This is a genomic window from Streptomyces sp. NPDC005706 (assembly GCF_040631045.1).
GTDB lineage: Bacteria > Actinomycetota > Actinomycetes > Streptomycetales > Streptomycetaceae > Streptomyces.
The window spans coordinates 1-42,355 of the sequence record NZ_JBEXYS010000046.1 but is presented as its reverse complement, the minus strand read 5'-3'; the positions used below and the strand labels follow the sequence as shown (position 1 = coordinate 42,355).

The window sequence follows — 42,355 nt, the reverse complement described above, 5'->3', positions numbered from 1 at the left end:
GCGTGGTCGGCGACCTCTTCGACGTCGTCCCGCAGCTCACCGACGAGGTCAAGGCCCGCAAGGGCTGACCTCCCCCTCGCTCCACAAGGCCCCTGCGACCGGCGATGAGGAACGGTGTTCCGGCCCACCGCGGCGGAGGAGACTGGCGCGGGCGAGTGGACGGGCATCGATGCCCGTGCACTCACGCCTGCCCTCGACGAGGGACGAGGAGGAGGACGAAGTCAGGATGGCTGGACTTGGTCGAAGAGGGCGAGGGCTTCGGCGGGGTCCGGGCTCACGAGGCGTTCCAGACCGGCCGTCGTGATCTTCGCCCACCTGCTGGCCCGTGCCCACATCTGTTCCTCGAAGGCGCGGACGGCCTCGTCCAGAGCTCCAGGGCCGGTGGCGGAGGCGATGGACTCGGCGAGTTCGGCGCCTTCCAGCATCGCGAGGTTCGCGCCCGCTCCCAGTGGGGGCATCAGATGGGCGGCGTCGCCCAGTAGCGTCACCCCGGGGACGTGGGTCCAGGTGTGGGACACGGGCAGGACGTAGAGGGGGCGGTGGACGAAAGCGGTGGCGTGGCGGAGGAGGTCGAGGACGGGGGCGGCCCAGCCGTCGAACAGCGCCAGCAGGCTCGATCGCACGGCTTCGACGTCGGCCAGGTCCAGGCCCGTGTGCCAGTCCAGCGGCGCGCGGAACTGGGCGTACACCTTGACGTGGCCGCCGCTGTTGCGCTGGGCGACGAGAGCTCGGTTCACCCCGTACACGGCCACGGAACCGTCGCCGATCAGCCGGGCCAGGTCAGGGTGGCGGGTGTCGACGTCGTCGAGGGAGGTTTCGACGTAGGTGACGCCGGCGTAGTGCGGCGTCACCGAGGAGACTGCCGGGCGTGTCCGGGACCAAGCGCCGTCCGCGCCGACCACGAGGTCGAACGTCTCCTGTCGCCCGTCCGCGAAATGGACCAGTACGCCGTCCCGGGTCCCCGGCACCACCTGCCCCACGCCCCGATCCCACTGGACGTCGAGAGAACCGAGCAGCAGGTCCCGAAGCTGTCCACGGTCGATCTCGGGATTGGCCCGGTCATCCGGGCCGGCTCGCCAGTCGCGCAGGACCGTGCCGTCCGTCTCCAGGATGCGCATGGCCTGCCCCTCGGGGCGGGACAACGCTTGGAACTCCGCCAGCAGCCCCGCCTTGTCCAGCGCGGGCTGGCCCAGCCCCTCGTGCAAGTCCAGCGTGCCGCCCGGGGGGCGGGCGTCGGGGTCGGGATCGCGTTCGAGGACGGCGACGGGGTAGCCGTGGCGGTGCAGGACACGGGCGAAGGTAAGGCCTCCAGGGCCGCTCCCGACCACGGCGATACGATGTCTCATGGCGATACACTGTATCTTCTCAATACGATGTATCGCAGCAGAACGGTGTGAACCATGAGCGTGTGGGACCGACCGGAACCGCCAACTCGTCCCGTGCCGCTCGATCAGGAGCGGATCGTGGCCGCGGCCATCGCGCTGGCGGACGAGGGCGGGCTGGACGGGGTGTCGTTGCGCAAGGTCGCCGGCCGGCTGAACGCGGGCCCGATGCGGCTGTACGGATACATCTCCACCAAGCAGGAGCTGTTCGACCTCATGATGGACGAGGTCTACGCCGAAATCCTCCCCCCGGAGCAGCCCGGTGACTGGCGTGAGGCGCTGGGCACCCTCGCCCACCGCACCAGACACGCCGCTCTCCGGCACGAATGGCTGGCCGATCTGCTCGGCGGACGCCCGGCCCTGGGCCCAAACGCTCTCGCCGTGGGCGAGGCCACGCTGGCCGCCCTGGAAAGCGTCGCCGACATCGACACCGCCATGCGCGCGGTGGAGACTGTCGGCGCCTACTCCACCGGCGCGATCAGGCGCGAGATCGCGAACCTGCGGGCCGAGCGCGCCACGGGACTGTCGAAGCACGACTGGCAGCGCGCCTCCGGCCCGCATCTGACACGGTTGTTGGCCACCGGTCGCTTCCCGACGCTGGCCAAGGCCGTGTACGACGGCACGGACATGGATGCCGAGGCATCCTTCGAGACCGGCCTGGACTGGGTTCTCGATGCCGTGGCCGCCAAACTCACCCGGCCGCCGGCATGACGCTCAGCCCTTGCCGAAGGTGAGCGAGCTCGGGGCCCGGTGCCCATGGCCCTGAACGCAGCGCTCGCGGGCAGTCGACACGTCGACTGAACCCGCGTTTCGTTCTTCGGAGCCGCCCCTTTTGACCCGGCCTTCTCCTCCTCAGCTGCGGCTTCCTCCAGGGCAGTGGGGGCGTCCGGGTCCAGGTGCATGCCGGCGGCGGCGTGGTGAGCGCGCGGCGGTGGAGTCGATGCCGACCAGAGACGAATTCGCCTCACCCCGCTTCTGCCATCAGGCCCTCGAGCAGGGCCTCGAAGACGCCCGCGTCACGCCACTGCCGGAAACGGCTGTGCACAGTGGACCAGACACCGAACTCCTGCGCCATCTCCCGCCACTGCCCGCCGGTCCTGAACCGCCAGATCACGCCCTCGAACTGCTGTCGCAGCCGCTCCGGGTACGGGCCATACTCTCCGATCGGCAGGTACCGCTCGATCAACTCTTATCCCTCGCAAGTCAGTTGCACTCGCGTCACACAAGAAGATCTGTCGGTACAGGCTCCTGCGCGAGGGCGGATCCCGCAGACTGATCAGGGCCCAACATGTGCCTGAGATCAGCCGAGACCATGATGGGCAGCCCACAACGCCCCGGCACGGCTGGCAGCGTCGGAGATCAGGGCCTCCAGTTCGGGATTCTCGGGGACGGGGAATGAGACGTATGCGCCCCGACCACCACCTACTGGTCTGCCGTAGGCCTTCACGGCGAGGTGACCGTCCGGGAGAAGCCGGACGTTGAGTGTCGTCAGCGTGAACGCTTCACCGCGTCGTGTGTCCGTCCAACGGAGGGCCTGCGGGATCGTGACATTGATCGCCAGAGCACTTACTTCCAGGTCGCTGCTCATGGACGGATGATCTCACGCGAGTCGCCGCAGGCGTCCACCACCGACTCATGCAGCACGCGACTCGAACGCGCCGCGCCCTGAGGCTCCCAACGACGAAGGGACCCAACGGTGATCGTCGGACCCCTGCCTCCGCACCCCAAAAGGGACGAGCGGCTTTCCTTCAGCCGAGCGGTGTTGAGCGGCGCGGGGGTGGCACGGCCCCTAGAAGGTCCCACAAGGGGATCGAACCGGCCGACCAAGTACCCAGCGTCTGACGGCCGACAACGTGCAGTCGCTGCTGCTTGGCGAAGGCAACAGCCGGCGCGGTCACTCGACCGTTCGTCACGATCACCGCGACGTCCGCCCCATGGACCTGACGAGCAATCCCGTTCAATACCTGCAGATCCGGAGTCCCCACTGCCGCACCCCGCGCGCCGTTGCGGCGGTGCTTGCATTGAATCACCCAGCACCGCCCAAACGGATCAGTCGCCTTGACATCCGCAGACCAAGTCAAGCTGTTCGCATTCACCCAAGGATGCCGACGCCTAGCTGAAATTGGCGCGACGCATTGGGATAGCTTCCATCGAGTTGGAGTCGTAGCGCCCCGCAGCGCGTGGCTGCGGAGCGCCTAGTGGGGTTTAGTCGACCATCTGCCCGTCGAACATGCCGCCACTGCAGGTGTTCGTCGCCCAATTGACCGTTCCGCCGCCCTGCTCGCACTCACCCGGGGTGAGGCTGGCGGCGGTGGCGGTGGCGGCGCCTGTGAGGCCGAGTCCGGCGAGGGCTGCCGTGGCGATGACGGCGGCGAGGATTCGTCGAATGCGCATTTGGTTCGCCTTTCACGGATTGCCTCGGTTGGGACACTACTCAGCCAATTGTTCATCCATGTCGGCGACACGTCATGTTGGGCCGTTCGAGTGACATTGCTGTCAGGTGCGGGAGCCGTGGCGCGACCCGTCAGACAGGCCTTGGTGGGCGGTACTGCGCGTGGCCACCTCGCCGTCCCGGTCTTGGGAGATCGCCGGTCCACGGGCCGCAAATGGATGGACTGAACAAGTTCAGTTGAGGACACGGAGAGGAGTCCGGGCTGCCTGCGACGTGGCGGCCCGGGACCGGGTTACCGCCCGTGCCGTGTAGCGCCGCACGGCTGGCACCGGTGGGATGAGCGGCGGATGGCCCGACGGGATCACCGACGGCCACACGACGAGACTCGAACATGCGAGCGAGGGCAAGCCATCCCGTTTCGAGGTGCTGCGGTACGCCGGGGGATCGTGCAGCTGGCGACGGCCGCGCTGGCGCAGATCGACGAGTGGATCGCGGCGGAGGAGCGGGGGGAGGCGCCAGGCACCACCCGCGTTGGCCAGGTTGAAGGCCGAGTGGTTGGAGGCCGCCGCCATCGTCGGGGCGTTCTTGGCCTTGGCCATGAGCAGCATCTGAACAGGTCCGGTGAGTGACGAAGCGGTCCCAGAGCTCGGAGCGTCCCGGTTCGGGAAGGGGTTCGTGGGCGGAGGAGAGAACGGCGAACAGGTCGTCACGCAACTGGCGCAGCATGTCCTCGTGTTCAGGGCCGAGGCCCAGCAGCGCCGTGATCGTGAGGCCGTCCGTTGATCGAATCGGCCGGGCTTTATACGCTCGCCCGATGGGACATGACGACCTGCCGACCCTCGAACTCGCCTTCCCGGGTCCGGAGCGGGACCGGGGCGTGGAGGCGATCCTCAGCGGTCGGAAGACCGCGCTCACGGGCCTACTGGAAATCCACGAGCACGCTGGAGAGACGGTACCGGTAGCCGGTCAGCGCTTCTCGGTGCTCGACTCCGAAGGTCGCCCGGCCGCCACGATCGAACTCGTCGACGTGCGCGTCGTTCCCATGAAGGAGATCGATGACGACTTCGCGCGAGCCGAGGGGCGCGGTTACTCCGGCGTGGCCGAGTGGCGAGCCGCCCACGAAGAGTTCTTCCGCAGCGATGGCGTGAGCGAATACCTGGGACACACCCCGGTCATCGATGATGACACCCTTGTCGTCGCGGAACGCTTCCGAGTGGTCCAGTCCGACGGCTCACCTGGCCAGTGAACCGCGTTGGACTCGATGAAAGCCCTCTAGGATCCCCCGGACAGGCCCTGTCAGTGCCGGAGCGGCTCCAGGTCAGAGCCACTCGTTGACGTCCTCTCGCCGACGGCTGCGACCGGACAGGTTCGCCGACGCTGCCGACGCGGTGGCCTCTCCGGACGAACCCCCGCACAAGCTCCGCTGCGCAGGCTGTCGAACGGCGTGGCCGCGAGCAGGTCTCCGCAGGTGCCGCCGCGCCGGATGCCGACGTGCGGTTCGCGGTCCGCTCCCCCGCACGCAGGGAGGGCTCCACCGGCCGCCGCCCACCGACCCGCACACCGGGGCCGTCCAAGACGTACGGCGGCCGTATGAACTCCGCGGTGACGCGCTGCGGGAAGCTTGCCCGCCGCGCGAGACCGGAGGAACGTGCTGGGTGCCCTGCCCGCCATACGGAAGACGTGGGTGACATGGTGACAGCGACGACGGAGGCGCAGGGGTCGCCACTCATGCCCGCGGCGTTCATCGGCCACGGCAGTCCGATGAACGCCTTGGAGGACAACCGCTACACCACCGCGTGGCGGGCTTTCGGCCAGGCGGTGCCCAGACCGAGGGCGATCCTGGTGGTCTCGGCCCACTGGTACATCAACGCCACTGCGGTGACCGCGATGCCGCGGCCACGAACCATCCACGACTTCTACGGCTTCCCGCGTGAGCTGTTCGAGGTGCAGTATCCCGCCCCCGGCCTGCCGGAGCTCGTGGAAGAGGTCAGCGAGGCGGTCAAGCCGACCTGGGTCGGGGCGGACGCCGACAGCTGGGGCATCGATCACGGCTCGTGGTCGGTCCTGCGCCACGCGTTTCCACAAGCCGACGTCCCTGTCGTCCAGTTGAGTATCAACGCGGACAAGGAACTGGATTACCACTTCGTCCTGGGCACGAAACTCGCCGCTCTCCGGGCCAGCGGCGTGCTGGTGCTGGGCAGCGGCAATGTCGTGCACAATCTGGGTGGCGTCGACCCCCAGCGCCCGGACTCGGGATTCGACTGGGCGCAGCGGTTCGACGAGAGCGCCAGGGACGTGATGCAGCACGACCCGTCGGCTGTTTCCCGCCTTCTGGACCACCGGGACTACCGCACGGCGGCACCCACCCCGGACCACTTCATTCCGCTGCTCTACGTCGCGGGGCTTGCGGCGGCGTCCGGTCGCAGGGCGGAGATCCTTGTCGACGGCTACGCCTACGGCTCGCTGTCGATGACCGCGTACACCCTGGACACCACGTGCCCTGGTGCCGACAGGGGAACCGGATCCGCGGCCGGGCTGCCCGACGGTGTTCCCGCGGACGGCACCAACACCTGACGCATCGGCCGGCGAGGCGTGGTCGGCGTCGTACCGCAGGGCGATCGGGCGGCGCACGGGCCGTGACACCGACGGGGAGTTCATCGCCGAGTTCACCCAAAGCTGGCAGGAGATGCCCGCCTTCCTCGCGGACTACCCGCCTGAGAAGGTCGCGGAGATCACCGGCATCCCGGAGGCCGGCACCCGGCAGGCCGCCCGGTGGATCGGCGAGGCCGGCGAGTGGATGAGCTACTGGGCCATGGGCCTGAACCAGTCCACCCACGGCACTTGGAACACCAACGCCCTGATCGATCTACACCTCGCCACCGGCGCCCTATGCCGCCCAGGCTCCGGTCCCTTCTCGCTGACCGGCCAGCCCAACGCCATGGGCGGACGCGAAATGGGATACATGTGAGCTGCTGGCCGGGTGGCGGGCAAGGGCCCGTACTGGGGTGCCAGAGCATCCGCGCGGCTGAGGCGGCGCGCAGGTCTTGAGGGGGAGGAATGTGAGAGGGGGCCCGGCTGACGCCGGGCCCCCTCTTTCGTAGCGGGGACAGGATTTGAACCTGCGACCTCTGGGTTATGAGCCCAGCGAGCTACCGAGCTGCTCCACCCCGCGTCGGTGGTGCCACTCTACACACAATCCCAGAGGCCGGCGGGGCACGTCAGCCGCGGACGATGTTCTCAGCCTGGGGGCCCTTCTGGCCCTGGGTGATGTCGAACGTGACCGTCTCGCCCTCGACCAGCTCGCGGTACCCGTTGCCGGAGATGTTGGAGTAGTGAGCGAAGACGTCCGGTCCGCCGCCGTCCTGGGCGATGAAGCCGAAGCCTTTCTCGGAGTTGAACCACTTCACGGTGCCGCTGGCCATACTTCGTCCTTCGATCTCGCCGGGGGTGCCGGCCGGGGTAGTAGAGGGGTCTTCCGCTGCGGGAAGACGTCCGGCGTCCGTTCTACCCCGACCGGGGCTCCAGTATTCGATCATCCGTCCACAAGTCTTATGCGCTCTGCGTGTTGCTACTCCACCCCGGGGGCGAACGGGGCGTGGCACTCGAAGGGTGAGTAGTCGGGGGTGGGCTGTCTGCGCAGGCAGGCAGCCGCGGGCTGGCCGCTGAGGGTCAGCTTGACAGGCCCTGGCCTGGGAGGCGATCGAAGCCGGGCGCGTGCCGGCCAGGCGTCGGACTCGGCATCGGCGTCGGCATCGAGCGGCTGTGCATGGCCGCCTCCGCCATCAAGGGCATCACCGTCTTCCTGCAATCGCCCCAGATCTGACCGCCGAGATCACCCTCCGGAAAGGAGCCGCGATGTCCCTGTCGCTGTGCCCGCTCGACGAGAGCGGCTTCGGCGCCGTCGTCGACTGCAACCTCTCGACCGGCGTCGAAAGCCACGTGCCCCAGGGGCCGGCCACCCGGAGGTCGAGCACACGCTCGTCCTGACGCACCCGGTCACCGGCGCCCGCTCGCTGCTGCTCTGCTCCATAGTGATGAGCGGCATCACCGGGCTCGCCGAGAAGGAGAGCCGGCCCTGCTCGACGAGCTGCCGGCGCACACAGCCAGCGCCGTACGTCCACAGCCACCGCTGGAAGCAAGGAGACTTGGTCATGTGGGACAACCTCGCCACCCTCCACACCGCCTCCCCTGCGACAGTTCCCGCCACCGCAGGCTGCTGTACCGCGCCGCCATCCGACGGCCGTGCGCGAGTGCCGGGAGGAGACCGACCTGATCGTGATGGGCCCGCCCCGACTGCTGGCCACCGTGTACGGGCTGCCCGGCGCCCAGTGGCCCTACAGCACGATAGGCGGTGGAGGAGGCCCGCCGCACCGGGCAGGCCGCGTACTTCGGCACCTGGGACTGGGGGAACGAATGAGCAGCGGCATCGTGTTGATGTCCGACCGGCGGGTGGCGGCGATCCCCGTGCAGGACTGCGGCGAAGGACTCGTCGACGTCCGTGCGCACGGTGTGCACGTCGATGACCGCAAACGCGACGCTGCCGGAGCGTGGGCGCACGTCCGGCAAGGGGTCCTCACGCGGCTGCTGCACGCCCAGTCACTACTGCCCGCCGACGTGAAGCTGCTCTTCGTCGAGGGCTTCCGGCCACCGGCCCTGCAGAAGCAGTACTTCGAGTCGTACTCCGAGGAGCTCGCCCGCGCCCACCCGCAGTGGCAGGCCACCGAACTCCGTGAGGCCGCCAGCCGGTTCGTCTCCCCGCCAGAGATCGCGCCGCACTCCGCCGGTGCGGCTGTCGACGTCACCCTCGTCGACCACCAGGGCCGCGAACTGGACATGGGCACGGGCGTCAACGCCTCCCCCGAGGAATCCGACGGCGCCTGCTACACCGACGCCCCCGGGCTCAGCGAACAGGCCCGCACCAACCGCGCCACCCTGGGCGGCGCGCTGTCAGCCGCCGGGTTGATCAATTACGGCACGGAGTGGTGGCACTGGTCGTTCGGCGACCGGTACTGGGCGCTGTTGGCCGGGCAGCCGGCCGCCCTGTACGGGCCCGTCGAACTGCCCTGACACAGATCACCCTGCCCTTTCACGAACGAGGAGCGATTTGTGGGGATCTCCCGCACCGACTGGTCCGAGCACTACAACGGCGGACGGAGCTTCCGTAGCCTGGGGGACGATGAGAAGGGCCTGGTCGTCGAGCACGTGCCGGCGCCCGAGGGCGGCCGCGCGCTCGATGTCGGATGCGGGACCGGCGAGATGGCCGTCTACCTCGCCTCCCTCGGGTACACCGTCGACGCCGCCGACTTCGCCGAAGGCGCACTCGAGCGGGCCCGCGCGGAGCACCCTGGAGAGGACGGGGTGCGCTGGCTGTGCCTGGATGTGGAACACGACGCCCTGACCGACCTCGCCGAGGCCGGTTACGACCTGGTCGTCATGCGGCTGGCGATCGCCTTCATCCGCGATCGCGCCCGAGTCCTGCGCCGTCTGGCCGCGCGGCTGCGCGAGGACGGGGCACTCGTCATCATCACGCCCCTCGCGGAGCAGACGTCCCCCGAGCGGCGCCACATCGCCTTGGACGACGGCGAGCTGGACGCGCTCACCGACGGGTTCGAGCATGTCGAACGGTTCGACGCACACGGGCTGGCCGTGCTGATCCTGCGCGGCCGCGCCGGCTCGTTCAGCGCGGAGGAGGCGCTGCAGGCTGTGCCCACGACGGCGCGTCACGCGGCATTGTCTGACCTCTGAGGAGGGGCTGGGTGAGGACGGTCATCGGCTGACGCAGGGGCGCTGGGCGGGGCGTGCCGACGAGGACGGTGCCCGTCGCCCTGGTCGTCATGGCACTACAACGCTGACGTGCTCGGGCTGTGGCTCATGTCAGCGCCGGCGCTGGTCGGCGCGCAGTTCGAAGTCGCCGTAGCTGTTGTCGGCGGGATTGACCGTCACTCCGGGGGCCACGATCTCATCGATACGGTCGAGGACATCGGCGGGCAGCGTGACATCGGCGGCAGGCAGGAACGCTTCCAGTTGCTCCATGGTGCGCGGTCCGATGATCGCTGCGGTGACGCCCGGATGGTTGAGGACGAAGGCGACGGCCAGTTCGATCAGGGTGAGGCCGGCCTTTTCCGCCAGGACCGCGAGCTGTTCGACCGCGTCGAGCTTGCGCTGGTTGGCGTGGCTGGTCATGTCGAAGCGGGCCGCGGGACGTGCCGCGGAGGCCGGTCCCGAGATGTTGTCCTTGCGATAGCGTCCCGAGAGCCAGCCGCCGGCGAGCGGGCTGTAGGTGAGCGTGCCCATGCCGTGGCGGCGCACGGTGGGCAGGACGTCCTCCTCGGTGCCGCGCACCAGGATCGAGTACGGCGGCTGCTCGGTCACGAACCGCTCAAGGCGCCGGTACCGGGAAGCCCACTGGGCCTCGACGAATTGGGAGCCGGAGTAGGACGAGGAGCCGATTTGACGTCCTCTCCCCCCTGAAGGGGGGAGATTCCCGCCTACCGTGCCGTTGAAGGCTGCGGTGTCGGGTGGGTTCCTGCTTCGCTGCGCGGTGCGGGGACGGGTCCCGGTCTTCGGGAACGGCAGCCCCTCGCTGCGTGCGGTCTCCCGAGCCCTGAGAGCGTCGTTGTAAACCACCCGTGCACACCCGGACGCCCTCGCCAACGCCGCGCGCTGACCGGCACTCGGGTGCAAGCGGAAGCCGTACCGAAGCTGCACGCGGATCACGATACACAATTGGTTTATGGGTACCGAAGAGAACGTTCGCACAGGTCGCCACTGCGTCTTCCGGATGCACGTCCACTTGGTTTTCCTGACGAAGTACCGGCACTCCGTCTTCACCCACCGGCACCTGACGCGGTGTGAGGAGATCATGCGAGCCGCGTCCGCTCGGTCAAGGGCACCAACGGCCCCTGGTACCGGGGCATCGAGTCCCGCCACCGCGGCCGCGTCGACGCCGGCGGCGTACAGCAGAACGTCGCCTTCCGCGAGGCCGACCCCGCCGAGTACGCGGCCGTGGACACCGCCTACCGGGAGAAGTACTGCCGCTACACCACGATCGTCGAGCACGTGCTGACCGATCACGCCCGCATTTCCACCCTCCGCCTCGAACCCCGCTGACACCGAACCCACTTCTTTTGCCAGAGGAGATCCGATCATGCGAGCCACCTTGATGTACGCGGCCGAAGACGTACGTGTCGAGGACGTCGCCGACCCCAAGATCCAGCAGCCGACCGACGCCGTCGTGCGGATCGTGCTGGCCTGCGTCTGCGGCAGCGACCTGTGGCCCTACAAGTCACTGGAGCCCACGGACAGTCCCCGTCACATGGGCCACGAGTTCCTCGGCGTCGTGGAGGAGACGGGTTCCGAGGTGCGCATCCTCAAGCCCGGTGACGTCGTCGTCGCCCCCTTCGTCTGGGCCGACAACACCTGCGCGTACTGCCGCGAGGGCCTGCAGACCTCCTGCCCGCACGGTGGGCAGTGGGGCGTCAACGGGGTCGATGGCGGCCAGGGCCACGCCGCCCGCGTCCCGCAGGCCGACGGCACCCTGGTCAGACTGCCCGTCGGCGAGGACTCCGAGCTGCTACCGGACCTGCTGACCCTCTCCGACGTCCTGTGCACCGGCTACCACGCCGCCCGCACCGCCGGCGTCCAGCGCGGCGACACCGTCACCGTCATCGGCGACGGCGCCGTCGGGCTGTCCGCCGTCATCTCCGCGCGGCTGCTGGGCGCCGAGCGGATCGTCCTCATGGGCCGCCACCGCATCCGCACCGACCTGGGCCGCGAGTTCGGCGCCACTGACGTGGTCGCCGAGCGCGGCGACGAAGGCGTCGCCCGGGTTCGCGAATTGACCGGCGGCGAAGGCACCCGCAAGGTCCTCGAATGCGTCGGGCTGAAGGACGCGCTCGTGCAGAGCCTCGGCGTCGTACGCGACGGCGGCACCATCAGCCGGGTCGGGGCACCCCAGTTCACCGACGTACCGTTCGGGTTCGGCGACTTCATGCGCAACATCACCCTCACCGGCGGCGTCGCCCCCGCCCGCGCGTACATCGAAGAACTGATGCCGCACATCCTCGACGGCACGATCCGCCCCGGCCGCGTCTTCGACCGAACCGTCGGCCTCGATGACATCGCGGACGGCTACCGCGCGATGAACGACCGTGAGGCCCTGAAGGTGCTGGTACGCCCGTGACCGCGCGCAAGCCGGACATCGAACCGGCTGCAGCCGCTGAGCGCGCCGGGCAGGTCTCGGCGTACCACGCCTACCTCCAGGCGATGATCGAGGGCGACGTCGTCGCCGAGTCGCTCGCGCACGGCCACACGACCCGCGCACTGGTCGGGCCTTCGCACTCGCCGCCGAGAACGGCCCCGCTTGCGGTCCCTGACCATCTCACGCAGCGGCTGGGATCGCAGCGAGCAGGCGCATCAGAACGGCGTCGGTGTCGGCGCGGTACGGACGCGGGCGGCGATTTCGGCGACGCGGAGCAGACTGGTGTGCGCCGGCATTGCCCGGATGCTTCTGCCAGGTGCGGATCGTCACCGTGAACGGCTGCAAGCACCTCTCGGGCCCCCGCGGCGACGTCTACCGCCAGGAGGAGGCGTCGCTCGGCCAAGCTCTCGAACCCGTGCAGCCGCCCGTCGTCGTGCCGTAGCCCAACCCAGGCCGGTGCCGCCGGCCCCAAGCGGCCCCCACCAGCCGCCCAGAAGTCGCCCGTCCTGCCAAGGACCAGCCAACCTGACCAGCTCACCCGCCCGAACAAGCGGCCCGGTAGACGGCAATGAGGACGGTGAGGCGCGGGTTGAACCCCTCTGCCTCCTGCAGGGCCGGATCGGGCATCGAGTCGTCGACGGCATAGCCGAGTGCGGGACATCCGGTGAGGTGCCCGCGCAAGGCGTCCAGGCGATCGAGGAGAGCAGCGCGGCGAGCCTGCTCGGGGGTCAGCGAGCGCAGCCACGCGAGGCGTTCCGCCGTGGTCTCGGGGCGCGGGGGCAGGTCGCGACGGATACCGTCGGCCCGCTGGGTGAGGATGTTCCACACGGGCATGCGCAGCGCCGCGACCAGTGTGTCGGGTGCGGCCTGGACGGTGGGCGTCATGTTCCCCACAGTCGCAGCGGCCACCGGCAGCGCGATGCACCCCGGGCACCAGGTCAGTCGTCCGTGGTGCGCTCGATGGTGCAGTCGGCTCAGCCGTGGATTCCCCGCCATGGCTTGAGAACGCGCTGCGGGGGCAGGTCTTGCGGGCGCTGCTGCCGTACCCGGAACGAACGCATTGCGTCCATATTCCGTGCGGGTATGCGTACGCATAGCAGGTCAGGCGGCGTCCAGACCGTGAAGCGGGGTCCGCGCCGGCTCGGGGATCCGCGCAGGTCCCGCTGTGCTCCATCATCCGCCGGCCGGCGGGCGCGGCAGGTGTCACATCGGCCGGATGCGCGCCCGCCGCATCGCCGTGGCGCGGCCGGTCGCGTAGCTGGACCGCGCCGACCCCGCCACGATGCGTCAGGGCCGGCAGGTCGGCCGGACGCTGAGCAGCTCGGTGCGCAGCACGGGCGTGCCGTCGACGGGCGCCGGGTCCTGCGCAGTTGGTTCGATACCGCCGGCAGCGATCTTGTCGAGCGTCTCCAGGCCGGCCGCACCGACCGTGCCGAACACCGTGTAGTTCGGTCGCAGCGCGGAATCGCCGTAGACGACGAAGAACTGCGAACCGTTCGTGTTCGGCCCGGCGTTGGCCATCGCCAGCAAACCGCGCCCGTAAAGGCGACGGGCGCCGGTCGGATCGCTCGGTGCCGGCGGCAGGTCCACCGGCAGCTCGTCCTTGTACTTGTACCCCGGCCCGCCTTCGCCGGTGCTGGTCGGGTCGCCGCACTGCAGGACCTTCAGCGTCGGGTACGCCGTCAGCCGATGGCACACCGTACGGTTGTAGAACCGGTGCTGCGCCAGATGCACGAAGCTCTGGACCGTGCAGGGCGCCTTCGCCCGGTCCAGACTCAGCGGGAGCGGGCCCTGGCTGGTCCGGACAGCCACATCGACCGTGCCGTGCCCGGGGGTGCGTCGGGGATCGGGCGGCAGGGGAACCGGCCGCGCCGCCGGCTCGTCCGGGGTCTGGGTGTACTGGCAGGGACCGTGCGTGGTTCGCGGCGGGGCATCGGAAGCGGAGGCGGTGGTGCTGCCCCCGGACACGACCAACGCTGCCGCCGCCAATGCGGTCATGAGAGTTCGGTTCATCCTGTACACCCTCCAAAAGATCGTCAGATTTCGGAGCGGTCGCAGTCTAGGGCGCGGCCTGGCGGGCGAGAACCCGCCCGCAAGCCACATCGGGCCATCGTGAAGGGGTGGTGGTGACCACGAGGGGTCCCGCTGGGCGCGTGGATCGGGACGACAGGCCGGGGCGCACGTACCGCCCCGGCCTGTCGTTGCTCGCGTCAGTGGCCGGTCGGTGGGAGGAGGGAGAAGATCCTGCTGCCGTTCCTGGCGATCAGCGCGTCCTGGTACAGCAGGAGTTGGGGCGTGTCCGAGAGGCCACCGGGTTGCGGTTCGCCGGTGTCGATGTGCGCGTGCCAGACCTGCTTGCCCGTGCGCAGGTCGAGGCCGGACAGGTCTCCGGCCGGGCTGAAGAAGTACACGGTGGCCTGCCTCGTCGACACCACGGGGGACGCGAGAGACGCCATGGTGTCCTTGCCGGGCATCGTGACGCCCACCGGGCCGGTCCACACGGTCTTTCCGGTGGTCAGCGAGTAGGCGGAGGCCTGGCCCTTCCAGGACACGGAGATCAGGCGATCACCGGCGACGGCCCAGCCGGCGATGTGCCCCTTGGCCTGGTCGGGCAGTGACGTGCGTGTCCCGGAGCCGCTGACGCTGGTCAGCTGGAAGTCGTCGGCTGCCGTGCCGGCGGTCGCGGCCAGGACCATCCGGTCGTTCGAGGTCCCGAGCAGCTGCTGCCGGCCGGGCAGGGTGGTGACCTTGTGGGCCTTGCCGGTGGCGGGGTCGAGACGGAGGAGGTCGGTGTCGTGCACTTCCTCGGTGTCCTGGGTGCACAGGAGGTAGGGCACACCGCTCAGCACGGCCCGCTGGCACACCTCGCCCTTGGCCCAGGTGTGGCGCCACTTCGTTTCACCGGTCCGCGGGTCGAGGGCCGACATGGTGCGCAGGGACGGCGTGTTCGCCCAGACCGCGCCGTCGATGAGCATGGCGGCCTGACTGGTGCGGTCGTCCTGCGGCATCTCGACCGACCACAGCCGCCGGCCGGTGGCGGCATCGACTGCCATCACATCGGTGCCGCCGGCGTAGTCCCCGTTGGGCTGGTGCTTGGCCGTGTGGTTGCGGTAGGCGTAGACCACGCCGTCGCGCACGGCGAAAGGGTGGTCTGTCCCGTCGCCTTCGCCGTTGACCTTGACGGTCCACAGCCGCTCGCCGGTGTTGGCGTCCACTTTCACCACGTCGTACTTGGATCCGCTGCAGTACAGCGCGGAACCGTCCGCCAGGCAGCCCCGTTCGCTGACTCCTGCTACGCCGCTCTGCCACGGGTGCCAGCCCTGCGGCGACGCCGCCGGCCGCACCGGGCGGCCCTGTTCGCCCGCACCGCTCCCCCACGGGCCGAGCATCGCCCCCGCGGCGATCGCGGCGACGGCCACCGCGGCCCCGGCGGCCTGTGAGAAACGACGCCGGCTGCGCCGCCGTACCACCTGCTGCGCCAGGTCCCCCGGCGCCAGCACCCCGTCCAGGGCGACCGCGTGCAGCGTCTCGCGAACCTTCTCCTCCACCCGCTGTGTCGTCATCCCTGGATCTCCTTCGCCGTGTAACTGAGCGGTCGCAGCTGTTCCGCGGGCCCGTCGGGCTCAAGCTCCGGTACGAGCGCACGGAGCTTGGCGAGCGAGCGGTGCGCCGTGCTGCGCACCGTGCCCACCGGGATGCCCAGGAGCGCCGCGACCTCGCCCTCGGGCAGATCCTCGAAGTAGCGCAGTACGACCACGGCGCGCTGGCGCTTGGACAGACGGCCGAGCGCCGCCCACAACGCGATCCGCAGCTCCGGCTCCGCACCGGCGCCCGCCTGTCCGCCGGACTCGGGCAGCACCGCGACCGTGGTCTCGGCGTGGTGTCTGCGCAGCCGCCAGCGGTTGACCTGCTGGCGGTACAGGATCTGGCGGACATACGCCTCGGGCTGTTCGATGCGCGTCCAGCGCCCGTAGGCCTTCATCAGCGCGATCTGCAGCAGATCCTCCGCGGCGTGCCGGTCCCCACCGGTGAGCAGAACCGCGAGCCGCAGCAGCGCGGTGGAGCGCATCGCTACGAACTCCCGGAATTCATCGTGGCTCGAGGCCTCCATCGACCCTCCCCTTCTTCACGACCCCCACGACGCGGTGAGCCACTCGTGGCTATCCCTCAGCTGGGCGAGATTGTGTGTTCCTACCAAGTCGGCCGCAGTCCTCACCCCCGGAGGGCTGCAGAAGGCGAGCACTCCCTGGTGCCCGCTGACGGAACGCGACCTTCCCTACTTCGGCGCTCGTGCTCGAGACGGCGGCTCCGGCCCCTGAGCCGGCCCGCGCCCGAAGTGCCTCCACACTTCGATCGCCGGCGCACACGTCGCATAGAGTGCCGTCGCGAGGGTGTCCACGTCGTTCGCCATAAGACGATCTTGGACACCCTCGTTCTCGTCTTCGCAGGCACCCCTTGGACCACACCCCCAGGAGGAACCGGTGTCATACCCGCAACCGCTCACCCCCGAGGAGAAACTCGCCGACGCGAAGAAGCGGCTGAGCCTGCCGCGTATCGTCGTGATCTGCGGCTCCACCCGTTTCATGACCGAGATGACCGAGGCCGATCTGCGGGAGACCAAAGCCGGAAGGATTGTCGTCAAGCCGGGTTGCGACATGAAGTCGCCGCACGAACTCTGGTCCGATCCTGTCGAGGCCGAGGCGCTGAAGGTTCGACTCGACGATCTGCACCGAGCGAAGATCCGGCTCGCTGATGAGGTGCTCGTAGTCGGCGATTACATCGGAGACAGCACCCGAGCCGAAATCGCCTACGCCCGGTCGCTGGGCAGGCCCGTGCGGTTCACGCACCCCGAAGTCGACCCCGACGCCTGACCGCTCCGCAGCGTGTCGGATCAGCATGCCGCGCGGCTTTGGTGGCTCCAAACTCCACCGCACCTCAGCTCGGACACTCGAAGTGGGACAGGCAAGTCGGGAAGCAGTACCCAACGAAGCCCGCTTCGCGACTTGGTGCAGCCGACAGCCGGGAGTCGCGTGGCGGGCTGCAACGCCGGGCACGACGTGATGCAGCGGATGGTGAGCTGGAGGTCCCGCCCGGCCGCCCCGCCGGTGTCTCCTGCTGGCACGCCGAGGACCGGTGTGCGAAGCTGCCGATCACACGGGAGGGGTGTGGCGGTGGGGCGGGAGCGTACGGCGGGCGGGCGGCCGAGGCACGGCACGATCGGCACCGCACAGGCCGCGTTGGCAGTGCTGGTGATGGGCGGAGCAGCCCTGGGAGCACTGCTGCTGCGCCCCGATTCGGGCATGTTGGCCCAGGGCCGCGGTCCGCTCGGCGGCAATGCCGTCCTCGTGTTCGGCCTCGCCCTGATGTCACTCTTGGGTGGCTTGGCGTTGCGCGAGAGGTACCGGGAGCAGGTCGCCGCCGCCAGGGAGCTCAACCCGGTGGAACAGCGGGTGGTCGACAGCGTGAGTCGCGTCCTGCTGGCCGCCTCGCTGGTGGTACCGCTGCTCGTCATGGCCCTGCACCGGTTCGGACCGTCCGGCAGCAGCCATGGGGCCGGCCACAGGAGCGGCCACGAGCCGTTGCCGCTGCCCAGCCCGCGGCAAGACCCGGTACCTACCGTGCCGCCCGCACAGCATGCCGGGCACGCCGGCCACACCATGCACTTCGGGCTGACGCGCATCCTGCTCGGTCTGGGCATCGCCCTGCTCGTCGTGGTCGTCGTGATCGCCGCGCTGCGCCTGTGGCGGCATCTGACGCGGTCGCCGGCACCCGAGACCCCGGCGACGTACGCGATGCTCGACGACGAGCAAGAGCGCCTGGTCCAGGCCGTTGACTCCGGGCGCCGTGCCCTGCTGGACGCAACCGACGCCCGCCCAGCCGTCATCGCCTGCTATGCCGCCATGGAGGAGTCGCTCGCCGACTCCGGCGTAACCCGGCGCGCCTCGGACAGCCCGCAGGACCTTCTGGAGCGGGCCGTCACCGGCGGCCTGCCCACAGGTGCGGCCGCCGCCGCGCTCACCGCGCTGTTCCGCGAGGCCCGTTACTCCACGCACCCGATGGACGACAGCCACCGCGACCGGGCCGCGGCCGCGCTCGCCGAGATCGCCGACGGCCTGCGCTCACGGACCTCTGGATCCGAAGCCGTGACGGATACCTCGTGAGGACGCCTGCACGGGTCCGGGTCATCGCCAACTCCGTGCTGTCAAAGCCCGGTTCGCTACGCCACTCGCTGGCCGTACTGGGCACGGCCGCGGTCGCGGCCGAAGTACTGCTCGCCCTGGCCGACGGTGCCGCCGCGGCCGCCGGCGGCCTCGCTCTCATCACCGCGGTCGCGCTGGCCCTGGCGCGCTACGCCGCGGGCGGCGCCGCCCAGGACAGCGGCTATCGCAGGCCGGTGCGTTTGCTGGACAGCAGGGCCCCTGCACTCGGCGGGTGGCGGCGCATCGTGGCCAAGGCCCTCGCGGACAACGGGGAAACGCACCTCGCCACCGTCATGCGGCCGCAGTTGCAACGGCTGTTCGCCGCTCGGCTGGCCGAACGGCACGGCGTGGCGATGTACCGAAACCCGCAGCGGGCCCGGGCGCTGGTCGGAGCTGAGCTGTGGCCGTGGATCGATCCCGCGGCGACCACTCCGCAACCCACTCTTCCCGAACCCGTCCTGCGCTCCCTGCTCGACCGCCTGGAAGCCCTGTGACCGATGGCGCCGCGGCCGACCCCCGCAGCCCGCGCATCCCGACCCCGCCCCGTGAGGAACCGACCGTGACCAGCGCGCAACCCCTACCGGATCAGACCACCTTGACTCCCCGACAGGCGGGGGAAAGGGCTGCGGCCGTGCTCGACGAGATCGGCACGGCCGTGGTCGGCAAGGCGGAACCGCTGGCGCTGGTGATGCTCGGCATCCTCGCCGGCGGCCACGTCCTCATCGAAGACCTGCCCGGACTCGGGAAGACGCTGCTGGCACGCTCCTTCGCCACCACGCTCGGCCTGGACTTCCGCCGTATCCAGTTCACCCCCGACCTGCTGCCCTCCGACGTCACCGGAGCTCCGTTCTACGACCAACGGACCGCCGACATGGTCTTCCGGCCCGGCCCCGTCTTCACCCACCTGCTACTCGCCGACGAGATCAACCGCACCCCGCCCAAGACCCAGGCCGCACTGCTGGAGGCGATGGCCGAGTCCCAGGTGTCCATCGACGGGAATACCCGGTCGCTGCCGAAGCCCTTCGTGGTCATCGCCACCGCCAACCCCATCGAGTACGAAGGCACGTACACCCTGCCCGAAGCCCAGCTCGACCGGTTCCTGCTGCGGGTTCGTATGGGCTATCTGGCGGCATCCGAGGAGGTCGGCATGCTGCGCGCGCGTGTCGATCGGGCGGCCGCCGAAGCCGTGCTGCGCACGCTCAGCGGTCCGGGCGAGGTGCTGGCCATGCGGGCCGCCGTCGAAAGCGTCGAGGTGGACGACGACCTGCTGGAGTACGTCGTCGCGCTGGTCCGAGCCACCCGAACCCACCCGCACATCCAGGTCGGCGCCTCTCCGCGCGGCGGCCTGGCCGTAGTGCAGCTCGCCCGCGCCCGCGCCGTCCTGGACCTGCGGGACTACGTGACCCCAGAGGACGTCAAGTCCGTCGCGGTGCCGGCCCTCGCGCACCGCGTCACCCTCAAACCAGAGCTGTGGGTCCGGCAGATCGACAGCGACGACGTGATGCGCGAGATCGTCCAGTCCGTGCATGCCCCGCAGACCTTGCCGCGCACGCCGATCGCATCATGACGGAACCCGTGCCGGCCCGCGAAGGGGCCGCCGCCGTTCGACGAGCCCTGGACGGGGGCCACGGGGCGACCGCCCAGCCCCCGCCGCCTCCACCTGGCTGGCGCGCCAGTGAACGCGCTCTCCGGATGGGCACCTTGGCCGTCGTCGCGCTGGCCGCCGCGCTGGTCACCGGGCGGCCCTGGGTACTTGCTCTCGCCGCCACGCCGATGGTGCTGCTCGCGCTCGCCCTGCCGAGCGGGCCGCGCCCGGAGGCGGTGACGGCCGAGGCCGAGGTGGAACCGCGGCGATGCTTCGAAGGCGAGCAGGTGACGGTGCGGATCACCGTGTCCTACGAGGGCGATACCGGCCGCCTGGACCCCGGCGTCACCCTCGGTCACGGGGTCCGGCTCGACCACCTCGCGGTCGGCCCGCACCGCGTCGATCTCGTCCTGGCCGCGCAGCGCTGGGGCCGCTGGACGCTCGGCACGGTAGACGTGGACGTCTACGACCGCGGCGGGCTGGCCCGGCGCACCGTCCGGGCCGAACTCGGTGAAGTCGCCGTCTTCCCGCTGCCCGAGCACGCCGGCCTCACGCCCATCCCGGTCCGGCTTCCGCAACGGCTCGGCGAGCACACCGCCAGGCAGCGCGGTGAGGGCGTCGAGGTCACCGGCGTGCACCCGTATGTGCGTGGCGAACGGCAGCGGAGGATCCACTGGCCGGCCACCACCCGCCGCGGCACCTTGCAGGTCCACCAGTTCGCCGCGGAGCGCGCCGCCGACACCGTGGTGCTGCTGGACGTGCTCGCCGACGTGGTCGACCCGGTCACCGGCGCGTCCTCGCTCGACGAGACCTTCCGGGCCGCTGCCGGACTGGTCCGCGCCTACCTGCGCACCCACGACCGGGTCGGCGTGGTGTCGGTCGGTGGCGCGACCCGCTGGCTGCAACCGGGCAACGGCCAGGGGTACTTCTACCGCATCGTCGAGAGTGTGCTGGAGGTCCGCAAGGACCGCGCGTACCGTACGGAAGGTCTCAGCCTGCTCCCACCGCCCGCGTTGCCCGAAGGAGCACTGGTGTACGTCATCACGCCGCTGACGGACCAGCGGATCTTCGACATCCTGCACCAGGTGCGCGGACGGGCCAACCCGATGGTCGTGGTCGAGGTTCCCAGTGGCGAGCCGGTCCTGGAACCTGGCGACACCGAAGGCGAACTCGCGCTGCGTCTGTGGCGGGCTGACCGCGACGCCATGCGCTTCGCGTTGGTGGAACGCGGCATCGCGGTCATTGCCCACCGGCCCGGCGAGACCCTCGACCTCGCCCTTGCGCCGCTGCTACGCACCCGCATCCACGGGGGGACCCGATGACCACCGCGCCCGCCCGGACCGCCCGGCCGGACTCGCGCCCGGGCGACAGCCGAGCCGGCCTACTCGTCGCACGCCTCACCTCCCGCGTCACCGACCGTCTGCTCGGAACCGCCCTGGCTGTCGCCGCCTGCGACCCGCCTGCCGCACTGCACGCGTCAGTGCCGGTCAAGGTACTGGTCCTGGGGGCGGCGACGGCCGCGTGGTGGGCCGCTCCGATGGTCGACGCGCGCCCCGTCCTGGCCTCCATGCGCTGGCGGACCCTCGCGGCCCGCCACAGGACGACCGTGCTGCCGGCGGCGGCGATAGCGGTCGCCGCGGCCACCGGCCCCGCGGTCTGGCTGGTCGTCTGCATCGCCGCCCTGCTGCTCGCCTACCTGCTGGTCACCGACGCGTGGACGGCCGGCGTCACCGCCCCGCCCGGCCGGCCGCAGGCGACACCCGCACTGGCGGCCGCCGCCGCGACCGCGGTGGTACTGCTGGCCGCCCAGGCGCCGGTCGCCGGTAGCTCATGGGCACGTCTGCCCGCCTCACTCGCCATCGCCGCGACCGCGGTCTGCCTGGTACTGGCGCTGCGCACCCGCCGCACCCCGCCCGGCTGACCGCCGCACGGAGGTCGTTGGCTATGGGGTGGGCTTCAGAAAGCGGAAGACGGCGTCCTTCTCCATGTCGACTTCCCGCTGGATCTGCGGGGGGACAGGATCGAACGCATCAACATTGACGGAGCGCGCGCCGGAGCCACGGCTCCAGGTGGCGATGGCCAGGCCGTCGGCGATGACGGTCGGCCGGATGATGCCGCCTCCCGGCCAGACGCGAGCCTGGTGGGCAGCGGGGACGGACACCTCGCGGGTGCGGTAGCCGACCAGGTAGTTGTCGTAGGCGGGCAGCATGCGAACGTCTGGAGTGTCAGACGGGCACGGGAGTTCCTGCGGCCGGCCGGTGATCATGGTCAGCACTCCGTACTCGGTGATCACGCCGGATTCCGCCAGCAGTTTCCAGGCCCTGCGTGCCCAGGAGATCGGCAGCCCGGACCATGAGGCGAAGTCTTCCACGGCGGCGGGGGCGTGCGCGGCCAGGTAACGAAGGGCCAGCTCGGCGAGAGCGGCGTCTCCCTCCCGCTGGAAGCGCCCGGTGGGCGGCAGCCAGTCGTCGAGCAGCACATACGTGGCCTCACCGGCGCGCTGCGGGCCGTGGCAGAGGATGCCGGTGAGTGCCGCGTGGCGGATCAGGTGGAACGGCGCCTGCCCGTCCGGCGGGACACCGAGGGTGGTGAGGTGCTCGGTCAGGCCGGCCCGGGTTAGCGGCCCGTGCGCGGCGAGAACGCGCCGGATCAGCTGGTCGGCACGCCGGCGCAGATCGTCGTCCAGGCCCAGCTGCTGGTAGCGGCGGCTGCTTGCGGCAAGGATCCGCGGCGACAGCAACCGCAACACCCAGCGGGCGTCATCGCTGGGGATGGTGTGCAGGGTGCCGCGCATGTACCAGCCGCGCACGATGCTCCGTTCGTCCTCGTACGCCGTGCGGATGGCACCGGCCGTGATGTCCCGCGCGCGTACTCGGACGCCCAGGTCGGCGGCCGTGGCGTCCTGGGACTGGATGGCGAAGACCCGTCGGACGACGGCCTCGGCAGAGGCCTCCCGTGCTCCGCCGGCCAGGGCTTGGGCATGGGCCCGCAGCCCACGGACGCTTCTGTGGTCGAACATCGGGCGGCACCTCTCACGCGGCGCGGTCAGGAGACGGCCGCATCGAGGATGCCGGCAAGTTCGTCGGGCGCGGACAATATTGTCCAGTGACCGGTGGGCAGTTCGAAGCAGTTCGAAGCGCCCCCACGGAGGCTGGTTCAAGTAGGCCGGCCTCGGCACGTCGGCATCCAGCAGTCCCGTGACGTCATGGCAGGCGACCAGGAAACGGTCCATACTTCTAGACGACAGGCTGTCCTCTGATCAAAGCGGCGGGGAGCGTCCCGTGCAGCACCTCTTCACGCGGAAAGGTGAGCTGGAACTGCTTCTCGACGATCGCCAGGGACCGGGCATGTGCCACGTCTCGATCGGTTAAGGCTCAGCAACACCTGCAGCAGCGTCACCACCGCCGTGCCGACGAGGGTTGCTGCACCGAGATCAGCGTTCTAGGGACGCACATCGACGTAGTCGCCGGTGGCCTTGGCCGGGCCGGTGGTGTGGGTGCCGGTGAAGTTCCACCGCCAGTAGCCGTCCCTCGATGCCTTGACTGTGGTGCGAAGGGTTCCGGTGCTGCTGGTGTTCACCGTGGCCACCGTGGTGTAGGTGCTGCTGCCCTTTGGACGGAATTGCAGTTTCACGGCCTGGCCCGCGTATCCCGCATACCGGTAGGTGTCCCAGTTGGCCCTCACGAGCTTGCCGGTCACGGTGATACGAGCGCCCTTGGCCACCGGTTCCGGTGAGGCGTTGACTGTGAGCCGCGCGGCACGCTTGAGGCCGAACGACCCCACGCCGGGGGCGAAGACGGACTCGCCGCTATTGATGTCGACCAAGGCGTCGACCGACCATGTTCCCGCGTTGGCGTTGGCCAGGTCCACTGGGTCGTCGCTGCTCGGAGCCGGGTGGGCGTTGACGGTGAACACCGTCGTGCATGCCGTCGCGGTCTCGCAGAACGCATCGGTGGTGTAGAAACCGCCGTGCGGCCCCTTCAGATCCACATCGGCGAAATACAGACCGGGGTCATCCGATCCGGTGACCGTGACCGGGAATTGAACGTTGTGCGTTATGCCTACGATGACGTCATGTCCGGAGTTGACGGTGGCACCGCTGACCACCGGGTCGCTGGGCGCGGCATCGGCCGAGGCGCCCACTCCCGCCAGCAGAACGGCGACGGCCCCCACCACGACACCCCGGCTTGTGACGCGGCCGACGGGCTTGCGCGGTGTGGCACGTGCGGCGGCGATCAGCGGGACGATGTCACGCCCGCCGTTTTGTCTGTCGCTCGGCGGTGCGGCGAAACGGCTCATAAGTCCTCCCAGGGATGACAGGCCTTGCTGCCAACCACCGCACACGCAGGCAGTTGGTGGCGAGCGCAGGAGACCGATGCGTGTCACTCCCTACGACTGCCGAACCGGTCGGATCGTTGCCCCGGCCGGGGCGGGAAAACAACCAGCCACCCGCCACGAGAGTCGGACACTCCTACGAGCTGTCACCCAGAGCCTGACCCTGTTCACGAGTAGGAGCAGCATCCGCGCTCCCCCTTTGGAGCTTGCTCGTCAACCGGTCGGCGATGTGATGCCGGGCGGCTGCGGACCACCCGGTTCGGTCGGCTTGGGCGCCGCGGGGCTGGGCGCGCACCGCGGCCAGGCGGGTGGCGGTCTGATCACAGCACGGCAACAAGATTCACTGGACAACCACATGTGGTTTAGCGTGTTCCGCCTGTAGCCGCACCATCATGGGGGGATCCATGCGTATCCACATCATCAGCGCTGTCCTGCTCTGCGCAGTGAGCGCGGGGGCCGTCGCCTGTCAGCCGACGGACACAGCCAAGCCGAGCGGCAGTGCCCCGCCGGTCGAGAGCACGAGTGTCGAGCCGACGAAGGATGACAAACCGGCCAGGGAATCCAAGTCCGTGCCGAACTTTGTCGGCATGGGCCTTCAGTCCGCACAGGACACCGCCCAGGAGCAGGGATTCTACATCCTCAAGAGCCACGACTCACTGGGCCGGGCTCGCATGCAGGTCTTCGACCGGGACTGGAAGGTCTGTTCGCAGAGCGTCAAGGCGGGGAAGGTCGCGGCCACGACGACGAAGCTCGACTTCGGCGCGGTCAAGCTCGCTGAGACCTGCCCGGCCCACGATGAGACCGCGCCCTCGAGAGTCGGCGGGAGGATGCCGAACTTCCACGGCAAGAGCGTGAAGGCTGCCCGGCAGGCCCTCGACAGCGGCATGTCGATCACCGTGACTGACGCTACGGGCGCAAGCCGGTGGGTGCTGATGGAGTCGAACTGGCAGGTGTGCACGCAGAAGCCGGCCGCGGGGGTGAAGCTGAACGGGCAGCCGGTCAGCCTGGACGCGGTCAAGTTCGGGGAGGACTGCCCGTAGGAACAGCGAAGCGTCCCCTCCCAAGGAGGGGACGTTGTCCCAGCGTAGGGGTGTGGACGCTACGCAGCCTCGTGGGCCCTGGGGTCGGTGATCCAGATTGTTTCAACGGTGAGGGCAACACCTGTTCCGAGGTTGTGTCGACTGCTCGGTCCCCCTGTGGCGCTCGCCGGGCGTGCCCCCCGCGCAATGCATCAAGGCCGTGCAGATGCAGCCCAACTGCTGCGGCGGTCCGTGCGGATCAGTAGGGGGTAGCGCGGCCGCTCGGAGGTGTCTGCAGAGGTGGCCGCGGCCCTTGATGGTCCGATGAGACCATCAAGCCCGGTTCCTCCACCGCCACGTTCTGGGCGCCCCCCTCGCCGAATGCGGCCACAGCCCTCACACCGGTCTCCGTCACGCCGGTAGCCAGGCCAATGAGCGTCGATTGAGCACTGCCCTTGAGACACTCCACCCCGTACCTACCCCAGTCGAGGAGCCCAGAGGGATGTGTCCGGAAGGTCCGGCCGCAGCCAAACGCTTGAACGCGCCGTAGTTCGCCCGCGTCGGTCAGACGGAGGCGAGGAACGCCCGCACCCGCTCCATGAGCAGTCGGGACGCCTCGGGGTCGTACGCGTCAAGCGAGGAGTCGGCGAAGAGGTGCTGGTCGCCGGGGTAGACGAACAGCTCGGCCGCCTCCGTGGCGCCGGCGAGGTCGCGTGCGGCCGGCATGTCCTCGTCGAAGAACTCGTCGCCTTCCTTGCCGTGGATCTGCACCGGCACGCCAACCGGCCACACGTCCCCGAACTCCGTGACCGGGAGGCAGGAGTCGATGAGCAGAGCCCCGCGGGCCCCGGGCCGGGTCTGCGCGAGCCCCTGGGCGATCGTCACGCCGAAGGAGAATCCGGCGTAGACGAGCTCGGGGCCGAGGTCGTCGGCCGCTGCCACGCCGCGCTCCCGGATCGCGTCAAGACCCTTGTCACGCGCGAATCCGAACCCCTCCTCGATGCTGGCGAACGTGCGGCCGTCGAAGAGGTCGGGCGTGTGCACGGTGTGCCCGGCCTGTCGCAGGTCGTCGGCGAAGGCCCGCACGCCGTCGGTCAGGCCCTGGATGTGGTGGTACAGCAGCACTTCGGCCATGTCAGCGGCTTCCCCGGCTCAATGTTCGACTATTTTGGAACGTTCGGCGATGCTAGACTGTTGCGTCGTGGCGGACAACCCCCCGGACTACGAGCTGGCCGATCGGATGGCACTGACCAGGCCGGCACAGGTGAAGGCCATCGGCCACCCGCTCCGCACCACGATCCTGCAGCTGCTCCATGAGCGGGCCGCGACCGTCACCGAGCTCGCGGCCGCCGTAGAGCGCCCCAAGAGCACCGTTGCGCACCACGTGGACGTGCTCACCCGCAACGGCCTTCTCAAGGTGGTGCGCACGCGCAGGGTTCGGGCGATCGAGGAGCGCTTCTACGGACGCACCGCGCGCATGTTCCACGTGGCAGCCGAGCCCTCACCCGCCGGCGAAGAGATGCCGGGTGACTTCAACGACTTCGAGGTGGCTGCACGCGAGTCCTCGAAGGCGTTCGAGCAGGGAAAGCTCTGGGGCTTCATCCGGCATGCGCGCATCTCGGAGGATCAGGCCTCCCGGTTCTGGGACCGAATGGCCGCATTGGTCGATGAGTTCGACAGGATGCCGAGGTCCGGTGAAACCATGTACGGGTTCGCGATCGGCATCTACCCCACCGACCACCCGACCCTGCCGACAGCGGAGTGATCACCTGCTCTCGTCGTGAGGCTTTCAGCCTGGCTACGGTCCTTCGAACACCGCTCGACCGACCCGTTGCGCGCCGGCGGCAACTTCTCGAGGACAGAGGTGCACGCGATCGTGGGCGGTCCTGGCGGTGGTTCAGGCGGTTGAAGTGATCGCTCGGGTGACGGCCGTGAACGCCGGGCCGGGGTGGCCGGGGAGGCGTGCCACGAGCACCCGGCGGATCTCCGGGGGTGCGCCGTCGACGCGCAGCAGACTCACACCGGGCGGCAGCACCGGTGCGAGTCTGGACGGCACCGTCGTCACCCCGAAGCCGCCGGCGACCAGTTGGAGCTTCGTCAGCCAGTCGCGCACGGAGTGGATGATGCGCGGCCGTCCGGGCAGGCCGGGCCAGACGCCGAGCAGCGGCTCGGAACTCGATGACGGGGTGGCGATCCACGCGGCGTCGAGCAGCTCGTCGACGTGCACCGTGCTGCGTCCGGCGAACTCTCCGGTCGACGGCACCGCCACGACCAGTTCGGTGTCGGCGACGGTCTCGCTGTGCAGGCGCGGTGAGTCGCCGTCGAAGGGCCGGTGGGGTGGGCGGGACGTCAGCACGGCGAGGTCGAGCGAGCCCGCGCGCAGCGCCCGGATCAGAGTAGGCGTGGTGCCCTCGGTGGTGGTGACCGCGATCTGCGGGGCAGCCGCCGCGAGGTGTGCGAGTGCAGCGGGCAGGATCGCCGCGCCCGCGCTCAGGAACACCCCCAGCCGCACCAGTTCGGTTCGCGGGGCGGTGCCGGTGAGCTCCCGCTCGGCCGCCGCGAGAGAGGCCAGGACCGTGTGGGCGTGCCGCAGCAGGGTCAAGCCGGAAGGGGTGAGGCGTACTCCGTCCGGGCGGCGTTCGAACAGGGTGGTGTTGGCGCTGCGTTCGAGGGCGGCGGCCTGGCGTGAGACGGCCGACTGCGTGTAGCCGAGTCGGGCGGCTGCCGCGGTGAAGCTGCCCGACTCGGCGATCTGCCGCAGAACCCGCAGTCCCGCGCTGGAGATGTCCATGCGGTAGACGCATACCACACATGCCAGATCATCGCTTCCCGCATGCCCACCCAGCTCCTAGTGTCGATCCCACGAGCACGGACGAACACGGAGGTCATGACGTGCGAGCAGCGGTTCTGACGCGGTTCGGCGCCCCTCTCACGGTGCGGGAGGTACCGGACCCAGAGGCCGGAGGCGGTGAGGTGGTGGTCGAGGTCCTCGCCGCCGGCGTGGCGCCCTACGCGGCCGAAGTCTTCGGCGGCAAGCGGAACTACCCCCTGGTCCCTCCTGTCGTACCCGGTGTCGGCGGCGTGGGGCGGATCATCCACGTGGGCCCGGACGCCACCCGCCTACGCGTCGGCGACCTGGTCTGGTGCGACTCGACGGTGCGCTCGCGGGACGACGCCGTGACGCCCGACATCACACTCCAGGGCTGGAGCTCGCGCGGCGATGGCGGCGCACGGCTCGCCCGCTACCTGCACGACGGTTCGTTCGCCGAGCTCATGCGGGTCCCGACGGAGAACGTCTTCCCCCTGCCCTCCGCGGCAGGGGACGACCCGGCCCGCTGGGCCGCACTCACCGTGCACGCCATCCCCTACGGCGGGCTGCTCGCAGGCGGGCTCGCAGCCGGCGAGACGCTGCTCGTCAGCGGGGCCACCGGCAACCTGGGCAGCAGCGCGGTCGCGGTCGCCCTCGCGATGGGAGCGGGCCGCGTCATCGCCCCGGGCCGCAACCAGGCCGCGCTCGACCTCCTCACGGACCGGTTCGGTCCGCGCCTGCGGCCGATCCCGCTGACCGGGGACGAGGCCACCGACCGCGCGGCGATGTCCGCGGCGGCCGAGGGCCCGATCGACATGGTGATCGACCTGCTCCCGCCGAGCGCACCGAGCTCGGCGTCGCGCGCGGCGGCCATGACCGTGCGCGAGTACGGCCGCGTTGTCCTCATGGGTGGCGTCGGCATGCTCGGTGGCGACGACTTCGCACTCCCGTACCCATGGATCATGCGCAACTCGATCACCGTGCGCGGGCAGTGGATGTACCCGCGCACAGCCAATGTCGGCATCATCCGGCTCCTCGCCTCGGGCACTCTCGATCTCGCCCCCGAACGGGTCCGGTCGTTCGGCCTCGATGCCGTCAACGACGCCATCGCGTACGCCGCCGCGCACGGCGGCCCGTTCGACCGCACCAGCCTCACCCCCTCGGCGGGCTGACACGGCTCACTGATTCGCAGTCATGCGCAACCCAGTCGCTGTTGCAGCCCCCTGCCCACGCGGCGCCCGATCAGCGATCCGGGCGGCGACCGCTCGGTCCTGGCCAACACCAGGGCGCCCGGCAACCCCGGTCCGCCCGGCTGCGTCCGTGACCACAGGATGAGGGGGAACCGTGTCTGATGGCTCAGCGGAGAAGGACAAGCCCGAAGTGGTGCCGTTCATGGCGTACTTGTGGGCAACGGTGATGACAGGAGGAGGCGCTTTCGCCCTGGCCCAGGAGCTGGACGGTCTGCTCGATAGGAGCGTTCCCGACCGTCCGGTGGTGGCTGACAGCCGCTGGACGCCAGGAGCTGCGGCAAGGCGTTCGGGCGGCGCGCCGGCGGTCCCCGGCCTGATGGATCTCGCCCAGAACGGGGATGACGCGAGGCTGACCGCTGCGGCTGACTCCCCCGGCCGTGTTCCTCCGTATCCACGGACATCCGCCGGTCCACTATGGAAGGAAACATCCGATTCATCTGGAGGCCTTGCATGCACCGTGACGGTTTTCCTGCGCCGGATTCCGGGCTTCTCCTCACCCACTTTCTCACGGTGGCCGACGTAGACCGATCTCGCGCCTTCTACACCGACGTCCTCGGTGGTGAGGTGGTGCTCGAGGAGAATCCCTGCACCATCAAGCTCGCCAATGGATGGATCATCATGAACCCGGGCGGCGGCCCCACTCCGGACAAGCCAGACGTCACCCTGCGCCCACCCGCCGACCCGAGCACAGTCAGCAGCTTTCTCAACCTCCGCGTGGCCGACATCGAGGCATGTCACCGGGAGTGGAGCGCGAAGGGGGCCGAATTCCTCACGCCGCCCATCGATCGCAAGGCCGAACTGCGGTGCTACCTGCGCGACCCGGACGGCTACCTCATCGAAGTGGGGCAGGCAACCGGCATGCTTCAGGGCGTCTACGCGGACCCGCCGGCCGGCAGAAGCTAGGGCCCGTTCTCAGACGGATTTCGCCTTGGGCGGGAATGCAGCGAGGCTGACCGCTGCCTCGTGGGAGGTGGCGGTCCTGTCCGTACCTGGTGGCAACACCGCGGAATCCTTCGAGCGCAGGGTGGATCCTCACAAATCCCTTCGACAGGCTGCGCGATCGGCCGGCAAGCTGCGCACATGATCTACGGAATCGAGTCTCACCTCACCCGGTGAGCGACCAGGAAGAGCGCCACGCGCTCACTCCCCCGACTGCTCTGTACGACCACGTCCTGCATCTGCTGCGGGATTCGCCAGGCGGAGTCCCGTCCTGGCGCGGCTACTCCTTGCCCCAGAAGACGGCGACAAGTGCGGGTTCGTCCTCTCGGGAAGAGGTGGAGAGTGCCATCCGGGAAGCACTCAGCCCACTCCCGGACGACCCTGCCACCCTGCATCGCCGCTTCGAACGACTCGGCATTCAGGATCGCCACAGGCACCTGATCAACTCCGTCGTCGCCGGGCTGCTCCCTGCCCGCCGAACGGCTGGGTGCGGCCCGCACTCTGGGACGGCGACTGATCCGGACCGGTACGACCGCGCCCACCGTCACCGCAGGTATCGCCCTGCTGGGGCGTCTCGGCGGCCCTGAGGACGTGCCGCACCTCTCTGCCCTCGGTCTGTTCCGTGACCTCACCGGCATAGCGGTCAAGGCGCTCGAAGTCGATCCGGGGGCGTCTGGAGACGACTCCCTCCTAGCCGTTTCCCGGATCGGACGACGGCCCCAGCCTGCTGACGCCCGCCCGTTCAGGTGCCGTCAGCATCCGGTCGGCGGCGAGGGGGAAGCTGCGGCGTACGCGGCTGCGTCCCCAGCAGCTGACCTGCCCCGCCGAATGGGACTGCGACGCATTGACCGCCCTGGCCACCCACGTCTGGCAGGACGGGTCAGCGTCCGTCGTCATCGGCCTGAAGAACGGCCTGATCGGCCGCTGGGACGAGCAGCGCGGCTGGCAGTCCCTCCGGTACATCAGAGCTGGCAGGCGGCGAGTATACGCTCTCTCACCACGCTCTCCCTCCGCGGTGCCGACGACGTCGTCCTGGTCAGCGGCGCCAGCGCGGGAATCATCTGCTTCCATGACCTCGCCAGAGGCGAGCAACGCTGGGAGCCCGTCCGCGAGGACGCGGCCGCGAGCGCCCTCGCTGCTCTGCCGACCGCGATGGGCCCCCTCGTGGCCTTCTCCAGCGGCCGTACCGTCGGGTTCAGCCGCGTCGGTGCGCCGTCGCACCTGCGCCTGCCCGGCCGCTCGGACCCGTCTCTTCGCTCGCCGTCTGCCCCGCGGAGGACGGCAGTTCCCTGCTGGTCACCGGCGGCAGTGACGGGTGCGGCCGGCTCTGGTCCCCGGACGCTCCTCGGACGGAGGCGTACCTCGTACCCGAGAGGCACCACGACCCGGTCTCCGCCATTGGCCTTCTGCCGCCTACCCCCACCTCGCCGCAGCCGCTCCTCGCCACCGGCGCTCGAGCGACACCATCGTGCGCCTCTGGAACCCGTGGACCGGGGAAGAGCTCATGCGGGTGGTCGCCGGCGCGCCCCTCACTCCCCTCTGCGCCCTGCCCGACGGCGGCATGCCGAGCACCACCGATCCGGCAATCGCCTTCGGCGGACCGGCCGGCCTGGCAGCCCTCACCGTCCGGCGCTGAGCGACTCCGCGGCCGTGGCCGCACTGCGGCATTTCGGCTGGGATGCGATGTCCGCTGCGGTGGCAGGCTCAGCGGTGTGCTGCTCCGATCGCTGACGGCACTGGACAGCTCACCGATCCCACGCTCCTCGCCGCCGCGTTCGGCCCGGGCGGCTACCGGCCGGAATCAGAGACACAGGTATGAGCACCGCGGCGCAGGCAGGACCGCTGGCCTCGCTCGACCTGCCTGCGCCGGCAGAGGTCACCGCGGCACAGCTGCGCGGCGCACACTGCGTATGGTGCGCGGCCGAGCTGCACGGCGACACCGCGGTAGACCTCAAGCCCCGACAGCATCAACGACGTGCCCGACCGCTGGTATCCCCGTGGCTGCCGGTCCTGCACCCTCCAGCCACTCAAGCGGCCAGAATCAGTCAGCCCTGGTGGGGACGGCGGAGCGCGTGCCCATCTTGCGGTGTTCCGTGGACACTGCGCGGAACCAGTCGCCAAGAATGAGTGCGGGGACGGGCCGCAATCGAAGTATCACGGCCCATTCCCGTAGGAGCGATCCGCTCATGGAGCGATTGGACCGCTCTCGGCCCATTCCCCTACCGATCGGATCAGCGCCACGAAGTCGCTCACGTGGTTCGCCAGTTCCTCCCTGGTGTACAGCGCGACGTTGCCGTCGATGGCTACCGGCATTCCCTCGGTGGGCCCGCGGTTGTACACGTTGAACGCCATATCCTCGACCGGTCCCGCGTTCAGGTTGCGGACCACGGCCGGGGCGCCCGCGTAGTCCCCCGAGTAGTCGAAGGACATGATGTTGACGTCCGGCCCGAACTGCCGTCGCCCGTCTCCGAGCGCCGGCAGTTCCCGGGCCAGCCTCTCCATCGGGTAGCGCTGGTGGCGCAGCGCCTCCGTCATCCCTTCCGCGGCCTGCCGGGCCAAGGCCACGAAGTCCACGTCCGGGGTCAAAGTGAGTCGCAGGGGCACGGTGTTGGTCACCATCGACGGGATCTCGCGAAGCACGGGGTCCCTGCGATTGCTCACCGGCAGGCCGAGCGCGAGTTGCCTTACCCCGCTCGCCCGGTGCAGTTGTACGGCCACCGCCACGATGACGAGCGCCGGCCAAGGGACGTCCAGGCGCCCGGCCACGGACCGGAGGGCGGTGACATCCTCGGGTCCGAGACGGCCGTTCGCTCTGAACGATTCGGCACTCGGCGGAGGCCGCCACGTGGTGAGGCTCGCGAAGCCGGTCTGCCCCGCCAGCCTCGCCCGCCAGAACTCGCCGTCGTCGCGAAACGCGTCGGACTCCTGGTAGTCCTTGTCCGCCTCGACGACCCTTCGCAGGTCGGCCGGGAAATGCGACCGATACTGCGTCCCGGTCACCAGTGCCGTATAGACGGCGGCGACGCGTGAGGCAAACAGAGCGTGTGCGAATCCGTCCACGACGATGTGATGCGTGGAGCGGTACCAGAACCAGAGATCAGGGGCGATCTTGATCAGTGCGCAGGACGCGAGAGGGCCCTTGGCCAGGTCGTACTCCGTTGCCAGGTCCCCGGCGATCCAGTCTTCCGCCGCGGCCCGGGGGTCCGGGGTGTCGCTCACGTCGAGCACGTGCACCGGAATCTCCATCGCCTCGTCGATGACCTGGCACAGCCCCTCGTCACCGATGTCGAACCGGGCCCGAAGAGCAGGGGTGGCGGCCACCACCTGGTGGATCGCCTGCTCCAAGAGGACAGGGTCGATGGCGCCGGCGATCTCGCAGTACTCCGCGAACGCGAAGGACCTGTCGGCGGAGTTCAGTTGCTGAGCGACCCACACCCCGGTCTGCGCGGAGGTCAGGGCGAGCCGTTCGGTCACGGTCGGCCTCCGATCGGGTTCAAGTCCGCGTCAACCGAGGAGGCCGTCATCGCGTCGCCGTAGGTCTCCTTGATCCATGAACCCTGATAGAGGGTGTCCAGATAGCGCTCACCGAGGTCCGGAGAGATCGCCACGGCGGTGGTCTCCGAGTCCGGGCGGTGCGCGGCAAGCCAGCGCTCCGCCCCTGCCACGACTGTGCCGGTCGATCCACCGAAGAGGAATCCCGTCGAGGCGAGCCGATGGCAGGTGCGCACCGTCTCGGTCTCGGGCACCATCACCACGTCGTCGACGTAGGAGAGGTCCAGCAGCGCCGGCCGCACCCCCGCGCCCAGTCCCGGGATCATCCGCGTCCGGGCGGGACCGCCGAAGGTCACCGAACCGACCGTGTCTACGGCCACGACGGTCACCGGGCGTCCGGATTCCTTGAAGTACCGGGCGCACCCCATCAGGGTGCCCGTGGTGCCGGCACCCACGAACAGGACGTCCAGGTCGGGGAATTGGCGGTCGATGGCCGGTGCCGTGGTGCGCTGGTGGGCGATCCAGTTGAACGCGTTCGTGTACTGGTTCAGCCATACGTAACGGGTGTCGGACGCGCACAGCCCGCGGACATGCTCAAGGCGTGCGGCGAGGAATCCCGTCCCGGTGTAGGGCTGTTCCACCGTGACGACCTCGGCGCCCAGTGCCCGCATCATCTGCCGGGTAGTGAGGTTGCAGCGGCTGTCCGTCACGCACAGGAACCGGTATCCCTTGTCGGCGGCGATCAGGCTCAAGGCCACACCGAGATTCCCCGAGGAGGACTCCACGAGAATGGAGTCCGGACCGAGCACGCCCGATTCCTCGGCCTGTTCGACCATGGCTGCTGCGGCCTTGAGCTTGATGGAACCGGCGAAGTTGAACCCTTCGCACTTCAGATACAGCCGACTGCCGAGCGCCGGACGCAGGTCGACATAGAGGTCGTCCGCATTGAATTCCTGGGGCGAAGTGATCACGGGCACGACTGTCCCCTCTCCTCACGCACGTTCGCCGCCCACGCTCTGCCGCCCGTAACGGTCGATGTCGTGGAAGAAGTCGGGCACGACCGTGAGTTCGCCGCGTTCCCTGAGCTGGTCGTGGATGTGCTTGCCCACCGCCAGGTCGAGCACGCCCAGCCCGAAGGGCGAGAAGACGACCGGGCGGTCCCCGGCAAGAGGAAACCGGCCGGACATCAGATCGAAGAGGGTGCCGTCGATGAAGGACCGGTGCCCCACCGACTGCTCGGCCAGATGCACCGAAGTGTTCGCCTTGAGGCAGTGCTCCACGTCGTCCACGACGTTGGCGGAGGAGAGCACGATCTCCGGTGAGAGGTCCCGTAACGAGACGTGGAGCACGATCGGGTTGTGCGAGAACCATCCCGGCTCGGTGACGTGTGGTTCCCCGGCGACCGTGGCGAACACCGTCAGGTCGCTCGAGCGGATCAGCCGTTCGGCGGTGTCGTGCACGGTGACCCGAGCGCCGTCCCCGCTGCGCTCGACGTATGTACGGAACGCCTCCGCGCTCTCCGGGTCCACATCGTGGACGCCCAGCTCATCGAACTCCCACCCCGCGCCCTGCAGATAGGTGTGGATGTACCTCGCGATGAGCCCCGTGCCGAAGAAGCCGACGCGACGCGGGCGCCCCTGGCGGCGTTCTCGGGTGAGCCAGTCGGCCGCCAGCGCGGCGGAGGCCGCCGTGCGTGTGGCGCTGATGATGGAGCTCTCCATGCAGGCGATCGGATAGCCGGTCCGGGGGTCGTTGAGGATCAGTACGGCGGAGGCTCGGGGGATGCCTGCCTGGACGTTCTCCGGGAAGCTGGATATCCACTTCATGCCGTCGACCTGGGTCTTCCCGCCGACCGAGGCGGGCAGCGCGATGATCCTCGACGAGGGCCGGTCGGGGAAGCGAAGGAAGTACGAGGGCGGGTTGACCGAGTCGCCCTCACCGTGGATCCGGTATGCGTCTTCGATCAACGAGATGATCTGCCGTTCCTGCCCGGCCACGGCTCGGTGGACCTGGGCACCGGTGACGACGGAGAAAGGGGGGATTTGCGCGTTCATGCCGAAGGGGCTCCGTTCAGAGAGTGGGCGAGCAGTCGGTCAGCCTGACCGGGGTGCCGAGGACCATGCCGATCTCACGCCGTCCCGAGTACGGCTCTCGGCTGTGGGCCATGCGGATGTTGTCGACCAGCAGGACGTCGCCCGCGTGCCAGGGCTCGCGCAGAGTGGCCTTCTCGTACACCTCGTTGATGGCCCGCACGGTGTCCGCGTCGATGGGAGAGCCGTCGCCGTAGCTCGTGTTGAACGGCAGTCCGTCCGACCCGAACTGCGCGACGAGGTAATCGCGGATCGCCGGCTCCATGGTCCACTCATTGAGGAACGCGATCTGGTTGAACCAGACTCGGCGCCCGGTCAAGGGGTGTGTGATGACCGCGGAGCGGCGCTGGACGGTCCGGAGCCCTCCGTCCTCCTGCCATGCGAAATCGGTCGCGTTCGCCCGGCAGTACGCCTCCGCCGCGGCACGGTCTGCGGCGCCCAGTGACTCCGGCCACGGGACGCCCACCAGGTCGTTGTACGAGCGGGTGAGTGACCAGCCCAGTTCGGTGAAGCGTTCGACGATGGCTCGGGGCATAGCGGAGAGGACGGCCTGCGCGTCCGCGAGCCCGGTGATCCCGCCGTCCGCCGGCGGAGTGAAGCAGCCGATCGTGAGCAGCCGGGGAAACTCAAGCCCGTAGCTCAGCTCGTGATGCATGCACATCGCCTGGTCGGGCGGCCACTCCAGAGACGAAACCACCGGCCCACCGAGCGGACGCCGACGGGCGAACGCCTCCACCTCCGGCACGATCGCCCCGGACATCGACTCGGCGACCTGAGCGAGGACGCCCGCGTCGTGCACGCCAAGACCGCGTATCAGGACGGCTCCATGGGTCAGCAACGCTGCTTCCAGCGCGCTGCGGTGTTCGTCGGTCCATGCCCGGAGCCGGTTCCCTGCCATGGCCTCCGTGATGCGGAGGATCGGCGGCTTGCCCGGATTCAGCTCAAGGCCGAGTTCATCGGACGCGTGGCGTTCCGCGCCGTGTGCCGCCACCGTGCCGGGCGCCGCCGGCACGAAAGCCCTCGACGTGTGGGACTGCGTCGTTCCCCCGTCCTCCGCCCCCTGCTGAGACTTCTGGTCCATGGCCTCGGCCAGCTCGGCCAGCACCGGGTGCCTGACGATTTCGGCGAGTGCCAGCGACCCACCGGTGGCGGCACCGAGGCGCACGGCCGACAGTGACGTGCCTCCGGCGTCGAAGAAGTGCCGGTTCCGGGTCATCTCGCCGATCGGGAGGCCCAATACCTGAGCCCACAGTGCGGCGAGGTGCTTTTCCGTAGCTGTCCGCGGCATGCCATCGGCGGTCCCGGACGGAGCGGTGGGACCAGTGACGGCTGTTTCACCGGCGTCGCGGACGAGGGCCTTCTTGTCGATCTTTCCGTTTCCGGTCAGCGGCAGAGCAGACCGGTGGTGGAAGACCCGGGGGACCATATACGGGGGGAGCGCGTCGCCCAGGAACTCGCGTAGGCCGGCAGGGTCCAACGCGGCCTCCCCGGCATAGAAGGCGACGAGGTGCTTCTCGCCGTCGGGGCCCTCCAGCACGACGACGCAGGAGTCCCGTACTCCGGGTACGCGAAGCAGATGGTTCTCGATCTCACCGATCTCGATCCGGAACCCTCTGATCTTCGTCTGTGCGTCCCGCCTGCCGAGGAATTCGAGGGTGCCTTGCGGCAGCCACCTGCCGATGTCGCCGGAGCGGTAGAGCCGCCGGCCGGGACGGTGGGGATCTGTCCCGAAGGCGGCAGCGGTCCGTTCCGGATCGTTGATGTAGCCCCGGCCCACACACACCCCGGAGAAGACGATCTCTCCAGGAGCACCGAGTGGGACCGGTTGGAGCTGCTCGTCGACCACGTACACATGGACGTTTCTGATGACCGAACCGAGGGGGATGCGCTCGAGGTCCGGAACGCGGTCCATGACCTCATGATTGGTGTCGTCCGAGGTCTCGGTCAGGCCATAGGCGTTCATCAGCTTGATGCCGGGGAAGGCGGTGAACCAGCGTTCGACCAGTTCCTTCTTGAGCGCTTCTCCGGTCGCGGAGACGACACGCAGCCGTCCCAGGTCGCGCGGCTGCTCCTCGAGGTGAGTAAGGATCACCTCCAGGTACGACGGGACGACTTGGAGCACCTCGACGCCGCCCTCGACGACCGTGTCGATGTATCGGCGGACGTCCAGGATCTCCTTCTGCCCGATGATGAGTGTCCGTGCACCCACCAACAGCCCGCTGACCAACTGCCAGAGCGAGATGTCGAAACACTGGGGCGCGGTCTGGGCCACCGTCTGGCCGGGCCCCAGCTCCAAGTCCTCGATCTTGGCGAGCAGATGGTTGAGCATGCCCGCGTGCTCACACATCGCGCCCTTCGGTTCTCCCGTCGAACCGGAGGTGAAGTAGATGTAAGCGAGCTGGCCCGCGCCGACGGGAACGTCGGGGTTGCTCTCCTGATACGCCGGCGCGGCATCGCCCTCCCCGCCCTCCGCGAGCAGGTCAGCGATCAGGAGCCGGTGCGGCTCGGGCGACGAGGACGGCTCGGGCAACCGGGAGGCCGAACCGAACTCGGTGAGCACGAAGCGGCAGTTGCTGCGGGTGAGCATGGCCGCGATGCGCTGGTCGGGGAAGTGGGGTTCCACCGGCAGGTAGACACCACCGGCCTTGAAGACGGCGAGTACCGCGGCCATCCATTCGAGGTTTCTCTCGGTGACCACGGCCACCACGTCCTCGGCCGCCAGGCCACGGGCGAGCAACGCGTGGGCGATGCGGTTCGCACGCTGGTTCAGCTTGTCGTACGTCCATTCCGTGCCGTCATGCACAGCGGCGATTCTGTGGGGGTGCTCACGCACCTTCTCCTCGAACAGCTCGTGCATCCGGCGATCCGGGAGATCACGGTGCGGCCCGGCCATTCCGTCGAGTTGCTGGGCCAGTTCCTCGGAGGAGAGGAGGCTCTGGTGCTGATGCTCGGCCGAGCCGTCTGCGGCCATGCACTTCAGGGAGGTGAGCAGATAACCGGCGATCCGTCGTGCGTAGGCGATGTCCAGGACGTCGCCCCGGCCCCGCACGCACAACCGCATCCCGTCCGGCACCCCCACGAAGCTGATGCGGAGCACGACGGTTTCCGAGAGCATCGGCTGGGCCGGCTGCTCGGCACCGGCCTGGCGGTGCGAGGCGGCCGTGGTGTGCCCGGCCAGGCCGGAGAGGTCGAGAACGACCTCGTAAGTGGGCTCTGCCGCAAGGACGGTGGCTGTTGCCTCCGACAGCGTCGCCCCCCTTGCCGCGCGCTGGGCATGCAGCGCCAGCGCCGACCAAGCTCCGTCACCGACTTGCAGTGCACACGGGGCGGGGCCGTCGCCGCTGCCGGGGGCGACGTACCCCGTCAGAAGGGACCGCTCGCCTGTGAGGAGGGCGAGCACCTTCGCGTGGGCCGCCAACAGCAGGGAGTCGATCGGTACGTCCAGGCGGTCGGCGAGGGCACGAAGTTGTGCAGTCGTTTCGGTGGGGATTGAGCATGCGTAATCGGTCGTCGTGTCCGCACCGTCATGACAATCATCGGAACGCCATCGCGGAATTCTGAAGACAACCCCGGACTCACTTGATGCATGTGCGTGGAATGCTGTGGGTGTACCCATCTTCTCCGTACCTTCAGTGCAGGGCAACCAAGGGGCTCTCTGCCGAGAGCCCCTTGGGAAATAAATATCTGACAGGGTGTTCCTCAGTCCTCGGCGGCGGCCATGGCCTTCACCAGGCTGGTCGGCCGCATGTCCGTCCAGTTCTCTTCCACGTACGCGAGGCATGCGGCTCGATTGTCCGCGGTCTTCACCACACGCCAACCGTTCGGCACTTCGACGAACTCGGGCCACAGCGAGTGCTGCCCCTCGCCGTTGACCAGTACGACGTAGACGCCCTCGGGGTTCTCAAAAGGATTCGTCATAACTCTTCCTCATTCGTATTCGCGTATGGACAACTGCCTGGTGGGAGTGGCTCCCTCGCCAGGATCTAGGACCTCTTGCCGTTCGGCCGCGCCATACGACGCAACGCCGGACGCATTTCCGTCGGCTCATTGGACGCAGTGGCCATGTGGTCGGCCAGCCCCGCCACGGTCGGGAACTCGAACACCTTACCGATGGGCACTTCCACCGCCAGTTCGCCGCGGATGCGGCTGGTGAGCCGGGTGGCGAGGAGGGAGTGTCCGCCGAGGTCGAAGAAGTTGTCGTCGATGCCGACTTGGTCGATGCCGAGTATTTCGGCGAAGAGTGCGGCGAGGGTTTGTTCTTGGGGGGTGCGGGGGTGACGGGTCTTCGTGGTGGGCAGGTGGTCGGGTTTGGGGAGTGCCTTGCGGTCGAGTTTCGCGTTGGGTGTCAGTGGCAGCCGGTGGAGGGCCATGATGGCGGAGGGGACCATGTAGTCGGGCAGGTGGTGGGTGAGGTATTCACGGGCTGCTTTGACCACCGTGCCGATACCGCGGGCAGCGGCTGGGGTGTTGGTGTGGGAGCTGCTGCTGGTGGTGCGGTGCGCGTAAACGCCGGAAAGGGGTGCGGTTCTGGTGGTCGTGGGAAGGATGACGGCGTCGAAGAGTTCCACGGCCTGGGGTGACCAGGTAGCCACCATTCGCAGGCCGAGGTCGGCTCCGTGTGCCACCAGCTCGTTCGGGTCGACGCCCACCGCCGGCGCCGGTCCGTCGAGTCCGTCGAGTTGACGCTCCGCGGCGATATCGGTCATCAGGCGTGCGTTGGGGATGCCTGTCAGACGTACCGGGGATCGCGTGTCGGTCAGGAGCTCGGTGAGGTCCGTGTCCGGGCTCCACGGGACATGGTCCGCGTTCGCGAGATCGATAGCGTGGGGGGTGTCCTTGTGGAGGACGACTTCGTAGCGGTGGCGGGTGAGCTCGTTGTGGTGCGCACCATGTTTGAGCTGGATGTCGACCGCTGTGACGCGTTCGTCGTGTTCGGCGAGGTGGCTGAAGTACTCGGGGCTGACGACGAGTTCCTTTTCGAGCATGACGGCGCGGTCGACGATGGTGGGGGTCGCTGTGCCGCGGTGCCGGTGGACGGCCGCGTGCAGAGCTCGAAGCGTCCTGCCGTTACGGACGTCACCGATGATGACGCGGCCGCCTGGAGCGAGCAGGTCCAGGGCCTGGTCAATGACCCGGGTGAGATAGGCGCGGTCGGGGAAGTACTGGATGACCGAGTTGATCAGCACCGTGTCGAAGCGGCCGGCAGGTAGCCCGTCAAAGGTGTCGGCAGGCCGGCAGCGCAGATGGACCCGGCCGCCAAGACCGACGTCCTCGACTTCGCCGCGGAGCCGCTCGATCACCGCGCCGGAAAGGTCGGTACCCCAGTACTCCTGAACATACGGGGCCAGGTGGGCCATCAGCAGGCCCGACCCCACACCGATTTCGAGTACACGTTCCGCACCCAGCGCACGGACGCGCTCCACCACCGCGTCCCGCCAGGCCCGCATCTCCTCCAACGGGATCGGCTCACCGGTGTAAGAACTGTCCCACCCGGAAAAGTCCTCACCGAAGACAGCCCCAGCAACCCTCGGCCCGGCTCCGGCATAGACGGAGTCGTAGATCTCCCGCCACTCCTCCACCTGCCTGACCTGTGTGTCACCGGTGGCTTCGGTGTCCGCTGCTGCGGCTGCCTCCAGGTCGGGGACGATGTAGGCCACCAGGCGCTGATCGCCAGGCTCGTCCTCACGCACCACCACAGCCGCTTGGCGCACCCCCGCCTCGGCGGTCAGGAGCGCTTCCACCTCGCCGGGCTCCACACGGAAACCGCGCAACTTCACCTGCTCGTCGGCGCGCCCGACGAACTCCAGCTGCCCGTCACCGCGCCACCGAACCAGGTCACCGGTGCGGTACATGCGCTCACCCGCCACGAACGGACAGGCGACAAACCGCTCCGCCGTCAGGGCGGCACGGCCCGCATAGCCTCGCGCCAGGCCCGCTCCCGACACGTACAGTTCACCGACGACACCCACCGGAACCGGTTCCAGCGTCGCATCCAACACGAACACCCGTGTATTCGCCACCGCAGTACCGATCGGGAACGTACCGCCCGAAGCCCCCTCGCTCATCGTCACGCACACGGTGGACTCGGTCGGTCCGTAGGCGTTCACCACGCGTCGGGACGCCACCGACCATTGCTTCGCCAATTCGGGCGCCACCGCCTCGGCGCCAAGTATGAGGCATTCAAAAGCAGTGAGCTTCTCAGCACCACTCATCGGAATTGTTGCCACCACCGATGGTGGAATAAGCGCGTGCGTCACACCCTTGGTGGCCAGCAAATCCCCGAGAGCATCGCCCATCAGGCCCTTCCCATCAGGCACGACGAGTGTGGCGCCGTTGGAGAAGGCCATCACCAGCTCCCACACCGCCGCGTCGAAACTCGGCGACGCGAACTGCAGCACCCGGCTCGCGGCACTCACCCCGAGCCGCTCCGCCTGACTGTGCGCCAGACTCGCCACACCCCGATGCGAGACCACCACACCCTTGGGAACCCCGGTGGATCCCGACGTGTAGATCACATAGGCCGAAGACCCCAAACCCGCCCTCACACCCAAGTCCCCGTCCGAGAACACGGACAGATCCTGAGCGAGAGCCGCCTCGTCGAGCACGACCACCGGAGCCGCGTCCGCCAGCATGAAACCCCGGCGCTCCACCGGATACTCCGG

General features: G+C 69.2%; 39 protein-coding genes, 1 tRNA gene and 4 pseudogenes. 22 read left to right on the top strand and 22 right to left on the bottom strand.

The window, feature by feature from the left end; all coding sequences use genetic code 11:
- Positions 1 to 221: 221 nt before the first annotated feature.
- Positions 222 to 1,346 (bottom strand): NAD(P)/FAD-dependent oxidoreductase, encoded by a 1,125-nt coding sequence (locus ABZ478_RS37210; RefSeq protein ID WP_359556902.1) that lies wholly within the window; start codon positions 1,344 to 1,346, stop codon positions 222 to 224.
- A gap of 54 nt (positions 1,347 to 1,400) precedes the next feature.
- On the opposite strand from ABZ478_RS37210, the gene ABZ478_RS37205 reads away from it, so the two are divergent.
- Positions 1,401 to 2,093, top strand: a complete 693-nt coding sequence (locus ABZ478_RS37205) for a TetR/AcrR family transcriptional regulator C-terminal domain-containing protein (RefSeq protein WP_359556901.1) — start codon at positions 1,401 to 1,403, stop codon at positions 2,091 to 2,093.
- A 128-nt stretch (positions 2,094 to 2,221) separates the two neighbouring features.
- On the opposite strand, the pseudogene ABZ478_RS37200 reads toward ABZ478_RS37205, so the two are convergent.
- From ABZ478_RS37200 to ABZ478_RS37185, 4 genes and pseudogenes are all read right to left on the bottom strand, one after another.
- Positions 2,222 to 2,568 (bottom strand): annotated as a pseudogene (locus ABZ478_RS37200) (transposase); the annotation flags it as partial.
- 114 nt (positions 2,569 to 2,682) lie between these two features.
- Positions 2,683 to 2,970, bottom strand: coding sequence for a hypothetical protein (locus tag ABZ478_RS37195; RefSeq protein ID WP_359556898.1), 288 nt, complete (start codon positions 2,968 to 2,970; stop codon positions 2,683 to 2,685).
- Positions 2,971 to 3,130: 160 nt separating this feature from the next.
- A pseudogene (locus ABZ478_RS37190) lies at positions 3,131 to 3,451 on the bottom strand (restriction endonuclease); the annotation flags it as partial.
- Positions 3,452 to 3,587: 136 nt separating this feature from the next.
- Positions 3,588 to 3,776, bottom strand: coding sequence for a hypothetical protein (locus ABZ478_RS37185; RefSeq protein ID WP_199209125.1), 189 nt, complete (start codon positions 3,774 to 3,776; stop codon positions 3,588 to 3,590).
- An 812-nt stretch (positions 3,777 to 4,588) separates the two neighbouring features.
- On the opposite strand from ABZ478_RS37185, the gene ABZ478_RS37180 reads away from it, so the two are divergent.
- From ABZ478_RS37180 to ABZ478_RS37170, 3 genes and pseudogenes are all read left to right on the top strand, one after another.
- Complete coding sequence (locus ABZ478_RS37180) at positions 4,589 to 5,020, top strand: ASCH domain-containing protein (RefSeq protein ID WP_359556894.1); 432 nt, start codon at positions 4,589 to 4,591, stop codon at positions 5,018 to 5,020.
- Between the two features lie 482 nt (positions 5,021 to 5,502).
- The gene (ygiD, locus tag ABZ478_RS37175; RefSeq protein ID WP_359556892.1) at positions 5,503 to 6,348 is read left to right on the top strand and encodes a 4,5-DOPA dioxygenase extradiol; all 846 of its coding nucleotides are present in this window, start codon (positions 5,503 to 5,505) and stop codon (positions 6,346 to 6,348) included.
- A 67-nt stretch (positions 6,349 to 6,415) separates the two neighbouring features.
- Positions 6,416 to 6,739 (top strand): annotated as a pseudogene (locus tag ABZ478_RS37170) (nitrate reductase); the annotation flags it as partial.
- 133 nt (positions 6,740 to 6,872) lie between these two features.
- Here the strand turns inward: ABZ478_RS37170 and ABZ478_RS37165 are convergent.
- Positions 6,873 to 6,946: transfer RNA gene (locus tag ABZ478_RS37165), tRNA-Met, on the bottom strand.
- 46 nt (positions 6,947 to 6,992) lie between these two features.
- Positions 6,993 to 7,196 carry a cold-shock protein gene (locus ABZ478_RS37160; protein WP_359556889.1) on the bottom strand — a complete coding sequence of 68 codons (204 nt, stop codon included), beginning with the start codon at positions 7,194 to 7,196 and terminating at the stop codon, positions 6,993 to 6,995.
- 201 nt (positions 7,197 to 7,397) lie between these two features.
- Between ABZ478_RS37160 and ABZ478_RS37155 the strand changes: the two genes are divergently transcribed.
- From ABZ478_RS37155 to ABZ478_RS37145, 3 genes are read left to right on the top strand one after another with little or no spacing between them, the layout of a single operon-like run.
- Positions 7,398 to 8,297 carry a TauD/TfdA family dioxygenase gene (locus ABZ478_RS37155; RefSeq protein WP_359556887.1) on the top strand — a complete coding sequence of 300 codons (900 nt, stop codon included), beginning with the start codon at positions 7,398 to 7,400 and terminating at the stop codon, positions 8,295 to 8,297.
- On the top strand, positions 8,188 to 8,841 hold the full coding sequence (locus ABZ478_RS37150; RefSeq protein WP_359556884.1) for a M15 family metallopeptidase: 654 nt from the start codon (positions 8,188 to 8,190) through the stop codon (positions 8,839 to 8,841). Before ABZ478_RS37155 ends, ABZ478_RS37150 begins: the two co-directional genes overlap by 110 nt.
- A 39-nt stretch (positions 8,842 to 8,880) precedes the next feature.
- The gene (locus ABZ478_RS37145; RefSeq protein WP_359556883.1) at positions 8,881 to 9,519 is read left to right on the top strand and encodes a class I SAM-dependent methyltransferase; all 639 of its coding nucleotides are present in this window, start codon (positions 8,881 to 8,883) and stop codon (positions 9,517 to 9,519) included.
- 129 nt (positions 9,520 to 9,648) lie between these two features.
- Here ABZ478_RS37145 and ABZ478_RS37140 read toward each other — a convergent pair whose 3' ends face one another.
- The gene (locus tag ABZ478_RS37140; RefSeq protein ID WP_359556910.1) at positions 9,649 to 10,482 is read right to left on the bottom strand and encodes an aldo/keto reductase; all 834 of its coding nucleotides are present in this window, start codon (positions 10,480 to 10,482) and stop codon (positions 9,649 to 9,651) included.
- A 25-nt stretch (positions 10,483 to 10,507) separates the two neighbouring features.
- Between ABZ478_RS37140 and ABZ478_RS37135 the strand changes: the two are divergent.
- The 4 genes and pseudogenes from ABZ478_RS37135 to ABZ478_RS37120 form a co-directional block, all read left to right on the top strand.
- Positions 10,508 to 10,603, top strand: a pseudogene (locus ABZ478_RS37135) (IS200/IS605 family transposase); the annotation flags it as partial.
- 86 nt (positions 10,604 to 10,689) lie between these two features.
- Positions 10,690 to 10,884, top strand: a complete 195-nt coding sequence (locus tag ABZ478_RS37130) for a DUF2255 family protein (protein ID WP_359556907.1) — start codon at positions 10,690 to 10,692, stop codon at positions 10,882 to 10,884.
- A 37-nt stretch (positions 10,885 to 10,921) separates the two neighbouring features.
- Entirely contained in the window at positions 10,922 to 11,956 is a 1,035-nt protein-coding gene (locus tag ABZ478_RS37125; RefSeq protein ID WP_359556879.1) for a zinc-dependent alcohol dehydrogenase family protein, read from the top strand.
- A gap of 334 nt (positions 11,957 to 12,290) precedes the next feature.
- Positions 12,291 to 12,416, top strand: a complete 126-nt coding sequence (locus ABZ478_RS37120) for a hypothetical protein (RefSeq protein WP_359556877.1) — start codon at positions 12,291 to 12,293, stop codon at positions 12,414 to 12,416.
- A gap of 92 nt (positions 12,417 to 12,508) precedes the next feature.
- On the opposite strand, the gene ABZ478_RS37115 is transcribed toward ABZ478_RS37120, so the two are convergent.
- From ABZ478_RS37115 to ABZ478_RS37100, 4 genes are all read right to left on the bottom strand, one after another.
- Positions 12,509 to 12,859 carry a hypothetical protein gene (locus tag ABZ478_RS37115; RefSeq protein ID WP_359556875.1) on the bottom strand — a complete coding sequence of 117 codons (351 nt, stop codon included), beginning with the start codon at positions 12,857 to 12,859 and terminating at the stop codon, positions 12,509 to 12,511.
- 402 nt (positions 12,860 to 13,261) lie between these two features.
- A complete protein-coding gene (locus ABZ478_RS37110) occupies positions 13,262 to 13,972 on the bottom strand; it encodes a peptidylprolyl isomerase (RefSeq protein ID WP_359556872.1) in 711 nt (236 codons plus the stop codon).
- 212 nt (positions 13,973 to 14,184) lie between these two features.
- A complete protein-coding gene (locus tag ABZ478_RS37105; protein WP_359556870.1) occupies positions 14,185 to 15,537 on the bottom strand; it encodes a PQQ-binding-like beta-propeller repeat protein in 1,353 nt (450 codons plus the stop codon).
- Entirely contained in the window at positions 15,534 to 16,085 is a 552-nt protein-coding gene (locus ABZ478_RS37100) for a SigE family RNA polymerase sigma factor (protein WP_359556868.1), read from the bottom strand. The genes ABZ478_RS37105 and ABZ478_RS37100 overlap by 4 nt, the downstream gene beginning before the upstream one ends.
- A gap of 370 nt (positions 16,086 to 16,455) precedes the next feature.
- Here ABZ478_RS37100 and ABZ478_RS37095 point away from each other — a divergent pair, with 370 nt between their 5' ends.
- The 6 genes from ABZ478_RS37095 (at position 16,456) to ABZ478_RS37070 (ending at position 21,680) form a co-directional block, all read left to right on the top strand.
- Entirely contained in the window at positions 16,456 to 16,845 is a 390-nt protein-coding gene (locus ABZ478_RS37095) for a hypothetical protein (protein WP_359556866.1), read from the top strand.
- Positions 16,846 to 17,145: 300 nt separating this feature from the next.
- Complete coding sequence (locus ABZ478_RS37090; RefSeq protein WP_359556864.1) at positions 17,146 to 18,135, top strand: DUF4129 domain-containing protein; 990 nt, start codon at positions 17,146 to 17,148, stop codon at positions 18,133 to 18,135.
- Positions 18,132 to 18,668, top strand: a complete 537-nt coding sequence (locus ABZ478_RS37085) for a hypothetical protein (RefSeq protein WP_359556861.1) — start codon at positions 18,132 to 18,134, stop codon at positions 18,666 to 18,668. Before ABZ478_RS37090 ends, ABZ478_RS37085 begins: the two co-directional genes overlap by 4 nt.
- A gap of 65 nt (positions 18,669 to 18,733) precedes the next feature.
- Entirely contained in the window at positions 18,734 to 19,741 is a 1,008-nt protein-coding gene (locus ABZ478_RS37080; protein ID WP_359556858.1) for a MoxR family ATPase, read from the top strand.
- Positions 19,742 to 19,866: 125 nt separating this feature from the next.
- Entirely contained in the window at positions 19,867 to 21,081 is a 1,215-nt protein-coding gene (locus tag ABZ478_RS37075; protein ID WP_359556857.1) for a DUF58 domain-containing protein, read from the top strand.
- On the top strand, positions 21,078 to 21,680 hold the full coding sequence (locus ABZ478_RS37070) for a hypothetical protein (protein WP_359556855.1): 603 nt from the start codon (positions 21,078 to 21,080) through the stop codon (positions 21,678 to 21,680). The genes ABZ478_RS37075 and ABZ478_RS37070 overlap by 4 nt, the downstream gene beginning before the upstream one ends.
- A 21-nt stretch (positions 21,681 to 21,701) precedes the next feature.
- Here the strand turns inward: ABZ478_RS37070 and ABZ478_RS37065 are convergent, their stop codons facing one another.
- Together ABZ478_RS37065 and ABZ478_RS37060 are read right to left on the bottom strand one after the other, a co-directional pair.
- A complete protein-coding gene (locus ABZ478_RS37065; protein ID WP_359556852.1) occupies positions 21,702 to 22,778 on the bottom strand; it encodes a winged helix DNA-binding domain-containing protein in 1,077 nt (358 codons plus the stop codon).
- Positions 22,779 to 23,200: 422 nt separating this feature from the next.
- A complete protein-coding gene (locus ABZ478_RS37060; protein ID WP_359556849.1) occupies positions 23,201 to 24,058 on the bottom strand; it encodes a calcium-binding protein in 858 nt (285 codons plus the stop codon).
- Positions 24,059 to 24,498: 440 nt separating this feature from the next.
- On the opposite strand from ABZ478_RS37060, the gene ABZ478_RS37055 reads away from it, so the two are divergent.
- On the top strand, positions 24,499 to 25,134 hold the full coding sequence (locus tag ABZ478_RS37055) for a hypothetical protein (protein ID WP_359556848.1): 636 nt from the start codon (positions 24,499 to 24,501) through the stop codon (positions 25,132 to 25,134).
- A gap of 543 nt (positions 25,135 to 25,677) precedes the next feature.
- Here ABZ478_RS37055 and ABZ478_RS37050 read toward each other — a convergent pair.
- The gene (locus tag ABZ478_RS37050) at positions 25,678 to 26,247 is read right to left on the bottom strand and encodes a dienelactone hydrolase family protein (protein ID WP_359556845.1); all 570 of its coding nucleotides are present in this window, start codon (positions 26,245 to 26,247) and stop codon (positions 25,678 to 25,680) included.
- 67 nt (positions 26,248 to 26,314) lie between these two features.
- Between ABZ478_RS37050 and ABZ478_RS37045 the strand changes: the two genes are divergently transcribed.
- Positions 26,315 to 26,878 (top strand): winged helix-turn-helix domain-containing protein, encoded by a 564-nt coding sequence (locus tag ABZ478_RS37045; protein ID WP_359556843.1) that lies wholly within the window; start codon positions 26,315 to 26,317, stop codon positions 26,876 to 26,878.
- A gap of 132 nt (positions 26,879 to 27,010) precedes the next feature.
- On the opposite strand, the gene ABZ478_RS37040 is transcribed toward ABZ478_RS37045, so the two are convergent.
- Positions 27,011 to 27,904: a LysR family transcriptional regulator gene (locus ABZ478_RS37040; protein WP_359556840.1), complete on the bottom strand. Its 894-nt coding sequence runs from the start codon at positions 27,902 to 27,904 to the stop codon at positions 27,011 to 27,013.
- Positions 27,905 to 28,005: 101 nt separating this feature from the next.
- Here ABZ478_RS37040 and ABZ478_RS37035 point away from each other — a divergent pair, with 101 nt between their 5' ends.
- The 3 genes from ABZ478_RS37035 to ABZ478_RS37025 all read left to right on the top strand — a co-directional run bounded on the left by ABZ478_RS37035 (position 28,006) and on the right by ABZ478_RS37025 (position 31,747).
- The gene (locus ABZ478_RS37035; protein ID WP_359556838.1) at positions 28,006 to 29,094 is read left to right on the top strand and encodes a zinc-binding alcohol dehydrogenase family protein; all 1,089 of its coding nucleotides are present in this window, start codon (positions 28,006 to 28,008) and stop codon (positions 29,092 to 29,094) included.
- Positions 29,095 to 29,622: 528 nt separating this feature from the next.
- The gene (locus tag ABZ478_RS37030; RefSeq protein ID WP_359556835.1) at positions 29,623 to 30,075 is read left to right on the top strand and encodes a VOC family protein; all 453 of its coding nucleotides are present in this window, start codon (positions 29,623 to 29,625) and stop codon (positions 30,073 to 30,075) included.
- 1,504 nt (positions 30,076 to 31,579) lie between these two features.
- Positions 31,580 to 31,747, top strand: a complete 168-nt coding sequence (locus ABZ478_RS37025; protein WP_359556833.1) for a hypothetical protein — start codon at positions 31,580 to 31,582, stop codon at positions 31,745 to 31,747.
- A 548-nt stretch (positions 31,748 to 32,295) separates the two neighbouring features.
- Here ABZ478_RS37025 and ABZ478_RS37020 read toward each other — a convergent pair.
- The 6 genes from ABZ478_RS37020 to ABZ478_RS36995 form a co-directional block, all read right to left on the bottom strand.
- Entirely contained in the window at positions 32,296 to 33,546 is a 1,251-nt protein-coding gene (locus tag ABZ478_RS37020) for a condensation domain-containing protein (RefSeq protein ID WP_359556905.1), read from the bottom strand.
- Positions 33,547 to 33,581: 35 nt separating this feature from the next.
- Positions 33,582 to 34,580 (bottom strand): 2,3-diaminopropionate biosynthesis protein SbnA, encoded by a 999-nt coding sequence (sbnA, locus tag ABZ478_RS37015; protein ID WP_359556831.1) that lies wholly within the window; start codon positions 34,578 to 34,580, stop codon positions 33,582 to 33,584.
- A gap of 15 nt (positions 34,581 to 34,595) precedes the next feature.
- Positions 34,596 to 35,657, bottom strand: coding sequence for a 2,3-diaminopropionate biosynthesis protein SbnB (gene sbnB / locus ABZ478_RS37010; RefSeq protein WP_359556828.1), 1,062 nt, complete (start codon positions 35,655 to 35,657; stop codon positions 34,596 to 34,598).
- A gap of 16 nt (positions 35,658 to 35,673) precedes the next feature.
- Positions 35,674 to 39,309 (bottom strand): amino acid adenylation domain-containing protein, encoded by a 3,636-nt coding sequence (locus ABZ478_RS37005; protein WP_359556826.1) that lies wholly within the window; start codon positions 39,307 to 39,309, stop codon positions 35,674 to 35,676.
- An 83-nt stretch (positions 39,310 to 39,392) separates the two neighbouring features.
- Complete coding sequence (locus ABZ478_RS37000; RefSeq protein ID WP_359556823.1) at positions 39,393 to 39,611, bottom strand: MbtH family protein; 219 nt, start codon at positions 39,609 to 39,611, stop codon at positions 39,393 to 39,395.
- A gap of 65 nt (positions 39,612 to 39,676) precedes the next feature.
- Positions 39,677 to 42,355 (bottom strand): amino acid adenylation domain-containing protein (locus ABZ478_RS36995; RefSeq protein ID WP_359556821.1); only part of this gene is annotated, 2,679 nt, incomplete at its 5' end.

What these genes read in the sequence shown, in the direction of transcription:
- ABZ478_RS37210 (WP_359556902.1), bottom strand. Translation starts at nt 1,346, where the DNA reads ATGAGACATCGTATCGCCGTGGTCGGGAGCGGCCCTGGAGGCCTTACC.
- ABZ478_RS37205 (WP_359556901.1), top strand. Translation starts at nt 1,401, where the DNA reads ATGAGCGTGTGGGACCGACCGGAACCGCCAACTCGTCCCGTGCCGCTC.
- ABZ478_RS37195 (WP_359556898.1), bottom strand. Translation starts at nt 2,970, where the DNA reads ATGAGCAGCGACCTGGAAGTAAGTGCTCTGGCGATCAATGTCACGATC.
- ABZ478_RS37185 (WP_199209125.1), bottom strand. Translation starts at nt 3,776, where the DNA reads ATGCGCATTCGACGAATCCTCGCCGCCGTCATCGCCACGGCAGCCCTC.
- ABZ478_RS37180 (WP_359556894.1), top strand. Translation starts at nt 4,589, where the DNA reads ATGGGACATGACGACCTGCCGACCCTCGAACTCGCCTTCCCGGGTCCG.
- ygiD (WP_359556892.1), top strand. Translation starts at nt 5,503, where the DNA reads ATGCCCGCGGCGTTCATCGGCCACGGCAGTCCGATGAACGCCTTGGAG.
- ABZ478_RS37160 (WP_359556889.1), bottom strand. Translation starts at nt 7,196, where the DNA reads ATGGCCAGCGGCACCGTGAAGTGGTTCAACTCCGAGAAAGGCTTCGGC.
- ABZ478_RS37150 (WP_359556884.1), top strand. Translation starts at nt 8,188, where the DNA reads ATGAGCAGCGGCATCGTGTTGATGTCCGACCGGCGGGTGGCGGCGATC.
- ABZ478_RS37125 (WP_359556879.1), top strand. Translation starts at nt 10,922, where the DNA reads ATGCGAGCCACCTTGATGTACGCGGCCGAAGACGTACGTGTCGAGGAC.
- ABZ478_RS37115 (WP_359556875.1), bottom strand. Translation starts at nt 12,859, where the DNA reads ATGACGCCCACCGTCCAGGCCGCACCCGACACACTGGTCGCGGCGCTG.
- ABZ478_RS37110 (WP_359556872.1), bottom strand. Translation starts at nt 13,972, where the DNA reads ATGACCGCATTGGCGGCGGCAGCGTTGGTCGTGTCCGGGGGCAGCACC.
- ABZ478_RS37105 (WP_359556870.1), bottom strand. Translation starts at nt 15,537, where the DNA reads ATGACGACACAGCGGGTGGAGGAGAAGGTTCGCGAGACGCTGCACGCG.
- ABZ478_RS37100 (WP_359556868.1), bottom strand. Translation starts at nt 16,085, where the DNA reads ATGGAGGCCTCGAGCCACGATGAATTCCGGGAGTTCGTAGCGATGCGC.
- ABZ478_RS37075 (WP_359556857.1), top strand. Translation starts at nt 19,867, where the DNA reads ATGGGCACCTTGGCCGTCGTCGCGCTGGCCGCCGCGCTGGTCACCGGG.
- ABZ478_RS37070 (WP_359556855.1), top strand. Translation starts at nt 21,078, where the DNA reads ATGACCACCGCGCCCGCCCGGACCGCCCGGCCGGACTCGCGCCCGGGC.
- ABZ478_RS37065 (WP_359556852.1), bottom strand. Translation starts at nt 22,778, where the DNA reads ATGTTCGACCACAGAAGCGTCCGTGGGCTGCGGGCCCATGCCCAAGCC.
- ABZ478_RS37060 (WP_359556849.1), bottom strand. Translation starts at nt 24,058, where the DNA reads ATGAGCCGTTTCGCCGCACCGCCGAGCGACAGACAAAACGGCGGGCGT.
- ABZ478_RS37055 (WP_359556848.1), top strand. Translation starts at nt 24,499, where the DNA reads ATGCGTATCCACATCATCAGCGCTGTCCTGCTCTGCGCAGTGAGCGCG.
- ABZ478_RS37050 (WP_359556845.1), bottom strand. Translation starts at nt 26,247, where the DNA reads ATGGCCGAAGTGCTGCTGTACCACCACATCCAGGGCCTGACCGACGGC.
- ABZ478_RS37040 (WP_359556840.1), bottom strand. Translation starts at nt 27,904, where the DNA reads ATGGACATCTCCAGCGCGGGACTGCGGGTTCTGCGGCAGATCGCCGAG.
- ABZ478_RS37030 (WP_359556835.1), top strand. Translation starts at nt 29,623, where the DNA reads ATGCACCGTGACGGTTTTCCTGCGCCGGATTCCGGGCTTCTCCTCACC.
- sbnB (WP_359556828.1), bottom strand. Translation starts at nt 35,657, where the DNA reads ATGAACGCGCAAATCCCCCCTTTCTCCGTCGTCACCGGTGCCCAGGTC.
- ABZ478_RS37005 (WP_359556826.1), bottom strand. Translation starts at nt 39,309, where the DNA reads ATGGGTACACCCACAGCATTCCACGCACATGCATCAAGTGAGTCCGGG.
- ABZ478_RS37000 (WP_359556823.1), bottom strand. Translation starts at nt 39,611, where the DNA reads ATGACGAATCCTTTTGAGAACCCCGAGGGCGTCTACGTCGTACTGGTC.